59 protein-coding genes and 1 riboswitch (1 of these 60 running past the window's edge) are annotated in these 57,671 nt (G+C 40.1%); of the genes, 33 read left to right on the forward strand and 26 right to left on the reverse strand.

Annotation, left to right across the window (positions count from 1 at the left end; genetic code table 11):
- The 7 genes from D2V08_RS17310 to D2V08_RS09060 form a co-directional block, all read left to right on the forward strand.
- The coding region (locus D2V08_RS17310) for a hypothetical protein (RefSeq protein ID WP_119607764.1) at positions 1-573 on the forward strand (573 nt) is incomplete at its 5' end.
- Between the two features lie 22 nt (positions 574-595).
- Positions 596-2,623, forward strand: coding sequence for a T9SS type B sorting domain-containing protein (locus tag D2V08_RS09035; RefSeq protein ID WP_119607765.1), 2,028 nt, complete (start codon positions 596-598; stop codon positions 2,621-2,623).
- A gap of 3 nt (positions 2,624-2,626) precedes the next feature.
- Positions 2,627-3,580 (forward strand): PorP/SprF family type IX secretion system membrane protein, encoded by a 954-nt coding sequence (locus D2V08_RS09040; RefSeq protein WP_119607766.1) that lies wholly within the window; start codon positions 2,627-2,629, stop codon positions 3,578-3,580.
- Between the two features lie 56 nt (positions 3,581-3,636).
- Complete coding sequence (gene idi / locus D2V08_RS09045) at positions 3,637-4,170, forward strand: isopentenyl-diphosphate Delta-isomerase (protein ID WP_119607767.1); 534 nt, start codon at positions 3,637-3,639, stop codon at positions 4,168-4,170.
- Positions 4,167-4,574: a 6-pyruvoyl trahydropterin synthase family protein gene (locus D2V08_RS09050; RefSeq protein WP_119607768.1), complete on the forward strand. Its 408-nt coding sequence runs from the start codon at positions 4,167-4,169 to the stop codon at positions 4,572-4,574. The genes idi and D2V08_RS09050 overlap by 4 nt, the downstream gene beginning before the upstream one ends.
- 4 nt (positions 4,575-4,578) lie before the next feature.
- Positions 4,579-5,547: a type I phosphomannose isomerase catalytic subunit gene (locus tag D2V08_RS09055; protein ID WP_119607769.1), complete on the forward strand. Its 969-nt coding sequence runs from the start codon at positions 4,579-4,581 to the stop codon at positions 5,545-5,547.
- Positions 5,548-5,575: 28 nt separating this feature from the next.
- A complete protein-coding gene (locus D2V08_RS09060) occupies positions 5,576-5,848 on the forward strand; it encodes a hypothetical protein (protein ID WP_119607770.1) in 273 nt (90 codons plus the stop codon).
- Here the strand turns inward: D2V08_RS09060 and D2V08_RS09065 are convergent.
- The 6 genes from D2V08_RS09065 to gnd form a co-directional block, all read right to left on the reverse strand.
- Complete coding sequence (locus tag D2V08_RS09065; protein ID WP_119607771.1) at positions 5,845-6,546, reverse strand: DUF4369 domain-containing protein; 702 nt, start codon at positions 6,544-6,546, stop codon at positions 5,845-5,847. The genes D2V08_RS09060 and D2V08_RS09065 overlap by 4 nt on opposite strands.
- A 42-nt stretch (positions 6,547-6,588) precedes the next feature.
- Positions 6,589-7,851 (reverse strand): DUF819 family protein, encoded by a 1,263-nt coding sequence (locus D2V08_RS09070; protein ID WP_119607772.1) that lies wholly within the window; start codon positions 7,849-7,851, stop codon positions 6,589-6,591.
- Between the two features lie 101 nt (positions 7,852-7,952).
- Complete coding sequence (locus tag D2V08_RS09075) at positions 7,953-9,983, reverse strand: S9 family peptidase (RefSeq protein ID WP_119607773.1); 2,031 nt, start codon at positions 9,981-9,983, stop codon at positions 7,953-7,955.
- Between the two features lie 64 nt (positions 9,984-10,047).
- Positions 10,048-10,974 (reverse strand): mechanosensitive ion channel family protein, encoded by a 927-nt coding sequence (locus tag D2V08_RS09080; protein ID WP_119607774.1) that lies wholly within the window; start codon positions 10,972-10,974, stop codon positions 10,048-10,050.
- 127 nt (positions 10,975-11,101) lie between these two features.
- A complete protein-coding gene (locus tag D2V08_RS09085) occupies positions 11,102-11,953 on the reverse strand; it encodes a ChaN family lipoprotein (RefSeq protein WP_119607775.1) in 852 nt (283 codons plus the stop codon).
- A 17-nt stretch (positions 11,954-11,970) separates the two neighbouring features.
- On the reverse strand, positions 11,971-13,374 hold the full coding sequence (gnd, locus tag D2V08_RS09090; RefSeq protein WP_119607776.1) for an NADP-dependent phosphogluconate dehydrogenase: 1,404 nt from the start codon (positions 13,372-13,374) through the stop codon (positions 11,971-11,973).
- A gap of 164 nt (positions 13,375-13,538) precedes the next feature.
- On the opposite strand from gnd, the gene zwf reads away from it, so the two are divergent.
- Positions 13,539-15,071, forward strand: a complete 1,533-nt coding sequence (gene zwf / locus D2V08_RS09095) for a glucose-6-phosphate dehydrogenase (RefSeq protein ID WP_119607964.1) — start codon at positions 13,539-13,541, stop codon at positions 15,069-15,071.
- 35 nt (positions 15,072-15,106) lie between these two features.
- On the forward strand, positions 15,107-15,832 hold the full coding sequence (pgl, locus tag D2V08_RS09100) for a 6-phosphogluconolactonase (RefSeq protein ID WP_119607777.1): 726 nt from the start codon (positions 15,107-15,109) through the stop codon (positions 15,830-15,832).
- On the opposite strand, the gene D2V08_RS09105 is transcribed toward pgl, so the two are convergent.
- From D2V08_RS09105 to D2V08_RS09130, 6 genes are all read right to left on the reverse strand, one after another.
- Positions 15,813-16,358 (reverse strand): acyl-CoA thioesterase, encoded by a 546-nt coding sequence (locus D2V08_RS09105; protein WP_119607778.1) that lies wholly within the window; start codon positions 16,356-16,358, stop codon positions 15,813-15,815. The genes pgl and D2V08_RS09105 overlap by 20 nt on opposite strands.
- A 1-nt stretch (position 16,359) precedes the next feature.
- A complete protein-coding gene (locus D2V08_RS09110) occupies positions 16,360-16,725 on the reverse strand; it encodes a DUF8785 domain-containing protein (RefSeq protein WP_119607779.1) in 366 nt (121 codons plus the stop codon).
- 11 nt (positions 16,726-16,736) lie between these two features.
- The gene (locus D2V08_RS09115) at positions 16,737-18,071 is read right to left on the reverse strand and encodes a DNA recombination protein RmuC (protein ID WP_119607780.1); all 1,335 of its coding nucleotides are present in this window, start codon (positions 18,069-18,071) and stop codon (positions 16,737-16,739) included.
- 61 nt (positions 18,072-18,132) lie between these two features.
- Positions 18,133-18,912 carry an ABC transporter ATP-binding protein gene (locus D2V08_RS09120; protein WP_119607781.1) on the reverse strand — a complete coding sequence of 260 codons (780 nt, stop codon included), beginning with the start codon at positions 18,910-18,912 and terminating at the stop codon, positions 18,133-18,135.
- The gene (locus tag D2V08_RS09125; protein ID WP_119607782.1) at positions 18,912-19,943 is read right to left on the reverse strand and encodes a FecCD family ABC transporter permease; all 1,032 of its coding nucleotides are present in this window, start codon (positions 19,941-19,943) and stop codon (positions 18,912-18,914) included. Before D2V08_RS09125 ends, D2V08_RS09120 begins: the two co-directional genes overlap by 1 nt.
- Complete coding sequence (locus D2V08_RS09130) at positions 19,944-21,095, reverse strand: ABC transporter substrate-binding protein (protein ID WP_119607783.1); 1,152 nt, start codon at positions 21,093-21,095, stop codon at positions 19,944-19,946.
- A 55-nt stretch (positions 21,096-21,150) separates the two neighbouring features.
- Positions 21,151-21,381: riboswitch (cobalamin riboswitch) on the forward strand.
- Between the two features lie 69 nt (positions 21,382-21,450).
- Between D2V08_RS09130 and D2V08_RS09135 the strand changes: the two genes are divergently transcribed.
- A complete protein-coding gene (locus D2V08_RS09135) occupies positions 21,451-23,313 on the forward strand; it encodes a TonB-dependent receptor plug domain-containing protein (protein ID WP_119607784.1) in 1,863 nt (620 codons plus the stop codon).
- A 27-nt stretch (positions 23,314-23,340) separates the two neighbouring features.
- Here D2V08_RS09135 and D2V08_RS09140 read toward each other — a convergent pair whose 3' ends face one another.
- Positions 23,341-24,807, reverse strand: a complete 1,467-nt coding sequence (locus D2V08_RS09140) for a GFO_1087 family putative carboxy terminal peptidase (protein ID WP_119607785.1) — start codon at positions 24,805-24,807, stop codon at positions 23,341-23,343.
- A 212-nt stretch (positions 24,808-25,019) separates the two neighbouring features.
- Here D2V08_RS09140 and D2V08_RS09145 point away from each other — a divergent pair, with 212 nt between their 5' ends.
- The 5 genes from D2V08_RS09145 to D2V08_RS09165 all read left to right on the forward strand — a co-directional run bounded on the left by D2V08_RS09145 (position 25,020) and on the right by D2V08_RS09165 (position 28,102).
- Positions 25,020-25,529: a GFO_1088 family ECF-type sigma factor gene (locus tag D2V08_RS09145; RefSeq protein WP_119607786.1), complete on the forward strand. Its 510-nt coding sequence runs from the start codon at positions 25,020-25,022 to the stop codon at positions 25,527-25,529.
- Positions 25,516-25,950, forward strand: coding sequence for a PG0215 family putative anti-sigma factor (locus D2V08_RS09150; RefSeq protein WP_119607787.1), 435 nt, complete (start codon positions 25,516-25,518; stop codon positions 25,948-25,950). Before D2V08_RS09145 ends, D2V08_RS09150 begins: the two co-directional genes overlap by 14 nt.
- Positions 25,951-25,963: 13 nt before the next feature.
- Positions 25,964-26,503: a GFO_1090 family protein gene (locus tag D2V08_RS09155; protein ID WP_119607788.1), complete on the forward strand. Its 540-nt coding sequence runs from the start codon at positions 25,964-25,966 to the stop codon at positions 26,501-26,503.
- A 115-nt stretch (positions 26,504-26,618) separates the two neighbouring features.
- Positions 26,619-27,158, forward strand: a complete 540-nt coding sequence (locus D2V08_RS09160) for a GFO_1091 family lipoprotein (RefSeq protein WP_119607789.1) — start codon at positions 26,619-26,621, stop codon at positions 27,156-27,158.
- A 128-nt stretch (positions 27,159-27,286) separates the two neighbouring features.
- On the forward strand, positions 27,287-28,102 hold the full coding sequence (locus D2V08_RS09165; protein WP_119607790.1) for a mechanosensitive ion channel family protein: 816 nt from the start codon (positions 27,287-27,289) through the stop codon (positions 28,100-28,102).
- Between the two features lie 99 nt (positions 28,103-28,201).
- Here the strand turns inward: D2V08_RS09165 and purB are convergent, their stop codons facing one another.
- Positions 28,202-29,545, reverse strand: coding sequence for an adenylosuccinate lyase (gene purB / locus D2V08_RS09170; RefSeq protein ID WP_119607791.1), 1,344 nt, complete (start codon positions 29,543-29,545; stop codon positions 28,202-28,204).
- Positions 29,546-29,591: 46 nt separating this feature from the next.
- Positions 29,592-30,164 (reverse strand): HEAT-like fold family protein, encoded by a 573-nt coding sequence (locus tag D2V08_RS09175; RefSeq protein ID WP_119607792.1) that lies wholly within the window; start codon positions 30,162-30,164, stop codon positions 29,592-29,594.
- A 33-nt stretch (positions 30,165-30,197) separates the two neighbouring features.
- Here D2V08_RS09175 and D2V08_RS09180 point away from each other — a divergent pair, with 33 nt between their 5' ends.
- Positions 30,198-30,650: a heme-binding domain-containing protein gene (locus D2V08_RS09180; protein ID WP_119607793.1), complete on the forward strand. Its 453-nt coding sequence runs from the start codon at positions 30,198-30,200 to the stop codon at positions 30,648-30,650.
- On the opposite strand, the gene D2V08_RS09185 is transcribed toward D2V08_RS09180, so the two are convergent.
- Positions 30,640-31,332, reverse strand: a complete 693-nt coding sequence (locus D2V08_RS09185) for an SIR2 family NAD-dependent protein deacylase (RefSeq protein WP_119607794.1) — start codon at positions 31,330-31,332, stop codon at positions 30,640-30,642. The genes D2V08_RS09180 and D2V08_RS09185 overlap by 11 nt on opposite strands.
- A 100-nt stretch (positions 31,333-31,432) precedes the next feature.
- A complete protein-coding gene (locus D2V08_RS09190) occupies positions 31,433-33,631 on the reverse strand; it encodes a DUF5916 domain-containing protein (RefSeq protein WP_119607795.1) in 2,199 nt (732 codons plus the stop codon).
- A 149-nt stretch (positions 33,632-33,780) separates the two neighbouring features.
- Here D2V08_RS09190 and D2V08_RS09195 point away from each other — a divergent pair, with 149 nt between their 5' ends.
- A complete protein-coding gene (locus D2V08_RS09195; RefSeq protein ID WP_119607796.1) occupies positions 33,781-34,551 on the forward strand; it encodes a S1/P1 nuclease in 771 nt (256 codons plus the stop codon).
- 4 nt (positions 34,552-34,555) lie between these two features.
- Here the strand turns inward: D2V08_RS09195 and D2V08_RS09200 are convergent, their stop codons facing one another.
- A complete protein-coding gene (locus D2V08_RS09200) occupies positions 34,556-35,428 on the reverse strand; it encodes an AraC family transcriptional regulator (RefSeq protein ID WP_119607797.1) in 873 nt (290 codons plus the stop codon).
- 211 nt (positions 35,429-35,639) lie between these two features.
- On the opposite strand from D2V08_RS09200, the gene D2V08_RS09205 reads away from it, so the two are divergent.
- Positions 35,640-36,017 carry a hypothetical protein gene (locus tag D2V08_RS09205; protein ID WP_119607798.1) on the forward strand — a complete coding sequence of 126 codons (378 nt, stop codon included), beginning with the start codon at positions 35,640-35,642 and terminating at the stop codon, positions 36,015-36,017.
- A 50-nt stretch (positions 36,018-36,067) separates the two neighbouring features.
- Here D2V08_RS09205 and D2V08_RS09210 read toward each other — a convergent pair whose 3' ends face one another.
- Positions 36,068-36,700: an MOSC domain-containing protein gene (locus tag D2V08_RS09210; RefSeq protein ID WP_119607799.1), complete on the reverse strand. Its 633-nt coding sequence runs from the start codon at positions 36,698-36,700 to the stop codon at positions 36,068-36,070.
- A gap of 72 nt (positions 36,701-36,772) precedes the next feature.
- Positions 36,773-37,126: a DUF6249 domain-containing protein gene (locus D2V08_RS09215; protein ID WP_119607800.1), complete on the reverse strand. Its 354-nt coding sequence runs from the start codon at positions 37,124-37,126 to the stop codon at positions 36,773-36,775.
- Between the two features lie 135 nt (positions 37,127-37,261).
- Between D2V08_RS09215 and D2V08_RS09220 the strand changes: the two genes are divergently transcribed.
- Both D2V08_RS09220 and D2V08_RS09225 read left to right on the forward strand, forming a co-directional pair.
- Entirely contained in the window at positions 37,262-37,840 is a 579-nt protein-coding gene (locus D2V08_RS09220; protein WP_119607801.1) for an RNA polymerase sigma factor, read from the forward strand.
- Complete coding sequence (locus D2V08_RS09225) at positions 37,833-38,243, forward strand: hypothetical protein (RefSeq protein WP_119607802.1); 411 nt, start codon at positions 37,833-37,835, stop codon at positions 38,241-38,243. Before D2V08_RS09220 ends, D2V08_RS09225 begins: the two co-directional genes overlap by 8 nt.
- Here D2V08_RS09225 and D2V08_RS09230 read toward each other — a convergent pair.
- Genes D2V08_RS09230 through htpG form a run of 3 tightly spaced genes read right to left on the reverse strand, consistent with a single transcriptional unit; the run spans position 38,240 to position 41,919 of the window.
- On the reverse strand, positions 38,240-38,596 hold the full coding sequence (locus D2V08_RS09230; RefSeq protein WP_119607803.1) for a DoxX family protein: 357 nt from the start codon (positions 38,594-38,596) through the stop codon (positions 38,240-38,242). The genes D2V08_RS09225 and D2V08_RS09230 overlap by 4 nt on opposite strands.
- 6 nt (positions 38,597-38,602) lie before the next feature.
- The gene (locus tag D2V08_RS09235; RefSeq protein ID WP_119607804.1) at positions 38,603-39,973 is read right to left on the reverse strand and encodes a hypothetical protein; all 1,371 of its coding nucleotides are present in this window, start codon (positions 39,971-39,973) and stop codon (positions 38,603-38,605) included.
- A 59-nt stretch (positions 39,974-40,032) separates the two neighbouring features.
- Positions 40,033-41,919: a molecular chaperone HtpG gene (gene htpG / locus D2V08_RS09240; protein ID WP_119607805.1), complete on the reverse strand. Its 1,887-nt coding sequence runs from the start codon at positions 41,917-41,919 to the stop codon at positions 40,033-40,035.
- A 323-nt stretch (positions 41,920-42,242) separates the two neighbouring features.
- On the opposite strand from htpG, the gene D2V08_RS09245 reads away from it, so the two are divergent.
- From D2V08_RS09245 to D2V08_RS09255, 3 genes are all read left to right on the forward strand, one after another.
- On the forward strand, positions 42,243-42,899 hold the full coding sequence (locus D2V08_RS09245; RefSeq protein ID WP_119607806.1) for a TetR family transcriptional regulator C-terminal domain-containing protein: 657 nt from the start codon (positions 42,243-42,245) through the stop codon (positions 42,897-42,899).
- A gap of 5 nt (positions 42,900-42,904) precedes the next feature.
- Positions 42,905-44,215, forward strand: a complete 1,311-nt coding sequence (locus tag D2V08_RS09250; RefSeq protein WP_119607807.1) for an ABC1 kinase family protein — start codon at positions 42,905-42,907, stop codon at positions 44,213-44,215.
- A 96-nt stretch (positions 44,216-44,311) separates the two neighbouring features.
- Positions 44,312-45,319, forward strand: coding sequence for a 3-oxoacyl-ACP synthase III family protein (locus D2V08_RS09255; RefSeq protein ID WP_119607808.1), 1,008 nt, complete (start codon positions 44,312-44,314; stop codon positions 45,317-45,319).
- Between the two features lie 115 nt (positions 45,320-45,434).
- Here D2V08_RS09255 and D2V08_RS09260 read toward each other — a convergent pair whose 3' ends face one another.
- Positions 45,435-47,885: a TonB-dependent receptor gene (locus D2V08_RS09260; protein ID WP_119607809.1), complete on the reverse strand. Its 2,451-nt coding sequence runs from the start codon at positions 47,883-47,885 to the stop codon at positions 45,435-45,437.
- 351 nt (positions 47,886-48,236) lie between these two features.
- Here D2V08_RS09260 and D2V08_RS09265 point away from each other — a divergent pair, with 351 nt between their 5' ends.
- Positions 48,237-48,596, forward strand: coding sequence for a CoA-binding protein (locus D2V08_RS09265; protein WP_119607810.1), 360 nt, complete (start codon positions 48,237-48,239; stop codon positions 48,594-48,596).
- Here D2V08_RS09265 and D2V08_RS09270 read toward each other — a convergent pair.
- Positions 48,580-50,067, reverse strand: a complete 1,488-nt coding sequence (locus tag D2V08_RS09270) for a sodium:solute symporter (RefSeq protein WP_119607811.1) — start codon at positions 50,065-50,067, stop codon at positions 48,580-48,582. The genes D2V08_RS09265 and D2V08_RS09270 overlap by 17 nt on opposite strands.
- Positions 50,068-50,143: 76 nt before the next feature.
- Between D2V08_RS09270 and recR the strand changes: the two genes are divergently transcribed.
- From recR to D2V08_RS09315, 9 genes are all read left to right on the forward strand, one after another.
- Entirely contained in the window at positions 50,144-50,764 is a 621-nt protein-coding gene (recR, locus tag D2V08_RS09275) for a recombination mediator RecR (protein WP_119607812.1), read from the forward strand.
- 79 nt (positions 50,765-50,843) lie between these two features.
- The gene (locus tag D2V08_RS09280; RefSeq protein ID WP_119607813.1) at positions 50,844-52,208 is read left to right on the forward strand and encodes a dihydrolipoamide acetyltransferase family protein; all 1,365 of its coding nucleotides are present in this window, start codon (positions 50,844-50,846) and stop codon (positions 52,206-52,208) included.
- A 72-nt stretch (positions 52,209-52,280) separates the two neighbouring features.
- Positions 52,281-53,054 (forward strand): 3'-5' exonuclease, encoded by a 774-nt coding sequence (locus tag D2V08_RS09285; RefSeq protein ID WP_119607814.1) that lies wholly within the window; start codon positions 52,281-52,283, stop codon positions 53,052-53,054.
- A gap of 32 nt (positions 53,055-53,086) precedes the next feature.
- Complete coding sequence (locus D2V08_RS09290) at positions 53,087-53,698, forward strand: fumarylacetoacetate hydrolase family protein (RefSeq protein WP_119607815.1); 612 nt, start codon at positions 53,087-53,089, stop codon at positions 53,696-53,698.
- A complete protein-coding gene (locus D2V08_RS09295) occupies positions 53,698-54,036 on the forward strand; it encodes an Hpt domain-containing protein (RefSeq protein WP_119607816.1) in 339 nt (112 codons plus the stop codon). Before D2V08_RS09290 ends, D2V08_RS09295 begins: the two co-directional genes overlap by 1 nt.
- Positions 54,037-55,287: a competence/damage-inducible protein A gene (locus D2V08_RS09300; RefSeq protein WP_119607817.1), complete on the forward strand. Its 1,251-nt coding sequence runs from the start codon at positions 54,037-54,039 to the stop codon at positions 55,285-55,287.
- 74 nt (positions 55,288-55,361) lie between these two features.
- Complete coding sequence (gene rpmB / locus D2V08_RS09305; RefSeq protein WP_100817573.1) at positions 55,362-55,589, forward strand: 50S ribosomal protein L28; 228 nt, start codon at positions 55,362-55,364, stop codon at positions 55,587-55,589.
- Positions 55,590-55,617: 28 nt separating this feature from the next.
- The gene (gene rpmG / locus D2V08_RS09310; protein ID WP_119607818.1) at positions 55,618-55,800 is read left to right on the forward strand and encodes a 50S ribosomal protein L33; all 183 of its coding nucleotides are present in this window, start codon (positions 55,618-55,620) and stop codon (positions 55,798-55,800) included.
- 38 nt (positions 55,801-55,838) lie between these two features.
- The gene (locus tag D2V08_RS09315) at positions 55,839-55,991 is read left to right on the forward strand and encodes a DUF4295 domain-containing protein (RefSeq protein ID WP_090299557.1); all 153 of its coding nucleotides are present in this window, start codon (positions 55,839-55,841) and stop codon (positions 55,989-55,991) included.
- Positions 55,992-56,062: 71 nt separating this feature from the next.
- On the opposite strand, the gene D2V08_RS09320 is transcribed toward D2V08_RS09315, so the two are convergent.
- Positions 56,063-57,671 carry the 3' portion of a hypothetical protein gene (locus D2V08_RS09320; protein ID WP_119607819.1) on the reverse strand. 272 nt of this gene lie beyond the right edge of the window, so 1,609 of the gene's 1,881 nt are visible here — the last part of the coding sequence; the start codon falls outside the window, past its right edge; the stop codon is at positions 56,063-56,065.

Below are 57,671 nucleotides of genomic sequence, written 5' to 3' on the forward strand. Positions count from 1 at the left end.
AATGCCACTGACATAGCGAACCATGTTGCCGCCGACGGGGACCTTTCTTCCACGAACGAGATAAACACTCGTTTTGAGGTCAATGGCACAAATCTCGAGATTGAAGATAGTAACGGTACTTTACAGGTTCCATTGACAGATATCAATACAGATGATCAAGTAGCATCAGAGGTAAATTCAGATTCACCTATTGATGTAGACGGTGATGGAAACACAGAAGCTACAGTGGAGGACGTCATTCAAGATATAGCTCCAATTACCTCCAAAGCAGCTAGAATCTTTTATCCACCATCAATTGCAATTGATGCATCAGCCAATGGAACTTTTAGTCTTGACCTTTACCAAGAATATATTAATCAGTATGGATCCCCAACAATTGGTAGTACCGGTGCTCCATCAGCGATACCAACCTATGCTCGTACAGATTTATATTATTATGTAACATATGCTGACCCTGCTGTTTTTGATACAGGAAGTATGTCAATAGATGCAAATGGTAATTTGTCCTATACGGTCCAAGCACAGCCATCAGATTATAACGCATTGATCAATGTTGTGTTTGTGGTAAAATAATAATGATTAAAGACAAATCGATTTGAAATCAAATACCTCATATAAGTCTTTACTCATAGGACTGATTGTTCTCTTTGCAGGAGTAAATTTTGCAAGTGCTCAGTTTCTGTTGCAAGCACCAGATACTGGAGACGAGAATAACTATCAATGGTATGAAGCATCAGATACGGCAACTGTGTTGGGAACCAATTCATTTTATGAAGCTACCCAGCCAGGAGTTTACTTTGCTACTTACGATGGTACATTATGTGGCTCCAATGCAACAGGTTATTTTATATTGACAGATTGTAATGCACCGAATAACGAGGTAATTTTAGATATTTCAGCGAGTGTTCCCTCTGGAGCAACTGTAAGCTGGAGTCCGGCATTAACTGGAGACCAAACCCGACCAACCGTTACAAGTACTCAAACAGTAACAAGATATGTGGCAACCATTACCAAGGTTGGAAATAGCACGGAGTTGCCACGATTTACTGTGGTTTGCATGAGCCAAGCAGCTAATTTATTGGGTGACCTAGTCGTAGTCAACGAAGATGAGTCGATCAATGCACCTATTTTTGATAATGATACTGATTTGCCTACAACAGGAGTGCTGACCACTACGAATCCATCTAACGGAACAATCAGTATTAATGATAATGGAACAGCTAATGATCCAACGGATGATGTGGTGACATATACTCCAAATCCAGATTATAACGGAAGCGATAGTTTTGACTATACCATCTGTAACTCTTTAGGGGATTGTAGTACGGCTACAGTCACTCTGGATGTACTTCCAGTTGTGGACGCCAATGATGATTCAGTGTCAACGGATGTTGGGGTAGATGCTGTGGTATCCTGGAGGGCAAATGATAACGATATACCAACTACAGGTTCAATTACTGCTACAGATCCATCAAACGGAACTGTGGTGTTAAATGATAATGGGACTGCTAACGACCCATCCGATGACGACATAACATACATACCAAACTCAGGCTTTACAGGCACCGATTCTTTTGAATACACGGTATGTGATACCAATGGAAACTGCAGTACAGCAACCATCACAGTGATAGTCAGTCCTTCAGGCATTGATTTAGACAGTGACAACGATGGGATTGTGGACAGTTTCGAGGATTTGAATGCTGATAATGACAATGACCCATCAACCAACCCAACCGATACTGATAGCGATGGAATTCCCGATTATCTCGATATTGATAGTGATAATGATGGCATACCAGATAATGTTGAGGCACAGCAGGCCTTGGGTTACATTCCGCCAAGTTTGGCAGATAACAATGGTAACGGATTGGATGATGCCTACGAAATAGACGGAAATGTTGGATTGATACCTGTTGATTCCGATAATGATGGAATTCCAGATTATGTAGATGATGATAGTGATGATGACAATGTGCCTGATGCTATTGAAGGACATGATCAAAACCATGATGGAATTGCAGATGTTGAACTAATAGGTTCCGATAAGGACAACGATGGTTTAGATGATGCTTATGAAGGAGAAACTGTTATTGATGTTGATGTCAATGATGAAATCGATGACCCAAGCTTAGCATTGCCTGATACTGATTCAGATGGTATTCTTGATTTCAGGGATTCTGACGATGACGACGACGGTATCGAAACCATAGACGAAGATTTGGATGGTGATGGAAACTATGCGAACGATGATTCCAATGAAAATGGTATTCCTAATTATTTAGATCCAGACTTAGGTGAATCTTCGGTTGTTGAAGAAGAAGTTGATGTAATAAACGTTATAACACCTAACGGAGATGGAGTCCACGATACCTTGGAAATTAATGGACTTGAGAACTATCCTAACAACACCGTGAGAATCTATAATAGGTGGGGTGTAATGGTATACCAGACAAGGGCATACGATACCAGTGGAAACGTATTTGACGGGACTTCCCAGGGTAGAGTTACTGTAGATCAAGACAATAAACTTCCTGTAGGCACTTATTTCTATGTGATAGATTACCAAGAGCAAGGAGGAAATATGAAACAACTAACAGGCTATATATACATTAACAGATAAACAATGGTTACTGTGGTGAACAAACTTTATAAAGGAAAAACACAATGGCTGCTAGCCCTACTACTTTTAGTTCTGGGAAACATCCAAGCTCAGCAAGATGCACAGTATACACAATATATGTACAACACTGTAAGCGTGAACCCAGCCTATGCAGGGTCAAGGGGGCATTTGAGCATAGCCGCTTTGTACCGAAACCAATGGTTGGGACTCGATGGAGCACCAGAAACTCAAACTCTGAGCGTACATACACCTGTGGGCTATCGTGGAGTAGGTTTGGGCCTATCCATTGTTAACGACAAGATTGGTCCCACATCGGAGACCTATTTTGATGTGGATTTCTCCTATACCATTCAGACTTCTTGGGAAGGAAGGTTGAGCTTTGGCCTTAAAGCAAGTGCACATATGTTGGATATACGCTATTCCGAACTTGATGAGTTTGAGATAGATCCACAATTGCAATCACAACAGGATATACAAAATAAATTTTCTCCTAATATAGGTGCTGGAGTTTACTATCATACGGATAGGTTTTATGCCGGTATTTCGGCGCCGAGAATATTAGAGACCACCCATTTTGATTCTTCTTCTGTATCCACAGCTAAGGAACAGATAAATCTTTATCTGATTACAGGATATGTTTGGGATCTTAATCCAGTTTTAAAATTTAAACCTACAATTTTGACCAAAGCGGTCCAAGGTGCCCCCTTACAGGTGGACCTTTCTGCCAACTTTATGTTCAACGAAAAGTTTATTGCTGGGGCGGCTTACCGTTGGGATGCTGCATTTAGTGGTCTGCTAGGCTTTATGTTGTCCGACCAACTTATGGTTGGTTTGGCCTACGATCGCGAGATTACCGAACTTGGGGCAGCTACTTTTAACGATGGCTCCTTTGAAATAATTCTGAGATATGATTTCATCAGAAATATTGGAAACCTAAAATCCCCACGATTCTTTTAGGAAGAATTTAGATACCTATTCCCGTTATTTTATTGTAAAGGTCATATTTTTACTTCATGAGAGAGGAAAAAGTGATACTTGTAAATGAAAAGGATGAGCCCATTGGTTTAATGCCAAAAATGGAAGCTCATGAAAAGGCGTTGCTGCATCGGGCCTTTTCGGTTTTTGTAATGAATGCCAAGGGAGAAACCATGCTTCAGCAGCGTGCCAAAGACAAATACCACTCACCTTTGTTGTGGACCAATACCTGTTGTAGTCATCAACGAGAAGGAGAGAGTAATATCGATGCAGGTAAAAGGAGGCTCATGGAAGAAATGGGCTTCACAACAGAACTCAAGGAACTTTTCAATTTTGTATATAAGGCCCCTTTCGACAATGGTCTCACCGAACATGAGTTCGACCATGTAATGGTGGGTTATTTTGAAGAAGAACCCAATATCAATCCTGATGAGGTTGCCGATTGGAAATGGATGCTTCCTGAAGATATAAAAAAGGATATTTCAAAAAATCCTGATGAATACACAGCATGGTTCAAAATTATTTTTGAACGTTTCTACGATTATCTCATGGAAAACACCCCTGTACAATGAAAGTAAAGGCAAGTAGAAAGGCCAGTTTTAATGCAGCCCATAGACTGTATAGACCGGACTGGGACGAGGAGAAAAACAATGAGGTTTTTGGAAAATGCAACAATCCAAAATTTCACGGCCACAATTATGACCTTATTGTTAGCGTGACTGGGGAAATAGACCCCGAAACTGGCTTTGTGATGGATTTAAAGGTCCTGAAGGAATTGATCAAGGAACATGTGGAGGAAGCTCTAGATCATAAAAACCTAAACCTCGATGTTCCTGAATTCAAAAATTTGAACCCTACCGCGGAGAACATAGCGGTAGTGATATGGAATAAGTTAAGACCACATATACAACAAACTAAGGAGTTGGAGGTGGTACTCTATGAAACCCCTCGAAATTTTGTAACCTACACAGGATAGTACTATGAACCTATACCCTTTAAAATTTAAACCGATCCTTAAAGAAAGACTTTGGGGAGGAACCAAGTTAAAGGATGTTTTAAACAAAACCATAGAAAGTGATATTACCGGCGAAAGTTGGGAGCTCTCAGGAGTAGAAGGTGATATATCCGAAGTTTCCAATGGTAATTTAGCGGGCACTTCGCTACAAAGTTTGATGGATAGTCAAGGAGAAGCGCTCTTGGGCAAAAGTGTGGTAAAGCGTTTTGGGAATGAGTTTCCAATACTCATTAAATTTATTGATGCAAAACAAGATCTCTCCATACAATTGCACCCGAACGATGAGTTGGCCAAAGAACGTCACAATTCCTTCGGCAAAACAGAGATGTGGTACATTATGGACGCCGACCCTGGGGCTAAACTTATTGTTGGGTTCAATAAAGATGTTGAAAAGGAAGAATACGTAAAAAGTCTTGAAGAAGGCAACTTGACCAATTTGATGAACTATGAAGAAGTTGGGGAAGGGGACACGTTCTTTATAAATACGGGAAAAATACATGCTATAGGGGCAGGAGTGCTTTTGGCGGAAATCCAACAGACCTCGGACATTACTTATCGTGTGTTCGATTTCAACCGTAGGGACAAAGAAGGAAATCTAAGAGAGCTGCATACTTGTTTGGCCGTGGATGCCATCGACTATGAAAAGAAGGATGATTTTAAGATAGATTATCCAAAGAAAAAGGATGAGGTCAATAATATGGTGAACTGTCCTTACTTTAAAACCAATTTTATGGAATTGGAAAAATCGCTGAAGCAAGATTTGACCGATAGAGATTCTTTTACCATCTATATGTGTGTAGGTGGTACTGCCACCATCAATAATGACTGGGGGAGCGAGCCCATTAAAAAAGGGGAAACCATTCTTGTTGCTGCATCAAGTAGTTATGTGAATATTGATACCCAAGGCTCTAAACTTTTAGAAGTTACTATTTAATGGTATCTTTAATCAAAACCACCGCGTTATGCCAAGTATTCGTGATTTAAAAAAAGATGTCAATTTTGTTTTAGGAGACATTATTGAAGCTGTCTACATTTGGGAAGCCGGTTCCGGCAACAAAGAATCTGAAGAGGGAACCGTAATTATAGACGAAGCTATTGAAGTTTACGACAACCTCATGGATAAAATCAACCAGAAAAAAGTAGAGGACTCTAAAGCTCATTTTAAGTCCATACGGACCGAGTTGGAAGACAAGGCCACCAAGCTTGTTGAGCAACTTAATAGCCTCGGAGCTTAATTATTTTTATCCAAAAATGCTTTAAATTCTTTTCCGTACTTGGAGGCAGCCACTTCAGGGGTCAAACCTTTGTAGATGGAATCCAAGTACTTTTTATTCGCTTCGCTAGCTTCTGTCATCATAATATAGGGAGTAGCATAGGAATCACCATTGTTGAGACCAAAGTTGAGTGCGTAGCGATATCTACTAACGGTGTTTTGATTAATCAATCTTTGGATGGAATCCATCGCAACGGAATCTTCTTGTAGTTCGGGAGAAGATGCTTCTTGGATCAAGGTAAGCTCTTTAATATTGAACTTTGAGGCCATATCGTAAAACTCCAAAAGCTTTTCGTGGGATTTGGAACCTGAAATCTCAACATTTGTGTCAAAAGTGTTCCATGCCGTGTTAATAACAATATTTCCAGATTCTCCAAAAAAGGTAATCCTATCGTTAATGTCGTTATTGTCTTCTTTTTTTAGATAGAGATAAAATACTTCTGGCTCAACCACCTCGGTGGAAAAACTAAATGCCCCGTCACCTTTTATCTCCAAAGAATCCAAAACAGCAAGTGTGGAGTCTTTAAATTGTTGCAAATAGAGGGTTCCTTTCTTAAGTCCTTTAATGTTTCCACTAACGGTCATGGTGTTTTCCGTACTCTTTTCACAAGACAGTACGGTAATTCCAACTAGCAATACTAACAATATCCGCTTCATCATATAATTTTAGCAGGGCAAATATGCATAATCTTCTGAAAATAATTAAACATTCGAGGCGACTTCCATCAACAAAGCGCATAAATATGCTCCAGCGGTGCCTACAACATAGCCAAAAACGGCCAAAAGAATACCCACAGAGGTCAAGGATGGGTGAAATTCTGCCGCTACCACAGGAGCAGAAGCTGCTCCGCCCACATTGGCTTGGCTACCTACTGCCAAGAAGAAGAAGGGGGCTTTAATCAACTTTGCCATTAAAATGAGTAGTCCGGCGTGTATGGTAATCCAAATCAATCCAATGGCAATAAGTCCAGGATTGTCCAAAACCTTGCCCAAGTCCATTTTCATGCCGATGGTCGCCACCAAAATATAAATGAAAACACCACCAATTTTACTTGCACCCGCACCTTCATAATTTTTGGCCTTGGTAAAGGATAGACCAATGCCGATAGCGGTGGCAAATACAACCATCCAAAGGAATTCGGACCCTAGTGAGGATAATATTTTTTGAGGATTACGAATCACTTCAAAATTGTTTTGAAGGAAGTTGGCGAAATGATGACCTGTTAAATGGGCCACGCCAACCCCGACAAAAGCGAAGAATAGCAACATGATGAAATCCTTTAGGGTGGTGACCCGTGCGATTTTTTCGGTATAGGTAGATACTTTTACTTTGAGATCTTCGATGGATGAGGTATCTGCCTTAAGCCATCTGTCTATTTTTTCTGTTTTGCCCACACCCAACAGGATTATGGCCAGCCAAAGGTTGGCAACCACAATATCAATTAAAACCATACCTCCGTAGCTTTCTTGATTGTATTTAAACACCTCCAACATGGCAGCTTGGTTGGCGCCTCCTCCAATCCAACTCCCTGCAATGGTGGCCAATCCTCGCCAAACGGCATCCACGCCTGCACCGCCTACCGTTTCGGGAGAGAATATGGAAACAATAAGAATGGCAATGGGACCTCCGATTACAATACCCACAGTTCCCGTTAAAAACATGATCAATGCCTTGGAACCTAAATTTATGATTGCTTTAAGATCAATGCTGAGGGTCATCAATATTAAAGCGGCAGGCAAGAGATAACGACTGGCCACATAATAGGTATTGGACGATGATTCATCGATAATGCCTACACTTGCTAAAATAGCTGGCAATAGGTAACACATCAATACGGTGGGGACCACACGGTAAAATTTCCCCCAAAAACCGTTTTTAATGGATGAGGTATAAAAAACAAATCCTAAACAAAGGCATAGGAGCCCAAAGATGACGGTGTCTTGGGTAAACGGTAGTTGGTCCATAGATTTTTAAGCTAGTTGCCCAAATATAGGAAAATCGTTCAGGTGACTGAACGTAAGCTTATTTTTTCCAGATTATATTGATTTTAGATTGTAGCGTTACGTTATTCTCCTCCTTTGTACTTATCAAACCAAGCCAATACACTTGCTATTTTGGCAATCAAATTACTGGGTTTGTTTGCAATGCCATGACCTGCTCCGGGAATACGTACCATGGCAGTTTCCACATTTTCCAGCTTTAAGGCAGCGTAGAATTGTTCCGATTCGGCAATGGGGGTGCGGTAATCTTCCTCACCTGTCAACAACATGGTAGGCGTGGTCACATTTCCTACATAAGTAAGGGGAGAACGTCTCCTATAGTTCTCTGGGTCTTCCCATGGCTTTTTCCCGAACCAATATTTGGAAAAAAACTGAACACCATCTGCATAGAGCACAAAACTGGTCCAATTAATTACAGGCTTGGCCACTACGGCAGCTTTAAAACGGTCAGTTTTACCCACGATCCAAGCGGTAAGCACACCACCTCCTGAACCACCAGTAACAAAAAGCTGGTCCTCATCGACAAAACCTTTTTTGAGTAGAGCATCAACGCCCGACATTAAATCTTCATAATCATGATTGGGATAATCGTGGTGTATCAGATTTCCAAATTCCTCACCGTAGCTGGTACTTCCACGAGGATTGGTGTAAAGAACTACGTAGCCTTCGGCAGCGTATGCCTGAATCTCAGCAGAATATACTTCGCCATAACTGGTAAAGGGGCCACCGTGTATCTCAAGAATCATCGGGTATTTTTTGGAGGGGTCAAAATTGGGAGGCGTTACTACCCAACCTTGAATTTTTCGCTGGTCATATGAGGATTCCCACCACATTTCTTCAACTTCCCCCAATTTTTTAAAGGAGAATAAGTCATCGTTTACGGCAGTCAAACGCTTAGTGCCTCGGGTATCTGCAGCGCCTAGATCCGAAGGATGGCTGGTATCACCTTGGGTGTATGCAAATTTGTTATTGGAAGAAGCCGAAAAGCTGGCAGCGTTATAAGGTCTGCCTAAAGAAAGGCCACCTAATCCCTCGGTAATATCAACTACTTTACCCGATAGGCTTATGGAAGCTAATTTGCCCTTTCCTTGGTCGGTATAACTAAAATAAAGTCCATTGCCCTTACTGTTCCATGCCATGTCTTCCACATCACGATCAAAATCATCAGAAATTAATTTAGAATCTGTCCCATCTGAATTCATCACATACAATTGAGTGAGCTGATAGCCCTGCAAACGGTCATCATAACCCAAATAGGCAATTTTAGAGCCATCGGGAGACAATACTGGATGGCCATCAGGGCCATAGCGATCGGTTAAGGGGGTAATTTCACCATCATTTACGTTGATACTATAAATTTCGCTATCGGCAGGTTCCTGCTCTTCGTCTTTATGAAAGTTGGCGCTAAAATATAAATGGGTGTTGTCCTTGGCCCAAACGGGACTTCCATGGTCAAATTCTGAGAAGGTAAGTTGCTTTGGAGTGCCTCCACTAATAGGCAGAGTAAACAACTGTGAATTTCCACCTTTGTAGTAGCCTGCACCATCTCCGCGGTAGTTCATTTTATCAATATACTTAGGTGGTTTGTTCCATTTGGCACCTTCTGGTTTCCCGGGCATTTTTATAATGGATTTGTTGGCTTCGGGCACAAACATGTTAAATGCTACATATTTATCATCATAAGACCAGGACACTGCCCCTGGTGATTTAGGTGTATTGGTCAACGCCATGGTCTCCTTGGTGTCCAACCACATCAGGTAGAGTTTCATTTTATCATCCGCCATATTGGATTTAAAAACGATTTTTGAGCCATCGTGGGACCATTTTGGATCAAAATCATTATGGTTTCCCGTGGTCAATGGACGGTTGTTGGAGCCATCAAAATTTACAATCCAAAGGTTGGAAAGGTTGCGGTCGGTCATTACATCCTTAAAATTCCGAACGTAGATAATTTTGGAACCGTCGGGAGAAATCTGTGGGTCGGAAACGTATTCCATATTGAAGATATCCAACAATTCCAGCTTGGATTCTACTTGGCCAAACCCTAAAGGGTTTATGGCAATAAAAAGTAAAAGTGTGCCGAGTAATTTTTTCATGAGGTTGGTATTTAAGAGCTTAGTATTAAAAAATATGTTCCGACTTTTATTTGATGACTATTAATTAATCCGATTGAGCTGTCTTTTTTGTGTCATTGATATGTACAGTCGGTATATTGACAATTTCAAAGGTGGCCGAAGCCAATTTTACTTTTCCATTTGTTTTTTGAATTCTTTTACCGATTTCTTCGTTTAGGAGATGTTTGGTAATCCTTCTTTTTTTGTAGTCTACAATATACCTCAAATTAAGCTGGACCCAATTATCCGTCATGGTAATGGCAAGTGTGGGGTCAACTTGGGCATCTTCGATATAGTATTTGTTTACCACACCTTTCCATTGTGCAATGGAATTCTGCACATATTCGGATAAATTTTCTTGGGCAACTGAGATAACGATTTTCTTTGCCAATTCAATATCCGAACCATATTTTATAGGTAGATCAAATTCATCCCAAACAAATGGAAAATCCAAAGAATAATTATAAACAGGCCCTTTAAAAACAAAGGCATTGCTCAATTTAACAATGCGTCCGCTGTAATTATCACTAGATACCCACTTACCAATTTCCATCATGGTGGTGTACATACTGTCAATATCTATCACATCCCCTTTAATTCCGTTCAATTCTATGCGGTCTCCCGGCTTGTAGACCCTAACAAAAAAAATATAAAAAGAGCCCGCTATGCTCAATATCAATTCTTGCAACGTAATGGTGATTCCTGCCGTGAGAAGCCCCATAGCAAGCCCAAAATCTTTAATACTGCCGGTAAAATAGGAAATGGTAATTAAAACAATCAATAGATATCCAACAACTTGAATTGCTTTTTGAGCTTTGTATTTAATGGAATTGTCGTGAAGATTTTTCTTCATCCACCGCCGTGTCCAAGCGATTAGGATGAATACCAAGACAATCCAGGCCAAATATTTAAGGATACTTGATGTGAGAGCTTGATCAGAGAACCAATCTTGTAAATTTTCAAATAGCTCCATTTGGGTGCATTACAATTAAATTCCGACCGAATGAACATACGTTCGTTACGTATTTTGATAGGAACACTTAAAAATACGGAATTTATACCCTTTTTAACTGGTTTACAGCTAATCTGGAGCTGAAATGTCAATAGGTGGTCGTCATGTTGCTATCTACACAGATGATAAAGTCGGCAACACCCTTATTTTCATCTTCAAGTTTGTGAACATTTTCCTGCGTTACTGTGGAAATGGTACCATACTCCAAATCGGGGCGGTCCAATTGCAAATACCAAAGGATGCCCTCGTAATTGTTGGAGTGATAGGCTCCATTGTAATGCAAAAACAAAGAACCTTGCTTATAGTTTTGAAGTATAAAATGGGCCATGGTAGCATCTTTTATGGCCTGCGCCATTACCAAAGCGGGACTGCCGTGGTCGCCCATCATTTTTAGAATGTTTTGATACCCTGGTAACTCTGCATCGTAAGTAATGGGCAAAGGAGCAATCCATTCTTTTTCTTGCGCTGAAAGCGAATCCAAAGCTTCAAAACCGCCTTTGTACACCATGCTGGCATAGCGTCTGGGCACGTTGGAGGCCACAAAAACAAGACTACTGTCCTTGGCGAAGTCTACCAAAGGGGCATAATCGGTTTTGTGGTTGTTCCACAGTCTTGCGGTAGAATCCAGCGCTTTGTAGTCTATTTTGCCTGATAAATAATCGTTGAGTTCATCTTGGTTGTCGGCCTCGATCATTTCCGCACCAAGAATGAGTGGTCTTTTGGCGTGAAAATCAGCCGTAAGCTCGTATTGCAACCAGTGCGCAATAGGATTGTTGTGCAGCTCTCCGAACAATACCATATCCTTTTTCTCCAAAGTCTTCAACATTTTTTTGTACGAGACCTTTTTTCCTTTGGTGTTGTAGATGACGTAGGGAGCTTTTTGGGCCGATACAGTCAAAATAGTAAGGGTGAAGGCTAAAAGGAAGAGTGCTTTTTTCATTGGAAGTCTTTTTACATCTACCAGTTCGTATGGAAAATACCTTCGCGGTCCAAGCGCTCGTAGGTGTGCGAACCAAAATAATCGCGTTGTGCCTGAATCAAATTCAAAGGCAAACGACTACTGGTGTAGGCATCAAAATAGGTAAGTGCATTGGACAATCCGGGTAATGGAATGCCGTTGACTGCTCCATAACTTACCAATTCTCTTGCAGCATCCACCGTGCTTTGTACTTTCTGAACAAAAGAGGTGGAAAGCAATAGGTTCTGTAAATTTTCATCAGCTTGGTAGGCCTCGGTAATATCGGCCAAAAGTGCTGCGCGGATAATACAGCCTGCACGCCATATTTTAGCAATTTCGCCCAATTCCAGTTCGTAGCCATACTCTTTGGATGCATCTGCCAATTGGTGCATTCCCTGCGCGTAGGTAATGATGAAGGCAAAATATAAAGCTTGCTCCGCTTTTATCGTAAAATCATCCTTCTCTACCGATTTTGGGGTAGGACGATTATACAATTCGTCTGCTTTACCCCTTTCATCTTTTAGCGCGGATATTTCGCGCATGCTTACCGCAATATCGATGGTGGGTACTGGGATTCCCAAATCCATTGCATTCTGGGACGTCCATTTTCCCGTCCCCTTTTGTTTGGCCTTGTCCAGAATCATATCCACAAGGTCGTTTTCCGTCAAATCATCTTTTTGTTCAAAGATTTCCGAAGTGATTTCCACCAAAAAGGACTGCAAACGGCCTTCGTTCCATTTTGCGTAGGTTTTGTGTAGCTCATCATTGGTGAGTCCGCCAGCCTTTTTGAGCAGATCGTAAATCTCGGAGGTCAACTGCATCAAACCATATTCGATACCATTGTGCACCATTTTCACATAGTTTCCTGCAGATTTTGGCCCTAAATACGCTACACAAGGTTCCCCTTTATATTTAGCGGAAACCGCTTCAAAAATGGGTTTTACGTGCTGGTAAGCTTCCTTGGAGCCACCAGGCATAATACTTGGGCCTTTTCGGGCACCTTCGGCACCCCCTGAAACCCCTGCACCAAAAAAGTTGATGCTTTTCTCCTTTAAGTATGCTTCACGACGATCCGTATCGGTATAAAAGGAGTTTCCTCCGTCAATAATAATATCTCCTTCATCCAAGTGGGGCAATAATCCTTCGATTACGCTGTCCACAATTTTTCCGGCAGGTACCAAGAGCATAATTTTTCGTGGAGTGGTCAACGACTGCACAAAGGTTTTTACATCCGAAGAGGCATTCACTTTTGAGGTATCACCACCTTCGTTAATCAATGCGTTTACCTTTTCTTCATCCAAATCATTTCCAAATGCAGTAAAACCATTATCGGCTACATTTAAAATAAAATTACGTCCCATTACTCCAAGGCCCACAAGGCCAAAATCATACGTATCTGCCATTATATATTTTTCTTCTTCTTTTGATGTTAAGACAACCCAAAGGTTGTGATTTCTTGAAATACGAACCTAAAATAAACCTTATATTCGTGATGCTCAAAAATAAGGACTCTATATTAAATGTAACTTGTTCTTATGGGCAGAACCTGCCAGAAATTGGAAATACTATGAAAAAGACAGAGAATCAGATGCTAGTTATTTTTGGAGCATCGGGTGATTTGACAGCTAGAAAGCTAATGCCATCTTTATTTAATCTATACTTGGCCAATCAATTGCCAGAAAACTTTGTCGTTTTGGGGGTTAGCCGAAGCGACCTATCGGATGAGGCTTTTCGTGACAGAGTGGTTTATGAAAGTGAATATTTAAAAGAAAAGACCAAAGACCTCAAGGATAGTGAAGTAAAGAGCTTTGCGGACAAACTTTATTACGAGGACTTAGGAGATAGCTATGATACGGATTATAATGCATTGCGAAAACGGGTGGAGGCCTTAAAAGAAAAACATGGTGCCTCGGGAAACATCATTTACTACCTTTCTACACCTCCCACACTATACGAAACTATAGCACACAATTTGTCCGATGCGGGTATGAATACCCAAAACAATGGATGGAAAAGATTGGTGGTTGAAAAACCTTTTGGGTATAGTTTGGAGACCGCTAAAAAGTTGAACAAGGGACTTCATAAATATTTTAAGGAGCACCAGATTTACAGAATCGACCATTATTTAGGGAAAGAGACCGTTCAGAACCTATTGGTGACTCGTTTCTCAAATAGCATTTTTGAACCACTTTGGAACCGTAATTACATTCAGCATGTAGAGATTACCAATGCAGAAAGTGTTGGTGTAGAAAAGCGCGGGGGATATTATGATAAATCCGGGGCCTTGCGAGATATGTTCCAGAATCACTTGTTGCAGATTGTTTCTTTGGTTGTTATGGAGCCTCCGATTGGTGCAGATGCCGAAGAAATCAGAAATGAAAAAGTAAAGGCTTTAAAGTCTTTGCGTATTATGACGGATGAAAAGGAACTTTTTGAAAATACGATTCGAGCACAATATGTTGCCTCTAAGGTAGGCGGTAAAAAAGTGAAAGGATATAGAGAGGAGGACGATGTGGACCCGAATTCTACTACAGAGACCTATGCGGCCATCAAGTTTTATGTGGATAACTGGCGTTGGCATGGTGTTCCGTTTTATGTGCGGACGGCCAAAAGAATGCCTACAAAGGTGACAGAAATTGTAATTCATTTTAAAAAACCGCACCACCAAATATTTAAGGGGTCCGAAATGCAGGAAATGGATAACAAATTGATTATCCGTATCCAACCTGATGAAGGAATTTTAATCAAGTTTGGGGTTAAAGTTCCCGGACAAGGGTTTAAGGTGGAACGCGCCAATTTGGACTTTTACTACTCAAGTTTGGCGGAAACCTATGTTATGGAAGCATACGAACGTTTATTATTGGATGCCATGCAAGGGGATGCCACCTTGTATGCGCGTGCCGATGAGGTAGAAGCAGCTTGGGAGTTTGTAGATCCTATTTTAAACTACTGGAAAAATGGTAAAGATGTTCGTGTCTACGGTTATGCTGCTGGAGCTTGGGGACCAGAAAATGCGGATAATTTGATTGAAGATGATGGCTATTGGCGGAATCCCAGTGAGAATTTAGCGGATGACCCAGGGTATTGTGTGATTTGTTAGGAGTTGTAAACCGATAATAAGAATACAATTTAAGGATGGACTTAAAAATATATAAAAATAAACAGGAAGTGGCTGAGCAGTTTTCCAGCTATTTTATGGATCAATTAAAGGATAAAGATGTTTTTCACGTCGCTTTGTCGGGTGGAAGTACACCAAAAATTGTGTTTGATGTATTGGCTGAAAAATTTTCGGACAAGGTTGATTGGAGCAAGGTTCATTTTTATTGGGGAGATGAACGTTGCGTGCCTCCTTCAGATGACGAAAGCAACTATAAAATGACGGTGGATCATTTATTTTCTAAAATTGAAGTTCCTAAAGAAAACATTAATCGCATATTGGGCGAAAAAAACCCTGTAAATGAAGCAATGCGCTATGCCAATCTATTGGAAATAGATTTGGATAGGGTAGAGGGAATTCCTCAGTTTGACTTGGTGATTTTGGGCATGGGCGATGATGGGCACACCGCTTCCATTTTTCCTTACCAAATAGAATTATGGAATTCCGAAGACCATTGCGTAGTAGCCACCCATCCTGATTCGGGTCAGAAACGAGTTTCTATTAATGGAAAGGTCATCAATACCGCCAAAGAAGTTGCTTTTTTGGTCACAGGAGCATCAAAAGCTGAAAAAGTGGAGGCTGTGGTACAAAAAACCGAAGGTTTTGAAGCTTATCCAGCGTCCTTGGTCAAACCATCATCAGGTAATTTAGTGTGGTTTTTGGATGAGGAAGCAGCTTCAAAGCTCAATCAAAATCCATCTTAACGTTTTCTCCTTCTAAAAACTCCAAATATTCGTTTACCTTAAAGTTGTTGGATTCGTATTTGCTATCGCGTTTAAAAGCAGATTGCTTACGCTCCTTGCTGCGCGCGAAACGACGAATATCCTGTTTGGTTTTTAAAATGAGACCAGGAACGGGTTTATTTTCACCATCCTCGCCCTTTGCTACCATCGTAAAATAGGAGGAGTTACAATGTTTTACTTCTCCCGTGGTTACATTTTCGGATTCAACACGAACCCCAACCACCATGGAGGTTTTTCCAGTATAATTGATGGATGCCTTTAGGGTTGCAAGCTCTCCCACTTCAATAGGATTAAGAAAATCCACTCGATTCACAGAAGCCGTCACACAATAACTTTGTGAATGTTTAGAGGCACAGGCAAATGCAATTTGGTCCATTAGATTAAGAATATGTCCTCCATGAACTTTGCCGCCAAAATTTGAATGGGAGGGAAGCATAAGTTCGGTAATGGAAACCCTGCTCGTTCGAGATGATTTGAATTTCTTCATACTAATTTCTAAAAATCGGTGATTTCTCGGAATTTACTTCTGTGATAAAATATTTGGTATCGCCTAACCAGAAAAAGGTAGCGTAACGTTCTTTGTAGGTAACTTTAATGTACTGACCCTGATATTTCTTCATTTTTTCAATGATTTCCTTTTCACCGTCTTCCACAGAAAATGAAAAGACATTGGTGCCGGAAAGCCCTTGACTTATTTGCCCTTCCCAAGTTTTCACCAATACTCCCTTTCTACTGAATTTAATAAGTTCCCCAGAGCGATATCCCTCGCTATAAGGCACATAATAGATGAAAGCCAAATACCCCACAATGCCAACTATGATGGCAGCAATAAATATGGTCAGGAATTTTTTCATGGTAAGTGCTTTTAGTTTAGTTCCTCAAAGTCATCCTCTTGTGCGCGTTTTAAAATAGGCTCTGGAAGCGATTTTTTTGCTTTGGCTCCCATCTTCTTCAGTTTTTCAATGGTGGTGACAATGTTTCCTCGTCCTTCCACCAATTTGTTCATGGCACCGCGATATTCTCCTTTGGCCTCGTCCATCTTTTTCCCCACTTTAGTAAGGTCGGTCACGAAGCCTTCAAATTTATCATAAAGAGCTCCGGCCTGTCTTGCAATTTCAATAGCGTTCCGTTGTTGTTTTTCATTGCTCCACATCGAATCAATGGTGCGTAGGGTGGCCAATAAGGTAGATGGTGTAACTATAACGATATTTTGTTCAAAGGCTTTGTTGTAAAGCGAAATATCTTCGTTTATGGCGACGGCAAACGCAGGTTCAATCGGTACAAACATCAAAACAAAATCAGGACTTTCCATTTCGTAGAGGTCCTCATATTTTTTGGAGGAAAGCTGCTCCACATGTCTTCGTAAGGAGTTGATATGGTCCTTTAAAAATTTGGGTTTGTCATCTTCTTCCGCATTGGTAAAGCGCTCATAATCCGTGAGGGAAACCTTGGAATCCACCACCATTTTTTTACCGTCGGGCAAGTGAATGATGACGTCGGGCAACACCCTAGTGCCATCCTCTCGCTTAAAGCTTTGTTGTACGCTGTATTCTCTATCTTTCTCTAAGCCAGATTTTTCCAGCACACGCTCCAAAACCAATTCACCCCAATTCCCTTGCATTTTACTGTCACCTTTCAACGCCTTTGTTAGGTTTTCGGCTTCTTGGGTTATTTTGAGGTTTTGTTTCTGTAAATCCTCCAATTGTTGCTTTAGGGAAGAGTTTATACTGATATTTTCCTTTTGAGATTTCTCTACCTTTTCCTCAAACTCCTTTATTTTTTTGTTGAGGGGCGTCAAAATATTTTCAATGTTCTCCTTGTTGCTTTTGGTGAACTTTTCGCTTTTTTCATCCAAAATCTTATTGGCCAAGTTCTCAAACTCCTTGGTGAACTTTTCCTGTAGCTTTTCAACTTCGTCTTTCTGCTCCTTGTTCTTTAGCTGAAGATTCTCCAAGTCTGCTTGGTATCGAACCAATTGATTGCCCTGCTGTTCTTTTTCGTGTTGAAGTTGTTTTTGCTCTTCAACACTAAGTAATAATTTATCGTTCAGGGATTTGATGGTAGCGTTCATTTGTTGTTCCCGCTCCCCCCAAACACTCTCGGTGGATTTGGTTTTTAGTTTTTGAATGTACATCCCCGCAAACAGGCCGATGACCAATGTGATAATGCCAATTATAATAAAGGTAAGTTCTGTGCTCATTAAAAAGTTTCTGAAGGATAAAGATAACGGATTCCGATTGATGCCGAAATGGAAAATGTACTTACTTATTCACTTTAAAAGAACCTGTTTTGGCATCAAACTGTACCATTTCCGAAGGAAACAAACGATTAAAATGTTTTTGTTCAATCAATTCACAAGGATTTCCGAAGGGATGTTCCTTTCCGTCCAAAATCAGTATACGGTCGCATAACTGAATGGCCAGATCAATTTCGTGTGTAGTGAAAAGTATGGTCTTTTGTTTTTCATGCGACAATTCTTGAAGCATTTTCAGGATTTGCACCTTGTGATATAGATCTAAATGGGTTGTGGGCTCATCCAAAAGAATCAAGGAGGTGTCTTGAGCCATGGCCCTTGCCACCAGCACCCGTTGTAACTGTCCATCACTAAGTTCGTGACATTTACGGTGCCGTAGGTCTTTCAATAAAAAAGCATCCAAACTATCTTCAATCTGTTGCTTGTCCTCTTTCGTCAAAGAACCCAACCAGTTAGTGTAGGGTTGTCTTCCCAAGGCAATCAACTCTTGAACGGTCAGATTTTTGGAAGCAGGTTGCTCCGTCAATACCACGCTAAGCTCTTTGGATAGATTGGACGAGGTGTATTTTTCAATGTTCTGTTCTTTCAATAGGATGTTTCCAGACAATTTGGGTTGAAAACCGCCCAGAGTACGCAACAAAGTTGATTTTCCGATACCATTTATGCCCACAACTCCGCATAACATTCCAGTTTCCAAATCAAAATTAATATGCTCAGCAACCATTTTTGAATTGTACCCAATGGTCAAATCTTTAATGGACAGTATGTTTTTACCAACTTTTGCCATCAGAACATCATTTTACGTTTACGAACCAAGAGCCATATCACGACAGGAGCTCCTACAAGTGAGGTGATGGCATTTATCGGTAATACGCTAGCAGAATTGGGCAATTGGGCCAAAGTATCGCATAAGAGCATTAAGATGGCACCATACAGCATCACGGCTGGAATCAACACTTTGTGTTCCATCGTATCAAAAATTTGACGGGTAAGGTGGGGAACGGCCAATCCAACAAAAGCGATGGGTCCAGCGAATGCGGTAATTCCACCTGCCAATAATCCTGTGGCAACAATGGTGGTCAAACGAGATTTTTGCAAGGAGACCCCTAGACTTTGCGCGTAATTTTCTCCCAAAAGAAAGGCGTTCAATGATTTTACGGAAAGAACGCTCAATAAAACACCCAATGCAACAATGCCACTTAATAAAATCAGTTGGTTTGTGGATAGATTGCCCACACTTCCAAATGACCAAAAAATGAAGCGTTGCAGATTCTCGGCCTTGGAAAAATAAGCCAGCACGCTAACAATGGCAGAGGTAATGCTGCCGAACATCAAGCCAATAATCAATAAAGCCATCGTGTCCTTCACCCGCTGGGCGACAATCATAACGATCAAGAGGACCAAAAAACTACCGATACTAGCTGCAATGGCCAAGGAAATATCACCCAAAAAGGCGAATGAGGTGTATCCTGTCAACAACGAAGCGCCCATCAAAAGTAAGGCAGCGCCCAAACTAGCACCAGAACTGATTCCTAGCACAAACGGCCCTGCCAATGGGTTTCGAAACAAAGTTTGCATCAAAAGTCCGCTCAAGGACAGTCCTGCGCCCACCAAAATAGAGGTAAATGCTTTTGGAAATCGATAATCCCAGATAATGTATTTCCAAGATGCAATTTCAGGGGTTTCGCCAAACAAAGTGGACAACACATCGGCAAAGGGAATGGAAACCGAACCCGAACTAATGTTCAAGAGCCAAGCGCATAACAGTGCCAGTGCCAAAAGCACAAAGGAAATGCGATATGTTTTTGCTCCCTGCATTTATTGTAATGGTTTGATGAATTGCAGTTGATGCTCAGGTAACAACTCTGGATGCAATATTTTGATGAAATCCCTTAAAACAATATCAGGGCGGTGAGGAGCCAATTCGTAAAAAATAATACCGCCGGTTTCCCCTTTTTCAATGGCGTTGGAGTACACCTTTTTGTTTTTAAAAGCTTCAAACTGCTGATGATGTGTGTTCGCTTCACCCAATTCTGTATACGTGGTTTGCGCGGAAGGATTAAACCAATACTCCGCATCTTGTGCCTGCTCCAAAACGGATTCCAAACTAAGGCCGACACTTCCCGTTTCCTCTGTGTTGGACCATAGGTAATCGGCATTGGCGTCTTCCATAAATTGTGCCATCCAACTGTTTCCGCCTGCTACGTACCACACATCTTTATAGAGTCCGCCAGTTAGTACGGTTGGTCTTGATTTTGTTTTTTGTGCCAATGCCTTGGCCTGTTTATAAGATGTTTCAACCTCCGAAAAAATGCTATCACCCAATGCTTCTTTTTGAAAGAAAGGAGCAAAGAATTTAATCCATTCCGCTTTTCCCAAAGGCGTATGTTCCACCCAGTCCCCATTGTACACCACAGGTATCCTCGCTTTTTTTAAAATGTCGTAGGCCTTATTTTCTTCATTTATACTGAATCCGATGATGAGTTCTGGATTCATCTCGAGGACCATTTCCGTATTGAGGACGTCATTCATCCCCAAATCTTGGATATGTTTACTCTCCACCAATTTTCTTGCTTCTGGCGAGGATATGTAATCGGTGTTGGGAAATCCAACAATGGTATTGAGTTCTTCAAGTTGCTTTAAGGGCTCGATATGTGTGGTAGAAGTGAGCACTACTTTTTCTACTGGGGTACCTATTATGGCATCGTAGGCATCACGCGGAAAAGTCATTGCAGGCAATTTTTCCTTCGGAACCAAAGCATATTTGAAGTTATCTGCCCCAGGCCAAGCTGCGTTGACTTCTATCACGGTGAAATCGGCTTGTTTTTTTACGGTAAAGCCTGTTGCATAGGTTATGGAGGATGTTGATTCTTGGTTTTGAACGGGTTGTGTTTTTTTTGCTTGCTTGCAACCCATCACCACCACTAAAAAGAACCCTAGAAATAGAATCGACCACTGTTTTTTTGCCATAGGTCAAAAGTAAGATTATTTAAGTTTTGCGAAAAAAGATTAAACAGATTGATTAGCTTTGACCTCGAATTTTGGTTCCCACGGAGTTTCCGTGGGATTAAAAGGGAATCCGGTGCAAAACCGGAGCTGTTCCCGCAACTGTAAGTATGTGCCGAATCGGCACTGATGTTTTTTGAGCGTCAGTACGTAGTAGGCGATTGTCTCTTCTTCAAAGCCACTGCCCAATGGGTGGGAAGGTAGGAGACAAAACACAAGCCAGGAGACCTGCCAGATTCAAACAATCAATGTTAAACTTTCGGGATAAAAGTTTACGTATGCATCACATACTATTCTCCCGTTTATTCAATTAAACGAAATGAAAAAAAATCATTTATGGTTAATTACCGCTCTATTGGCGGGTAAGGGGATTTTTGCGCAAAATGTACAGCAAGATTCACTTAAAGTGCAGCAACTGGACGAGGTTGTTGTGAGCGATTCAAAATTTGAATTGAAAAGAGAAAATTCAGGAAAAACAGTGATCAAAATCACTGCCGAGGAAATGCAACGCAACCAAGGCAGGACGGTTGCGGAAATCATTAATGCCAAAAGCGGTATCGAGATTGCCGGTAGCCGTGGTAGGGACGGTGATGTGCTTGGCGTTTATGCCCGTGGTGGCCGTGGACGTCAGGTCTTGATTATTATTGACGGTGTTCGTGTGTCCGATCCATCCACATTTTCTGCGGAGTACGATCTTCGATTGTTATCACCAGCCACGATTGAGTCCATTGAGATTATTAAAGGGGCCGCCAGTACCCTTTATGGTACCAATGCGGTTACTGCCGTAATCAACATCACTACGAAAAAGGCTTCAAAACAGAAGATTGCAGGAAATTTTGAAACGAGCGTAGGAACCAATCAAACGGCGGATGATCAAAATTATAATCTAGGAAGTATTCAAAATTCCGCCAATGTCAACGGTACTTTGGGCAAGTTCAATTATGGGGTTGATTTTTCCAACAGATACAAAAGTGGATTGTCGGCTGCAATAACTCCCGAAAACGAAGAGGATATTTTTTCCCACTACAGTACCAATGTAAAGCTGGGCTATCAGTTCTCTGAAAATTTTGGGGTTCAGGTCTATGGAAACCAGACCAAGTTTAAAAATGAATATGATGCTTCTATGGCCGAAGCTTCCAATTTGGGTAAGAACGAACAACAACGCGTTGGTCTTACCTCGGAGCTGGGCTATGGAAAAGGTTCAGTACACTTGAATGCGGCTTACACGGATTATGAGTCGGTGGCCAATGACACCTTTGGTGAAAGTACCACAGAAGGAAGCAATTGGGTATTGGATGTCTACAATAAATATGTTTTTGCGAAGCAATTCCATACTATTTTGGGGGTGAACTACATAAAGGATGAGGCCATTTTTGCAGAAGAGGTGGATTTTACCATTGTAGATCCTTATGCCAATGTAGTGTATGTTTCAGATTTTGGTTTGAACTTGAATGCCGGCGCACGGTTGAATAATCACTCTGAATATGGAAACCATTTTGTGTATAATGTGAATCCATCGTATGTATTTGATACTGAAAATGGATATGTGAAGCTGATGGGGTCTTATGCCACATCGTATATCACACCTAATTTAACACAGTTGTTCGGCGCTTTTGGTGGAAATCCTGATTTGGAACCTGAGGAAAATACTACTATCGAAGGTGGTATAGAATTTAAATTGAGCAACCAATTTAGAATTAGCACGGTTTATTTTGATAGAAACGAGACCAATGCCATAGGCTATGACGCCAATTTTATGAGCATCAATGTTACAGACGAAATCGATGCCAATGGGGTGGAGGTAGAAGCTACGTGGTTGCCTTGGAACAGTTTTAGTGTAAATGCCAATTATACCTATACGGAGCGCAAAGGGGACAATGCCATCCGCATTCCAAAGCATAAAGCGAATGTATCCCTGTGGTATCAGTTTTGTGAAAGCACCAATGCATCCCTAAGCTTTGCGTACACAGGCAAACGATTTGATACGGATTTTGCAACCTATACCGATATCGCTTTGGAACCGTTTTCCTTGTTGAACTTTTCTATCAGGCACGAACTGATCAAGAACAAACTCAATGTTTTTGTAAATGCGGATAACTTGTTGAACGAGGATTATAGGGAATTGCTTGGGTTCACCACCCGAGGACGAAACTTTAGGGTGGGTCTCAACCTAAACCTTTAAAAAAAAGCGGCCAATTGGCCGCTTTTTTTATTTGTTTAATTGTAATGGGTTTTCCAAATACATATTGTCCTTAACTGGAGTATGAAACCTGGAACTCGTAAAATGTTCCGCAGGCATTTCCACCGTAAAGTCGATTTTTGTGGTTCCGCCAGAAATTTCTTGTAGGGCACGGGCCAGTAGTGGCTCGTTTACGGCTCCCAAGACGCCAAGGTTAGTCAAATCTTCGCTGAGAGGAATATCTGGAACCAGACCGTCAATATAATCGGAATTCCCAGCTGCATTTACATTTATTCCCACCAAAGGTTGCAAGCCCCAACTGTTCTGCGAGTTAATGTTGCCTTCGCGGTCACTATTATAGATAAAGGAATTTTCGGGGTCGTCTACCAAAGTAATCGAGAACTCGATTTTACCACTGGTAACCTCACCAATATGAATGACATCCATATAAGGGTCTAGTCCGTTCATCACCAATTCACTTGCAGAAGCAGAATCGCCAGTAGCAATCACAAATACTCTACTCAGGTTTAGCGAGTTAATTGCACTTGAGCCCGTGGAGCTTGCAAAATAGTCCGTTAAGAATTCATCGGAAAATTCGGCTTGAACTTTAGCATTCCATCGCTGTTTAATGTAAACATCACTGGTGTTGGTGCCATATATCATACTGGCCAATAGGCGAGAAGTGTTAACGGAGCCGCCCGGATTATAGCGCATATCCAAAACCAGCTCGGTGGCGCCATCGGCTACAAATTGTGCAAATGCTGCGTTCAAATCGTCATTAAAACTGCTCAAAAAGCGGTTGTACATCAAATAGGCAACTTTAGTACCGTTTACGTCCAAGGTTTTGGCAATTAAAATAGGATCTTCGATTTGGTTCTCTATTTTGGTCAGGCTAACTTCTTTGGCACTGTCCGAAATGGTATTGTTTGTAACTGTTGCCATTCCAAGGGTATAGGTGCTGTTATCTCCAAAAAGCAGGGTTCGATAATTGCTAACCGTCAGTTGAACACCATCGACCCGAGTAAAAAATTCACCTCTTTGAATATCCTTTGTGGAGGCATCAGAATTTGGTACTATGTATTGAACATATCCAAAAACATTGTCTGTATCACCTATTAGCCCTAATCCAAATTCCAAACCATTGCTTTGGGATATTCCGGAAAGGCTGTTAACCAATTCACTATAGTCTTCATTTGCAAAACTAAAACGGTCTTCTTCAAAAAGTAAAGTATCGAAAAAGAAGCTTTCCGGATTTGAATTATTCTCTAAAAATGCTGTGTATTCGGCATCCGTGGCAAATCGGTCATCTGCCAAGTCTGCTACATCACCTTGCCAAAAATACCAAAGGTTCATGGCTTTCCACATAAAGTCTTGGGCGATTACGTTGGCACTTGGCTCAGGATTTGGGGTTGTGCCCGGCTTAATGCCATTGTCGTCATTACTACATGACATAAACAGGACGGATAATCCTAAAAACAGGAAGAAATACTTTTTCATAGCTTAATTTTTATTGAATTTACTCAAATTTTGTTCCAAATTAATCAAAGGTGTAGGTCGGATTGAGTAAAACTGCATGCATTGTCATGCAAATTTTCCCTGCAAAATAGGCTTATATCAGGAAATTGCAAATTTTTTGTAACATATTTCGATATGTGTCGTCGTGATAGTGTAGGTCGATAAGAAAGACACAAAAAAACTAAGACAACCAAATGAAACAAACAGAATTCTTAAATGTGGTTTTACCTTTTCAGGACAAACTATACAGACTCGCAAAGCGACTGTTGGTTTCTCGGGAGGAAGCGGAGGATGCCACTCAAGAAATTTTGTTGAAGTTGTGGTCAAAGAACGAGTCCATGGGAAAGTATAAGAATGTAGAGGCTTTTGCCATGACCATGACCAAAAACTTTTGTTTGGACCGTTTAAAGTCCAAACAAGCAGGAAACCTTAAACTGGTTCATAGCAATTACAGCGACGAAAACACCTCCCTGCAGAAACAATTGGAAGCCGAGGACAGTGTAAGTTGGATGGAGCGGATTATGGAAGACCTGCCAGAACAACAAAAAATGATATTGCAGCTACGGGATGTAGAGCAATACGAGTTCGATGAGATATGCGAACTCATGGACATGAAACCTACTGCAGTGCGAGTAGCACTGTCGAGGGCGAGAAAAACAGTAAGAGAAGAACTAGTAAAAAAACATAACTATGGAATTGGGTAACATAGAAAAAATATTGGAGAAGTATTTCGAGGCCACTGCCACAGTGGACGAAGAAAGAACACTTAGGGCGTATTTTTCGCAGGATGAGGTTGCACCTCACTTGGAGCAATACAAACCCATGTTCAACTACTTTTCCATGGCCAAGGAAGAAAAGTACACCAAGCAGGTACCATTAAAACCTAGAGTAAACTATTACAAGTGGCTATCCGTAGCAGCGGCAGTGGTTCTCGCCTTTGGCATTTATTTTGGTAATCAATATCAGGAAACAAAGCGTTTGGAGGAACAAAAAGCGGAGTACGCTTACCAAGAAACCAAAAAAGCTCTTGAACTCCTAGCAGAAAATTTTAGCCGCGGAACAGAAAAGGTGGCTTATCTCAACGAGTTCGAACAAGCAAAACAAAAAATTTACAACAACAATTAAAAAACGTAACAAAATGAAAAAGTATATTTTAATAGTAGTATTGGCATTATTGCCATTGGCAGGATTTTCGCAATCAGTTTTTGATAAGTTTGAGGACCTGGACGATGTGACCACGGTAATCGTGAACAAGAGTATGTTCAATTTATTGGCAAAAATTGATGTGGAAGTAGATGATCCAGAAGCACGTGATTTTATGGAAATCGCCAGTAGTCTTAAAAGTTTAAAGGTTTTTACAACCGAAAACAAGAGCATTGGCGACGATATGAAATCTTCCGTGGACAGTTATCTAAGATCATCCAAAATGGAAGAGCTCATGCGTATCAAGGACAAGGATGCCAATGTGAAGTTCTACATTAAAGAAGGTAAGGATGCGGACCATGTGAGCGAACTTTTAATGTTCATCACCGGAATGAGCGAGGTCGAAGCCAATGGCCATAGGTTTGAAACAGTAATCTTGTCGCTAACAGGTGATATCGACCTGAACAATATCAGTTCGTTGACCAATAAGATGAACTTGCCCAAAGAACTGAACGAAGCTAGCAAGAAGAACTAAATTTATAATTCGGTTGACAATAATCGATTGGTAATTGTAACAAAAAGCAATAAAACCCAACTAATTATTGTCAGCTGTTTTTCAGTTTACTGAATCAATCAAAAACATAGAAAAAATGAAACATTTAATTAAATCCATAATGGTAGCCGGAGCTTTGCTTCTGGCTTCGTGTGCTTCGCAGCCAAGTCTGCAGGAGTATTATGTGGACAATTCTGAGAATCCGAATTTTTTGTCCATAGATGTTCCTGCGAGTATCCTAAAAATGGATGAGGCAAATTTGAACGCAACACAAAAAGAAGCTATCGAATCACTACGTAAATTCAATCTATTGGCCTTTAAAAAGAATGCCGATAATGAAGCTGAGTATGAGATTGAAAAGAAAAAGGTACGTGAGATATTAAAAGGCGATAACTTTGTAGAGTTAATGAAAATCAATTCTCAGTATGGCAAAGGTGTAATCAAATATTTGGGGGATGAGGATGCCATTGACGAAGTGATTATTTACGGAGATAGTAAAGACAAAGGATTTGCACTAGTACGTGTACTGGGCAAGGATATGAATCCTGCGCATATCATTCAATTAATGCAGGCCATACAAAAATCCGATTACAAAGGAGAAGGACTTGGTGAGATTGGAGATTTTCTAAAAGGATAAGACCAATCATCATAAATTTAGTAAAGGGCGACATTTGTCGCCCTTTTTCTTTTTAGGAAAATAGAAAAAGTGACCTAGTTTAGTATCTTAGTGTCTCAAAATAAGAACACTAACAAAACTATAACATCATGGAAAAAGCACAAGAATGGTTCGATTACGGTATTGAACTGGCCAAAGAATTTGGCCCAAAATTGATTACGGCACTCCTCATCTACATTGTAGGTATGTGGGTGGTCAAAAAAATCATTGGAGGCACTAGGAAGGTGATGTCCAAAAGTAAATACGACGAATCGCTTCAAAAATTCCTGTTAAACCTGTTCTCTTGGGCATTAAAAATATTTTTGATCATTATTGTTATCTCTAGATTGGGCGTGGATGTTACCACCTTCGCTGCTGTAATTGCAGCTGCCGGTCTTGCCGTAGGCTTGGCTTTACAAGGCTCACTTTCAAACTTTGCAGGAGGCGTGTTGATTATGATATTCAAACCCTATAAAATCGGTGATTTGATTGAAGCTCAAGGTATATTAGGAAATGTAAAGGGGATTGAAATCTTTACCACAAAACTGGTGACCCCTCAGAATAAGCTTGCCATTATTCCAAATGGTGCCATGGCCAATGGTAACATTATCAACTATACCGCAGAAGGAAAAATGCGTGTGGATACGGTAATTGGAGTGGGGTACGATGAGGACATCAAAAAAACCAAAGAAATATTGTTGAATGTATTGACCTCCAACGAAAAGGTGCTAAAAGACCCTCCACCATCTGTTAATGTAATGGAATTGGGCGATAGCTCCGTGAATTTTGCGGTTAGGCCGTTTTGTAAGCCAGAAAATTATTGGGATGTATACTTCGCGACCCATGAGAATTCTAAACTGGCTCTGGACGAAGCTGGAATTGAAATCCCGTACCCACATCAGGTGGAAATCCATAAACAAGCATAGACCTTATAATTGTTCTTTTGAGGAGACTTTAGGGATGTCACATCGAGTGCAATCGAGAACCAATTAAGACGTCTCGACTGCGCTCAAAATGCCAATGAACTAAACCCCGGTGTAATTTGCCGGGGTAATTTGTTTCAACTCAGCTTTAATGGAATCTGAAACGTCCAAAGTTTCAATAAAATCAGCGATGGATTTTTGGTTGATTTTCTCATTGGTACGTGTTAATCCTTTTAAAGCTTCGTAGGGGTTAGGATATCCTTCTCTTCTCAAAATCGTTTGGATGGCTTCGGCCACCACGGCCCAGTTATCCTCTAAATCCTGCTCAAACTTAGCCCGATTCAATACCAATTTGTTCAAACCTTTTAAAGTGGATTGGAAACCAACGATTGTGTGCGCAAAAGGAACTCCAACATTTCGTAGTACGGTACTATCTGTAAGGTCGCGTTGCAATCGGGAGATAGGTAATTTGGCAGATAAATGCTCAAAAATAGCATTGGCCAGACCAAGGTTTCCTTCAGAATTCTCAAAATCGATAGGGTTTACCTTGTGCGGCATAGCTGATGAACCCACTTCTCCTTTTTTGATTTTCTGTTTGAAGTAATCCATGGAAACATAAGTCCAAATATCCCTATCCAAGTCAATCAAGATGGTATTGATACGTTTTAGGCAATCGAACAAAGCAGCCATGTGGTCGTAATGCTCAATCTGGGTAGTAGGGAAAGAGTGGTGCAAACCTAATTTCTCCTGCACAAACTGCTTTCCGAACGCTCTCCAATCGTTGTTTGGGTAGGCTACTTTATGGGCGTTGTAATTTCCTGTTGCCCCTCCAAATTTCGCTGCACTAGGAATGTCGTTCAATAAATTGAACTGCTCTTTAAAGCGTTCCACAAACACATCGATTTCCTTCCCCAAACGGGTAGGGGAAGCAGGTTGCCCATGAGTTCTTGCCAACATGGGGATGTTTTCCCATTCCTTGGCAAGCTCCTTAAGTTTGTTGAAAACCTCTAGATACGAAGGTACATACACTTCGTTCATAGCTTCTTTTATAGAAAGTGGAATCGCTGTGTTGTTGATATCCTGTGAAGTCAATCCAAAGTGGATAAACTCCTTATACTTTTGAAGTTGTAAGGCATCAAACTTTTGCTTGATGAAGTACTCCACCGCTTTTACATCGTGGTTGGTGGTCTTTTCAATATCCTTTATGGCCTGTGCATCTTCCGCAGAAAACTCTTGATAGATTTTTTGTAATTCGGGAAACAATGCGGTGTTAAAATCGCTCAATTGCGGCAAAGGAACCTCGCAAAGGGCGATAAAGTATTCAATTTCTACTTGAACACGGTATTTGATCAAGGCCTCTTCCGAAAAATAATCTTTTAAGGTCTCGGTTTTGTTTCTATATCTACCGTCAATCGGCGAAATGGCATTAAGTGGAGTCAACGACATGGTCAGGAAAATTTTGAAAGCATCAAAGATACTTAAAGTCTTCAGTTTAGACGCCCAATTTGGCCAACTTATCCAGAGTTTTTTTTGCTCTGTTTTTATACCCCGTAGTACCTGTGGCGTAGGAGTCCTCCAATATCTGCTTGAGTTCGGGATGTACCCAGTCAAACTTTAAACCCAAATAATATAAACTGGTCATGGAAAATACTTTAGGCGCCATATTCATTGGGCCAATCAACCAATCAAAACAGGAAGTCATGATTTTCTCCAATTGGCCATCGGTAATATTTTGGGTAAAAACTTCGTCTTTTTTCTTAAAGTAGGCCTCGCAGACCATTTCGCAGACGTGTGCGATGGGGCGAATACAGGATTCCGTTTTTAATTCTGATAGTCGGTTGACGAAGTCTTCAAAAAAGGGGAGGAGGTAGGTGAGTTTTTTACGCATCAAATGGTCAAAAGTCCAACTGGCATTGAAGGTTCCCTCTTTATCCTCCAACAAAACTTCTTTAAAAAGTATTTGTGCCAATTGGGATTCTTTCTCAAGTTGTTGAACCAGAACATCTATTTGAGGTTTGGATATTCTACCGGAATTAAGTGTAATATGTAATTCTTCTTCAGTCACAAAAATTCAATATATTTACTAAAACCTTGTTCAATGAAAATAGTAAAAAAAATAGCAATTGTCTTGTTGGTCGTATTGATTGGAATGCAGTTTTATCGTCCTGAAAAAAATGTGTCCGAAGGAGACTATGTTGCTGCTTTTGAAACCGAGACCCAACCTTCGCCCGAGGTGAAAGAAATTTTAAAAACAGCTTGTTACGATTGTCATAGTGCCAATACCGAATATCCTTGGTATAATAATATTGCACCTGTTTCCTATTGGTTGGCAGACCATATTGAAGAGGGAAAAGAACATTTAAATTTTTCCGATTGGGAAAACTATGACTCCAAAAAGAAAGACCACAAGCTCGAAGAGGTTATCGAAGAGGTGAAGGAGGGTGAAATGCCTTTAAATGAATACACCTGGACCCACGCGGATGCGAAACTGTCCGATGAACAAATTAGTGCTCTGCTAGCATGGGCCGATGAAGCTAGGGCTAACTACTAAAAAGCTGTTCCACCAATGTAGGGACACCTTCGGCGGCGGTTTTTGGAATTACGGTCAGGTTCTCAAAATCCGATGAACGAATATTGGGCCTTGGGTCAATAAAATAGATCGGGGTTTGTTTGGGAGCGTAATGTATTAAACTTGCTGCAGGGTATACTTGCATGGAAGTTCCCACAATTATCAATATTTCGGCTTGTTGTGTTATTTGTGCTGCGGTTTCCAACATTGGTACCATTTCACCAAACCAAACGATATGCGGGCGCAATTGATTTCCATTATCGTCGGTATCTCCCAAAACCAGGTCCTTTTTCCAGTCCAGAATGTGATTTTCGTTGATGATGCTCCGGACCTTGAACAGTTCCCCGTGCAGATGAACGATATGGGAGCTTCCCGCTTGTTCATGTAGATCATCTATGTTTTGGGTAACAATGCTCACATCAAACGTTTGCTCTAATTGGGCAAGGGCCAAGTGCCCTTTGTTTGGGGAGACCTCCAGTAATTGACGTCTACGTTGGTTATAGAACTCCAGTACCAATTCCGGATTTTGGGCAAATCCTTGAGGAGATGCCACTTGCATAACATCATGACCTTCCCAAAGACCGTTTTCATCCCGAAAGGTTTTTAACCCGCTTTCGGCACTCATTCCTGCTCCCGTAAGCACTACAATTTTTTGTTTGGACATTTTTTTGCTGGTTCTGACAATTTTAGGATGACATATCAGTAATACCATCAATGATCATGTATCCAATCTGTCATACAATATACTAGATCTTGGGTTTTTGCTAGATATTGAGCCAGTACGTTAGCTTTAAGTTGATGGACCGGCTCCTGGGCATAAAGGAGTTTACAAAGTAATTGTCGTTGTACACCAGAAACAGGTCGGATAGTGGAGCAAATCGCCATTGTAATCGAGAATTGAACCCCAAATTATCCAATTGGTTTCCATATTGGATCAATGTAGACCAAAATATGGATTTGTTAAAGGTAATGTTGATTCGTGGACTCAACAATAAAATATCCTCACTTTCATAGGGTTCGGGTAATTTAATACTATTGTAAATAACTCCCATCGAAAGGAAGACTTTAGGTTGTAGCCTTAGGCTCATATCTCCTTCAAAAACATAACGCTTACCATTGTAAAACTCTCCATATCCAGGCTGCAAGGAGTAAGAGAAAACTTTTCTCCTATCACTTTGGAAAGATGTTTCAAAACTAGTGTAATAGTATCCTACATCTGCTGGTAGCTCAACGCCACCGTCGGTACCTGTTGGATCAAACGTGTCGGTTAGGTAAGTGTACCTGTTGAACATACGAATATTGAATCTCTCCTGCGTTTTAAACTGGGCCTCCCATTGGGAAAAAATAGTGTAATCGGTGTTCTGATAGTCCAATGTAGGTCTCCAGATAAAGTTGGGGCTAAATCGGAAACCATGGGTGTTCAATTTTCCTTTTTTTGGCCAAAAGTTTAACTCTGCAAAGGGTCTTGCAGCTACAATATCTTCTCTTCGAATGAAACCGAGGTCGGATCGAAAATCCTCGCCCACAAAATTTCCGCGAACCCCAAAATTGAAATATCTCGAATTGTATCGGAGGTTCATTCCGCCCGAACCGTTTCGGTCACCAATGTCGTGTGCAAACGCTTGGTGGTAATAAAATTTTCCTGTCCAGGTATTGTTTGGTGATGCGAGGTTATAATCTAGCCCAACAACACGATTGTACCTATCAATTTCATCCACAAAATCGTAATCTTCAAAAGTTTGTCGATTCACAAATATGAAGCTTAGGTTAGATCGCGAAAACATTTTTTTCTGTAATGCCAGAACTGTATTGTTGTTACTTGGAATTTCATTCAGTTCGTCTTCCTCCGTCTGAATATTTAAAAGTCCAAGTCGCCAATTCTTATTTAGCTTACCACTGAGCCTAACACCTCCAACAATTCCATTTTCTATGGTTTCTCCATCCTTATCTTCTGCAATACCTATCCTTCTTGAGAAAAAAGGATTGGCATCCCTTCCATTTCCAAAAGAACCAAACAGATCGCTGTTATCAATAAAGAATTGTCGCCTTTCGGGCAGAGAAACTTCAAAACGAGTAAGGTTGGTCACAAAGTTATCTACTTCCACATTGGAGAAATCTGGATTTAAGGTAACGTCAAGGTTCATTCCGTTTCCAATGGAAATTTTGGCATCACCTCCAAACCCCAGTTTGCTCAAATCCTCATTGTTTTCGTAGTCTTTGGCAACTATGCCATTCGTGTAAGGGATAAGTGCCATTGGAGTTCTGGATTTGCCCAATGGTTTTTCAAAAACCATATCGCCCATAAATGCCAAATTGAATATAAGTTGGTTTTGCGGAATTTTCATCCAAGTACTCGTCTCATTGGACTGCATATCGAAACGATAACTGTTGAAGCGCCATTTGGTCTCTCCTTGTTTGAACTTGAAGGAAGTCAAAGGAATGGCAATTTCGCAGATATAATAACCATCATACAATTTAGTTTCACCCTTCCACTTTACGTCCCAGGAAGTAGTAAAATTGTTGCGGTCAGCTCCGCCATTGGAGATTAAAGCCTCCCGGCGCACCCCATAGGGATTCATACCAAAAAGAAAAGCATTGGTGCCATCATTAAACGTATCGAACATCAAGCTTATGTTATCGTTGCCTCCGGCCCTATAATCTCTTTGTAGCGATGGGATTACGTAATTATCTCCTTCAGTGTTCAATTTTATCCCAATGTACAGGGTAGTATTGGAATATAACATTCGAATGTCCGTTTGCTGAAAGGCCAAGGTTGAGTCGGATGGGAAATATTGATTAAAATCATGGGCGCTTTCCGCGGTTTCCCACACACTTTCGTCCAAAATACCATCTATTTTTATGATATCGGTGATATACTTAACGGTAAAACTTTTGGAGTTCGATTGTGAAAAGATTGCTAACGGCAAAAGAATTGTAGCGAGTACAAAACATTTTTTAAACATTGTTCGAGTTTAGTTGGAGCTTCAAATTTAAGAGTTACATAGTTAAAAAAATCCCAAAATTTTAAAATACATTGCTGTTTGGCAAAACATTGTAAAAATTAGCAGTAAGAATTACTTTAAACTACTCCTTTATTAAGAGACGTTAAAAAATGAAAAAAACCTTATTGTTATTATTTTTATTTCCTGCAATTATTTTTGGCAACACTATTTGGAGCAAAACTGGACATCGCGTAACGGGTCAAATTGCTCAAAACTATTTAACCGGAAAAGCCAAAAGAGCGCTGAGCGACCTGTTGGATGGTCATAGCCTTGCCTTTGTTTCCACGTTTGCTGATGATATTAAAGCGGACCGTTCATATTCTAAATATTCTGCCTGGCATTATGTAAACTATCCCTTGGGGGAGAATTACAAAGATTCCGAAAAAAGCGAGTATGGGGATATTGTAATGGCCATTGAAGAGTGTATTGCTAAAGTAAAGGATAAAAATAATTCAAGAGAAGATCGTGTCTTTCATTTGAAAATGCTGATTCATCTCATAGGGGACTTGCACCAACCTATGCATGCAAGTAGGGAAGAGGATAAGGGTGGCAACGATATACAGGTGCAATGGTTTGGTCAAGGAAGCAACCTACATAAAGTATGGGATAAGAACTTGATAGATTCTTATGGGATGACGTACACGGAACTTGCCTCAGAACTGAACGGGGTAAGTCGGCAGAAAAGAAAAGAAATTCAGTCTGGATCCATATATGATTGGGTAGATGAATCTCATAAAATATGTGATCAACTTTATGACTCCGTTGAAGTTGGGGAAAAACTTGGGTACCGTTATTCGTACGACCACAATAATTTATTGTTCCAGCAGCTTCAAAAAGGAGGCTTGCGTTTGGCCAAGGTGTTAAATGATGTTTTCGGATAAATGATTAGGACTGAAGTACTGTCTTCAATTGATTTCTATATTCCGAAGGGTTTTGCCCAGTAAACGCCTTAAAAGATTTATTAAAGTGGGAAAAATTGTTGAAACCACTATCATAACATACCTGGGTAATACTTATGGGTTGCTCCGCCAATAATTTCGATGCATGCACCAATCTATACTCATTTACAAACTGAGTAAACGTTTTGTTCGTGATTTTTTTGAAATACCTACAAAAGGAAGGAACAGTCATGCTTACCATGTTCGAAATCTGCTCTAAGCTAATATCTTCTTTAAAGTTAGTTTTTACATGATTGAAGACAATATTGATACGGTCGTTGTCCTTCACTTCGGTCTCGATGGAGAAGCCTTCGGCATTCAACACATTCATTTCACTGGAGGTGGCCAGAATATTCAATATATTAAGGATGGACAGTAACCGTTGAAAATCTGTCTGGTATTCCAAGATTTCCATTTTTTCCCCAACCTTCATTTTTGTCTTTCCAGAAAATGCAATACCACCCTTGGCAACCTCGAATAACTTTTGGATATTTTTCATTTCTGGAATATTGAAGAAGTCACTTCCCAGAAAATCAGCTTTCATCTGCACCAACGTTTCACTTTTGTTACCGGTGAGTTTATCGGTAAAACCACAATGCGGTAAATTGGAACCAATTAGAATAAGATCTCCGTTCCTATAATAGGATACGTGACTACCAATTTGTCTTTTTCCAGAACCCCCGTTCACATATACCAACTCCAATTCTGGGTGATAATGCCAACCATTGTTTTTGTTCTCATTGTTTGCGTTGAACTTTTGAAAGGTAAATGAGTGACCAAAACTTGGGGCTATTGCTTCAAATGCTGGTTTTTGATTCATAGATGCAATTTTTTCCGATTAGGATAAAGGTAAAAAACCAATAACCATGCAAATATCTACAATGTTACCGTAAAGTTATGCTATTTTATCATTAATACTATGTTAAAAGAATTAGCGTGTTAATATAGCATATAAAGTGGAAAAGATGGTGGTATTTCTGCACACTGTTCTAACCTACATTTGTACTGTAATCTTAAAAAAACGAAGTGTTATGAAAGTATTAAAAAATGTAACAGTAGTAGCGGCCCTTTTACTAAGTGCAATCGGGTTGGCAAACACAGAAGCAACCGACTTTGGTAAAAAAACAGTAGCCAAATATGAGGTTGAAAAGAACTTGGTAAAAGTAAACCTTGATCCGGTATTCGTAAAGAAAGGTCAGAAAATCATGATGAACCTTTTAAATGTTTCTAAAGGTAAGGTGCTTTTAAAAGTATATGATAGCGAAGACAGACTTGTTTTTGATGAAGCTATCGACGGTGACCTCGTTGTTGAAAAGGCATTCAACTTCGAAAAAGCTTTTAAAGATGAATATACCATAGTTGTAGTTGACAAATTTGGAACCTACACAAAGACAATGGTTGTAAGATAGTTTGTTTAGTTAATTTTTATGTGCATTGGGGACCGGGAGGTCCCCTTTTTTTATGCCCATTTTTTAAGTTTTTCCCTTTTTTTCAAAGGAAGTGCTTCATTTTGTATCGCCATTTGCAACACATCCTGATTCTTGGTCTTCGAAAAAAGCAGATTATAGAATTGTTGTACGGTCAAGGTGCTTTTGGATTCTTCCACAAGTTCCATGGGGTCTCCAATAGATACTGTTCCCGGTTCCAAAATTCTGATATAGGTGCCAGGAAATCCATGGTCAATAAACTGTTTCAATATAGTTTGGTCACCAAAACGAATACCTAATTTGTAGCAGGGTTCTCTTGGCTGCGTAATCTGTACCAAAGCGGTACCCAGTTTATAAGTGCTCCCTATACGTATTTGAGATTCATCCAATCCCTCTACCGTCAAATTTTCCCCAAACATGCCCCAGTTCCAATCCAAAAGGGGATATTTTTCTTTCCAATAGCCATAGTTGTCCGTTGAAAACAGATAACAGGCTTTGTAAATACCACCATGGTGCTTTCGGTCAACAACGGTATCGCCTTGCACATCTTCTGTATCCAAAAAAAGCGGTGTATCAACAGGATATTTGTAGATGCCTGTTGTGGTTGCTTTATTGTTCCAAACAATTTTAGTTGGCTCGCCGAGGTTTGTGGAAATAACTTTCATACCGGCAAGTTAAAAAAAACCACCGCTTGTAGCGGTGGTCCTTCATTTAAAATTAAGTGATGTAGAAAAGGATTAATCCTCCTTTTCCAATTTTTTGGTCATGTTGAAACCTACCATAAGTCCAACACCTGCCAATAAGAAGATGGTGCCTGGGTACGCCACTTCTTCATCAACCCCTAAATTGTAACTTAAAATGGAGGCAACAAAAATGGCTACTCCAATACCCATCAATAATAAAGAAAGGTTAAGAATAACGATTTTCCAGAATGGTGCTGCGCCTTCTCGTTTTCCGCGCACAAAAATACTGGCGTCCGCACCTTTTTCGATTAAGGCCAACCGTTCTTTATTTCTGGTTGAATAATAAAGGTAGGCAATCGCCAAAATGACTCCGAAAATAATAGGTATAATGATTACTTCTGATCCCATAACTGTTCGTTTTAATGATTATTCGTAATTTATTTGTTCATAAGCTATGACGACAGTTTTTACAAAGAGGTTACATGTTTTAATAAAATTTATTTTTTGTGTAACCTAAATTGCGCTTTTGGCGTCCAATGAACAATGCTGACCAACAAAGAAAAAGAATTGATTTCGGAAATACGCAAAGGTAATACCCGCGCGTTTTCCAATTTGGTGGATGGTTATAAAGACTTGGTCTTTATGCTGGCCATACGAATGTTGGGCAATCGAGAAGAGGCGGAGGAAGTATCGCAAGATGTATTTATTAAGGTATACAAGTCTTTGCCCAATTTTAAAGGAGATTCCAAAATATCCACTTGGATTTATCGGATAGCCTATAACACCTGTTTGGACAGGATTAAAAAAATAAAAAAGAAAAGGATGCATATGGATTTGGACCATATAGATCAAATTGCTTATGCGGATTTGGATACGGCTTTTGATAAAATGGTACAGACTGAACGCAGCGAAATGATAGAGCGATGTCTGTCAAAATTATCGGCAGAAGATGCAGGAGTGCTAACTTTGTTTTATCTTGAGGAAAAGAACCTGCAAGAAATAGAGGAAACAACCAATCTTCCTGTAAACACATTGAAGGTAAGGTTGTTTAGGGCCAGAAAAAGGTTGGCCAGTGTTATGGAAAAGAATTTGAACAAAGAAATATTGCAGAGCAATGGATGAACTAGAAAATAAAAAGCTAGAAGCTTTGGTAAATAAAATGATGGAAGATGCGCCATTGGATTCGCCTTCTGTGGATTTTACCCAAAATGTGATGCAGAAAATTGTGGCGGAAGCACATAATGAAGTTTTTCAATATAAGCCGATAGTGTCGGGTAAGGTTTTGTCTTTTATATTTATAGCTTTTACTGCATTGCTCATTTATCTTGGTTCACAGGTAGGGCTGGACAGTGGGCAAGGTTGGTTCAAAGACTTACATGTGGAAACTTGGTTTCAGGCTAATTGGGATTGGATGGGACATTACAATTCTTCGAAAGTAATGGTTTACGGCTTTCTATTTCTGGGGCTTATGTTTTTTGCCCAAGTCCCTTGGTTAAAAAAGCAGTTGAATAAAACTGCTTTTTAGAGATAGGCGTAGTAATATGCCCAATACATCAAGAAAAATTGTAGTGGAATCCGCAGAATCAGGATCCATTTGGGAATGCCGGCAGAAGCTTTTTCTCCTGAAAGCATATAAAAATGCACCAATAAGAACACGCCTAACATTAAAATAATACCAAAAGTGCTCAATTGTCGGGTAGCCTCGAAACATACCCCTATTCCCAATAAAATTTCGGCAATACCACTTAAGTAGACCAAAAGCTTATGGTTGGGAAGGTACAGCGGCATGATGCGCATATACATCTTAGGTTTTATAAAGTGCATGATGCCAGCAAAAATGTACATTCCCGCCATTACGTAAAGGTGCCAAGGTGCCATAAATATCTAGTTTTTATAATACCAAAAAGGTAAAATAACATCTGTAAGAGTTACCACTGTATCTTTTTCCTTTCTTTTTCGTCTTAGGCGAATTAGATGTTTGCCTTCATCAAGATTGGATATTTTAAGGAAGGCTTCAAATCCAAGGATGTTTTTTATGCCCGTGGTCAGGATAAAGTCTTCGTCCAGGTCAACTGTGTCTATTTTAAAAGAGTACATTTCGTTAAACGTTTTCAAGTATACTTTACGAATACTGTCTTTTTGACGTGCACTTGTAATCTCTTTGCTCCAATTCGAACTTACTTGAATACTGCTGGAGAGCCCCCTGCGATCTTTTTCCGGGGTCAGTGAATCGTTGTACGCAAAAACACGATTCTCCAAATTTTCTGAAAAAGGAACAAAAACATTTAAATAGGGTTTGGTAATAACTTTGGAAGGAATGACCACCTGTCCTGGGAAGTCGCCTTCTTCGGTCATCATGTCTAAATAGTTTTCCTTTTTGGCAAATATACTGGACGATCTTTGTTCCTTATCGAGATAATTGGACTGCCTGTATTCCAAACTCGTTATCATCAGAATAATGATGTAAATCGGTGCCAAGAGCAAAATCAGTCGTTTTCCGAAACGGTTATCCAGAAAATTGTAGACCAAAGGTCGATACAGAAACGAAAGGGTTATAAAACTGAAAATCCAATAAATGGGAAAATATATTCGTGATATCCACTTCTTCTTTTTTAACCACCCTTGGGTAATGAAATCGATAAAGGTGAGGAACATTCCGATAACGATAAAAATGATAAGAAAGGCCCCAAATACACTGCCAAACGCTTTCGGGAACAAATCACCTTCTATGACATAATTGGCTACAAACACAATCGAAAGTATGATCATTGTCATGGCCAGAACGTAAAATATCAGCAGAAATGAAATAGCGAAAAGTACACTGCAATAGTTTTCCAGATTGGCAATATATCTGTCAAAAGAAATGATACGCTTTTTTAAATAATTGGTAAAGCGTTCAGAGTAGCGAAGTTTTTCAAATTCGATATCACCAGAAACATACCGGAGCCCCAATGCGCCGATCCATAACCCTCTCAAGATAACATGGAGTAATAGGTTGAACAAAAGAATGGAGCAGGCAATGTTCAAGATAAAATATACAACGAAGCGATAAATTTGATCCTCATTCTCAGCATTCAACATTTCTACCCGAAGAGGTTCATATGCCGTAAAGAGACCAAAAATGGCAAAACCGGAGATGATAAGTTCCAACTCCCAGCTTTGCTGTTGCAGGGAATCCAATAATTTTTTAAAAGTTGGACTATTGTAATCGTTGTTGACCACGGTTTGATTGGTTTGTCCAACCAAGATAATCATAAAATGCAAAAACCGCTCATTATGAGCGGTTTTGCATTGTTGATTATAGAAAAAACTAATTATTTGATCATATCGTAGCTTCGGGCAATAAAGTTCGTAAGCTCCTCACCTTTTAGCAATCCTTTGGATAGCCGTGCCAAATCCAAGGATTGGTTGATCAATCGTTGGCGCTTTTTCGCGGTCTTGGTGTTCAAGATTTCGCTGACCAATTCGTGGTTGGTGTTAATGATAAGGTTGTACATGTCCGGCATATTGCCCATGCCAAACATACCACCGCCTCCGGTTTGCTGCATTTCCTTCATTCTTCGCATAAACTCAGGCTCGGTGATAATGAATGGTGAAGCACTACTTTCCATGGCCTCCATTTGAATGGTGTACCCTTTATCTTTGGTCACCTCTTCAATTTCGGTCTTTAGCTTTTCTTTTTCCTCTTCGGACAATTTTGAAATTGCAGTATCCTCTTTTTTGATGAGGTTATCCACGTGATCGGCATCAACCCTTACGAAAGATAAATTTTCTTTAGAGGTTTCCAATTTTTGCATCAAATGTGGTACAATCGGGGAATCCAACAAGAGCACTTCATATCCTTTAGTCTTCGCAGCTTCAATATAGCTGTGTTGTGCCTCTTTGTCAGAAGCATAAAGTACTACCAGTTTGTCATCCTTATCGGTCTGGTTGTCCTTGATTTTAGCTTCTAATTCTTCAAACGTATAGAAGTCGCCATCAACCGAAGGGTAAAGTGCAAACTTGTCTGCTTTTTCAAAGAATTTATCTTCGGAAAGCATTCCATACTCTATCACTACTTTGATGTCATTCCACTTTTGCTCAAAATCCTCACGGTTGTTTTTGAAGAGTGAAGTCAATTTATCGGCTACTTTTCTTGTGATATAGGAAGAAATCTTCTTTACGGCACCATCGGCCTGCAAATAAGAACGTGAAACGTTCAACGGAATATCTGGAGAATCAATGACTCCTTTCAGCATGGTCAAGAACTCAGGAACAATACCTTCCACATTGTCCGTTACGAACACTTGGTTCTGGTACAACTGAATCTTATCCTTTTGAATATTGAGGTCGTTTGTCAACTTTGGAAAGTACAGGATACCCGTTAGGTTGAATGGATAATCCACGTTCAAGTGAATATGGAACAAAGGTTCCTCAAACTGCATTGGGTAAAGCTCACGGTAGAAGTTTTTGTACTCTTCATCACTTAAATCGTTGGGCTGCTTCGTCCACGCTGGATTTGGATTGTTGATGATGTCATCCACTTCTTGTGTAGGAGCAGGATCATCTTCCTTGGCACCTTCTGGTTTGGGAAGGGTTTCCGTTTTTGTTCCAAACTTAATTGGAATAGGCATGAACTTATTGTACTTGACCAATAGTTCACGGATTTTGGCATCTTCCAAAAACTCTGTGGAGTCCTCTGCAATATGAAGTATAATTTCTGTACCTCTTTCTTTTTTGTCGCTTGGTTCAATGGAGAATTCGGGTGAACCATCACAGCTCCAATGCACCGCAGGCTCATCTTTATGACTTTTAGTGATGATTTCCACTTTTTCCGCTACCATAAAAGCGGAGTAGAAACCAAGACCAAAATGCCCAATAATACCGGCATCTTTCCCGGCATCCTTGTATTTGTCCAAAAATTCTTCCGCACCGGAAAAAGCAACTTCATTGATATACTTTTTCACTTCCTCCTCGGTCATACCGATACCTTGGTCTATAATATGGATACGTTTTTTGTCCTTGTCCACCTTCACCTCGATCATGGGGTTGCCATATTCTACTTTTGCTTCTCCAATAGAAGTCAGGTGCTTTAATTTTAAGGTTGCATCCGTAGCGTTGGAAATAAGTTCCCTTAGGAAAATTTCGTGATCACTGTATAGAAATTTTTTGATCAAGGGAAAAATGTTCTCTACTGAAACATTGATTTTACCTGTTGCCATCGTTTTATTGTTTTATTCTTTTGGTTCTGATAGGTCAAAAAAAATACCAGAATGTCAAATATGACAAACTGACATTTGACTACTATAATTCCTTTAAAGGAAAAGTTTTAACAAAACTTTGTTTATTAATAAATGAAAAACATTAAACAAAATATGTATCTTTACAACGTTATGGGAAAACTGCTATGAAATAGTACTACTATAACAAGTTTGTTTATTTATTGGTTAGGTTGTGAAAATGCACTTTCGCTCGGAAGTGCATTTTCTTTAAAAGCTCGATTACGTCTCCTAGCCAACTTTTAACCCTTCAAAAATTACCAAAAATGGCAAATACTACTAAATCCAAAATCACCGAGGATAAAATTGTAAGCTTGTTCATGGAATCTGTATTGGAAAATGAAAAGGTGCCAAGCTCGGTATTCAAATTCTGTAAGGAACATAAAATAAAGGAAGAGGAGTTTTATGGTTTCTTCGGTTCCTTTGAAACGCTGCAGCAATCCATTTGGAACAAATTTTTTGACAATAGTTATGGATTGATGCAAAAGAATAAGCAATATGCCTCCATGACAAATGAGGAAAAGATGCTTACTTTTTTCTTTACCTTCTTTGAAAACTTGACCTTGAACAGGAGCTATGTTTTGTTCATAATGAAAGAGCATAAATACTCCTTTGAAGGTTTGACACAACTTAAAGGACTTCGCAAAAGGTTCAAAGATTTTGCCTCTACCCTTATTGAGGAAAGAAACGAGGAAAAAAACCTCAAAGCATTTAAATACAATGCACCCTTGTTTTCAGAAGGTGCGTGGTTGCAGTTTCTTTTTATCTTAAAATTCTGGATGGAGGATGGTTCTCCTGGCTTGGAAAAAACAGACATTGCCATAGAGAAGTCCGTAACTACTATTTTTCAAATATTTGAAAGTACACCATTGGAGAAAATCGTGGACTTTGGAAAATTCCTGTACAAGGAAAAATTCGCATAAGGCTAATGAAAAGTTTGGATACCATTCCCACAGGGAAAATTGAACGGGCAGGAAAGCTTGTTAAAACAGGGGTTAAAATAGGGGGCAACTACGTAAAATACTACGGTAAGAAGTTGGTTGATCCCCAGACCTCAAAAGATACTTTGGATCAAGACAATGCAGAGGATATTTATGATGGCCTAAAAAGTTTGAAGGGAAGCGCCCTAAAAGTGGCACAAATGCTCAGCATGGAAAAGAACCTATTGCCCCGTGCCTATGTGGATAAATTCTCCTTGTCACAATTTTCAGTTCCTCCATTGTCGGCTCCTTTGGTTCGTAAGACCTTCAAAAAATATTTAGGGAAGTATCCAGAGGATATTTTTGATGAGTTTGAAAAAGATTCTGTCAACGCTGCCAGTATTGGACAAGTGCACCGAGCTGAAAAGGATGGGATAAAATTGGCAGTAAAAATTCAATATCCAGGAGTTGCGGAAAGTATTAGCAGTGATTTGGCCTTGGTGAAACCTGTTGCGATTAAAATGTTCAATCTAAAAGGAAAGGATTCCGAAAAATACTTTAAAGAGGTTGAGCACAAATTGGTAGAGGAGACCAACTATATTTTGGAATTGGAGCAAAGTGATGAAATAACTACTGCATGTTCCGTAATTCCAAATATGCAGTTTCCTAAATACTATCGAGATTTATCCAGTGAGCGCATTTTGACCATGGATTGGATGCAGGGAATCCATTTGGGAGAATTTACCCAAACCGAGTTTGATGTTGATTTAGGCAACACATTGGGGCAGGCCCTTTGGGATTTTTACATGTTCCAAATCCATAAGTTGAGAAGGGTACATGCAGATCCGCATCCGGGTAATTTTTTGGTGAGTTCGGAAGGAAAATTGATTGCTATCGATTTTGGTTGCATTAAAGAAATACCCGAAGAGTTCTATGTGCCTTATTTTGAACTGGCCAAAGAGGAAAACATCAATAATGATGAGGTGTTTATGGAGAAATTGTACGAACTGGAAATTCTGACCCCAACCGATTCCGAGGAGGAATTGAAATTTTTTACGGCCTTGTTCAAGGAGATGCTTACCATTTTTACTTCACCATTTCATAAGGAAACATTCGATTTTGGTGATGAAGGTTTCTGGTCCAAAATCGCAAATCTTAGCGAACGGTATTCCAAAGACGAACAAATCCGCAAAATGAATGGAAACCGTGGGTCTAAACACTTTTTGTACATAAACCGCACATTTTTTGGGCTTTATAATCTTTTGCACGACTTAGAGGCCAAGGTGGAGGTGAGCCATTTTGAAAAGTACATGGACTAATTTTGTTAATAAATATCCAGTTCTTGGGATATATTTTTTACTTTTCCGTTACTTAGCCCAGTATTTTTTAAAGATTCAATATTTAAGCACTTTGTAATGTATAACTCAAGAATATCAGGATTGGGATTTTATGTCCCTGAAAATGTGGTCACTAATGACGATTTGTCTAAAGTGATGGACACGAATGACGAATGGATACAAGAACGCACAGGTATCAAGGAAAGGCGTCATGTGGTTAAAGGTACCGATACCACTACTTCCATGGGGGTAAAGGCGGCGCAAAAAGCAATCGAACGTGCGGGAATTGATAAGGATGACATTGATTTTATCGTTTTTGCTACCCTGAGTCCTGATTATTATTTCCCTGGACCAGGAGTTTTGGTTCAGCGCGATTTAGGGCTTAAGACTGTGGGAGCACTGGATGTTAGAAACCAATGTTCAGGTTTTGTGTATGGAATTTCCGTGGCGGACCAATACATAAAAAGCGGTATGTACAAAAATGTACTTGTCATTGGCTCCGAGCTACATTCACATGGTTTGGACATGACCACTCGGGGTAGAGGCGTATCCGTAATTTTCGGTGATGGTGCCGGCGCAGCGGTTCTTACCCGTGAAGAAGATACAGCAAAAGGAATCCTATCCACCCATTTACATTCTGAAGGACAACATGCCGAAGAGCTTTCTTTGGTCGCTCCAGGTATGGGAAAACGTTGGGTAAACGATATTATCGCAGATAATGACCCTGAGGATACTTCTTATTATCCCTATATGAACGGACAATTTGTGTTTAAGAATGCGGTAGTTCGATTCAGTGAAGTAATTATGGAAGGGTTAAAAACCAATAATCTTGGTCCAGAGGATATCGATATGCTGATTCCGCATCAGGCCAATTTGAGGATATCCCAATTCATTCAAAAGAAGTTTGGTTTGAAAGATGACCAAGTATTCAACAATATCATGAAATATGGAAATACCACAGCTGCATCCATTCCTATTGCGTTGACAGAGGCATGGGAAGAAGGAAAAATCAAGGAAGGCGATTTAGTGGTCCTTGCTGCTTTTGGTAGTGGCTTTACTTGGGGCAGCGTGATTATTAGGTGGTAATCTTTCGAACAAAAGAATTTTAAAATAAAACCCCGATCCTTTAGGATCGGGGTTTTTGATTGATGCCTTCACAAGATAACCAACCAACACTCGAATATGGGGCATCAATATTTTTTTATAGGATTCCGCCACCACCTTGTTTGGTGTTGCTATCCCTTCTTTTACGTGACTTGGCACGGTTTTTTCCACTTCCAAATCGGTAGGATAGTCCAACATATACATTGTTGCTCTCCCAGTTAAAAGCACCTTCTTGAGCGTATGGAAAATCTCCTTCAAAAGCGAATCGCATGGTATTGAAAATATCGTTGTAATTTACACTTAGTGTACCTTTTCCTTCTGCAAAGCTGTAGCGTGCTCCTAAATTCACAAAGTACATGGGATTGGCATCGAACTGTATGCTTTTGTTTCTTCCACGATAGAATCCAAAGGCCTGAACTGTCAGTTTTTTGGTCACGGTAAAGCTGTTGTTCATCCTTAAATTCCAAGCCGTGTTGTCAACTTTTACTCTTTCTTCTACAATATCATCCTCGGTCGGATTGGGGTCTGTGGTGTCAAATGTTTCCGTAAGCCCACGTTGTGTTTGTGAGAATAGGTCGAAACTACCGTTGATGCTCCACCATTTTATGGGTTTGTAATTGGTTGATAGCTCAAAACCATAAGCGGATGTTTCATCAAAATTATCGAAGGTCAGAATGGTCTTGTTCAAATCCAAACGGTCCACATAAACGGCTCTGTTGATTTCGTCCGTAATGCTTCTGTAGAAAACACCACCTGTAATACTTCCATTTTTTATTCTTTTGGTGTAATTGACCTCATAGGAACTGGTAAACTGTGGAACCAAGTTTGGGTTTCCAAAGGAAGATATCAGAGGTGTTGCAAATTCCCTGATCGGGTTTACTTGTTGTAGCCCCGGTCTATCTACACGTCTGCTATAACTCACTTGCAACTGGTCTTTTTCGTTTGGCTTGTAAGTAAGGAATCCAGATGGGTATATTTCGGTATACTTATCGGTAAAGGCACGTACGGCATTGGTATCCGCTTTAACCTGCACATCTTCGATGCGTACGCCCATTTGATAGGACCATTTTTCATATGACTGTCCAAAAGTGGCGTAGGCGGAGTAAATATCCATGGCATACACAAATTCTGTGGATGGCGTAGGTACCAAGTTTCCTTGAGAATTGAAAGTTTGTCCGGTAGAGGAATAATCCACGTTGGTTTCAAAGTTTCTGGATTGCAATCCAATTTCCAGTTTGGAAATACTGTCCAATGGGTTCACGTAATCTAAATTTGCCGTTGTTTGGGTACGGTCAGTATCTACAAAATCCATATAGTTTGGATAGGTTGTTGCGCCAGTGGAACTGAAATTAGCATCTTGTTCACTTTTAAACTGATTGTGGTCCACTTCCAGTTCTATGTTGTGCCCTTCCTTGTTAAAGTCCAATTTGTAATCAAAATTATATTGCTCGCTGCTGTTATTGGAGTCGTCAAAGAACAACTGGGTTACATTTCTGGACATATCATTGAAGTAAGTAACCTGAGTTTTACCATCTCCGGTTCCGTCAAAAATGTTTTGATTAGTGAAAAAGGATATGGTGTTTTTGTCGTTCAGGTAAAAATCTACTCCTAATTTGTAGAGGTGGGATTTGTTGTTGTTGAAAAAGTCAAATTTTTGGCGTGAGTTTTCGTCAATACGTAGTATGCTGCCATCGTTCACATATTTACCAATATTGTTACCATAGTTTCCATAAAAATTGAATTTGCCGTTACGGTAGTTTAAATCGATGGAGCTATTAAACTTGGCCTCGATACCTTTGGTAAGACCTAAATTCACGTTTCCGTTAAAACCGATATTGGCGTTTTTGTGCAAAACAATATTGATGATGCCGCTCATCCCTTCGGGATTGTACTTGGCAGATGGGTTTGTGATGAGTTCTATGGATTTAATCGAGGTGGACGGAATTTGCTTGAGCAATTGTGCCACGGGAACGTTGGACAATTTACCGTCCACCATTACCCGTACATTGGAGTTGCCGCGCAACGAAATTTCACCGGTTTGTGCATCCACATTTACAGATGGGATGTTGTTCATTATATCCGATGCCGAAGCACCAGCGGTGGTAAGGTCTTTCCCTACATTGATTACCTTTCTGTCCACACGCTGTTCTATGGTTGTGCGTTCGGCTACCACTTCTACGCCTTCAAGCTCTTTGGTCTCTTCTTCCAAAATTACAGTGCCCAGATTAAGGCTTCGTTTTCCCTTGGCTATTACCAGTTTTTGAGAATAGGTTTTGTACCCGATAAATTGTACCTCAAAAATAAAGGCGCCATCGGGCAGTTTTTTGATTTCAAAGTTTCCGTCCTCGGTGGTAATACCTCCGGTAATGGTCTTTGTGCCATCCTCAGATTTAATGACAACAGCGGCATAGGCCACAGGTTGGTTAGAAACATCGTCAACAACTTTTCCGTTGATGATGCCCAGTGCGGTGTCGGGGTCGTTTGCTAAAGAAGTAAATGGGGATGTCATGCACAGCAATAGTGCGAATAGAAAGCTCAGATGTCTCATGAGTAGTTCGTTTTTTGATTGATGATTAGATTGATTGACTGATGATATTTTTAAGACGCCTAACGCTATGGAATGTTACACGAGAATTTCATTTTAACATTCTTTAACAGGATAGCAATGCGAAATAACCACCTTTGTAAGATGTTCTGTCTAAGTGAGACTACTAAATAACTATATGAAAAGAAGAAACCCCGGTAAAAATACCGGGGTTAAACATTGATAAGCTATACTAAACACTAACCATTAACTATAAAAATACAGTCTTACCAATGACAATAAGTTATGAAAAATAGACGACTTTATTTATGATAAGTTACAGTCTATACTAAAGTTTAACACAAAAATTAACAAATGCAAAAAACACTTGTCGTAGGGGCTTCTACAAACCCAAGAAGATACAGCAACACAGCAATTCGTAGGCTGGTTGACAACAATGTTGAGACAACCGCATTTGGGATACGTGGGGGAACTGTATCAGGTGTGCAAATTAAGGATAACTTGGGTGATTTTCAAAATATTGATACGGTAACTTTATATTTAAACCCCAAAAACCAAAAGGAGTACTATCAACAAATAATAGATCTTAATCCCAAAAGGGTCATTTTTAACCCTGGGACGGAAAATCCAGAGTTCTACAAAATCCTTGAAAATGCTGGGGTTGAGGTTGAGGTCGCTTGTACTTTGGTTCTACTTGCTACTGGTCAATATTAGTCTCTGTACCCGTTTTTTTGGTTCGGATCAGCCACAGGCCAATAAAAGTTAATAAACCGTTGAGCGGTAACAATTCATAACCAACTTGGTAGCCTCCCAAATAATCTGCTGGCACATTAGCAATCAAAACTATGGTAATCACCGAAACAATTGCTACTATCCAAACGTAAGCATCTTTAATTTTGTATTTGGTGAAAATACCAAAGGCGAAAAGACCTAATAACGGACCATAAGTATAACCTGCAACGGTCAGTAAACTATCAATAACGTTGCTGCTCAGAATGTACTTAAACGCAATAATCACAATTATCAACACTACACTCATTACAATATGCGTACGTTTTCTAATGTGCTTTTGTTCCTTTTCTTCTTTTTCCCCAACATTTAAAAAGTCCACGCAAAACGAAGTGGTCAATGAAGTTAAGGCACTATCGGCACTACTGTAGGCGGCAGCAATTAATCCGAGCATGAAGGTAATGGAAAGGGCCAGTCCCAAACTACCATTCAATGCGATCTCAGGAAATAATAAATCTGTTTTTGGTGTACCGTCCATTAAGGGAATACCAATACCTTCCCTTTTTGCATAAATGAAAAGCAAAGCGCCCAACAACATGAACAAGAATGTGGTCCCGACCAGAACAAAACTAAAGGACACCATATTCTTCTGTGCATCCTTCAAGGATTTACAGGTAAGGTTTTTTTGCATCATATCCTGATCTAGCCCCGTCATACAAATGGTCACGAACATACCCCCGACAAAAGATTTAATAAAATAGCTTTTGTTTAAAAAACTATCTGTCACCAAAAAATCATTGTAACTCTTTAATTCTTCCGATGCCAAAAACTCACTAAAACTCCAACCCAATTCTTGATTGATCATCGCTATGGAAAGGATTACGGCCAAAATCATAAAAAGAGTCTGCAGGGTATCTGTCCAAACAATGGTCTTTATACCTCCTTTATTGGTGTATATCCAAATCAATAATATGGAAATGACTACCGTAAACTCAAAACGGATCCCAAGGTCATCAAAAACAAACTGCTGTAAAACGATGGCCACCAAGTATAATCTAAAAGCGGCGCCCAATACTCGGGAGATAAAAAAGAAAAATGCCCCGGTTCGGTGGCTCACCTTTCCAAAACGATCGTGCAAATATTCATAAATAGAGGTAAGGTTGAGTTTATAGTACAACGGGAGAAGCACAAAGGCAACCACAAAATATCCAAATAGATAGCCTAGAACCACTTGCATATAGGTCAACTGGCTATCGCCTACCCAACCAGGAACCGATATAAAAGTCACACCAGAGAGCGACGCTCCAACCATTCCAAAGGCAACAACATACCAAGGTGATTGTTTTCCAGCCTTAAAAAAATCGGCGTTGGAATCGTTTTTTCCAGTAAAGTATGAGATAAGGATAAGCACCAAGAAATAGGCGCCTATAAGCAACAGAATTTGTGTGGCTGACATATATCTAATTTGAATTGCAAAGTACGAAAGTAAATTCGTAACAGTAAAATCGTAATTTTGCAAGAGAATTGATGCTATGGAATTTTCATCGAAGCTATTGGAAAACGCAGTTTACGAAATGTCACAATTGCCGGGAATCGGTAAACGAACGGCATTACGATTGGTGCTGCATCTATTAAAACAGCCCGAAGAAAGGACCGAACTGTTGGCTCATGCGTTGCTCAAATTGAAGGATGAGGTCAACTTTTGTAATAACTGCCATAATATTTCCGATACCGAAGTATGTGAAATATGCGCCAATCCAAAAAGGGATGAAACCATTGTTTGTGTAGTGGAAGATATCCGGGATGTAATGGCCATTGAGAATACCTCCCAGTATAATGGGCTGTACCATGTGTTGGGTGGTAAAATATCTCCCATGGAGGGTGTAGGCCCGCAAGACCTTACTATAGGCTCGTTGGTAAGAAAAGTTAAGGATGGAACGGTCAAAGAATTGATTTTGGCCCTAAGTTCCACCATGGAAGGCGATACCACCAATTTTTATATTTATAAACAATTGGATGGTTTGGAGGTCATAACCTCCACAATAGCCAGGGGAATTTCTGTTGGAGACGAATTGGAATATGCAGATGAAGTAACTTTGGGGCGAAGTATAATTAATAGAGTGCCTTTTGAAAATTCTATTAAAGCTAATTAATGAACATAAATCAAAAATAAGTCGATTTCTTTAGTATTTTTGTAAAATAATAATCGAAATTACTTTGATAAATACGAATATGTCAAAATTTGAATTGAAATTACCGCAAATGGGAGAAAGTGTCGCCGAAGCTACCTTGACCAATTGGCTAAAGGAAGTTGGCGATACCATTGAGATGGACGAAGCCGTCTTTGAAATTGCCACGGACAAAGTAGATTCCGAAGTTCCAAGTGAAGTGGATGGGGTATTGTTGGAAAAGCGGTTCGATGTAGATGACGTTATAAAAGTAGGTGAGGTTGTTGCCGTAATCCAAGTAGAGGGCGAGGTTGAAAATGCTGTAGATGATGGCGCCGGTGAGGAAGTATCAGTTGAGGAACCAGCAGAAGTGCCTGCCAGGGAATTGGAAGTTCAAATGGCCGGTGTAAAGGAATCAGTTTCTACTTCGACACCCGATTTTTCCAGTTCGGAAAGATTCTATTCACCTTTGGTGAAAAATATTGCCAAAGAAGAAAATGTTTCCATGGATGAATTGGAGGCCATTGTGGGCACTGGAAAAGAAGGCAGGGTAACCAAGAATGATATTATGGCTTATTTAGAAAGTCGTTCCAATGGTAGCCAAACCAAAGTAGAAGCTATACCTCAGCCCAAAGCCAAAACAGAAAAAGCGGCTACACCGTTGGCCCCAAAAGAAACCACAGCGGACAAGCCAAAAGAATCCAAGGTTCATGTTGGAGCAGGAGATGAGGTCATTCCATTGACTCGAATGGGTAAATTAATCGCCCATCACATGATTGAGAGTATTTCCACATCGGCACATGTACAAAGTTTTGTTGAAGTAGATGTGACCAACGTGGTAAACTGGAGGAACAAGGTGAAAAATGCTTTCCAAGAACGTGAAGGAGAAAAGTTGACTTTTACCCCCATTTTTATGGAAGCTGTGGCCATGGCCCTTAAAAAATATCCAATGATGAACATATCGTTGGACGGGGACAAGGTTGTCAAAAAGAAAAATATCAACTTGGGTATGGCGGCAGCCTTGCCCGATGGTAATTTGATCGTGCCTGTAATTAAAAATGCTGACCAATTGAACTTGGTGGGTATGGCCAAAACGGTGAACGATCTAGCCAGTAGGGCCAGAAACAATCAATTGAAGCCTGATGAGGTAAGAGATGGTACCTACACGGTGACCAATGTGGGTTCCTTTGGAAGTGTTTTTGGAACGCCAATCATTAATCAACCTCAAGTGGGGATTCTTGCTTTGGGAGCCATCAGAAAAATACCATCGGTTATCGAAACCGACCAGGGTGAATATATAGGTATCCGAAGTAAAATGTATTTGTCGCACAGTTATGATCACCGTGTGGTGAATGGTGCTTTGGGCGGCATGTTCGTAAAAGCGGTCGCCGATTATTTGGAGGCTTGGGACATAAACAGGGAAATATAGCAGGAAATCGTAGGTATTCCTGTCACTATTCTTAATTTAGAAGCCGAGTGAATTTTATTTAAAAAGTCCCACATGCAATTACAATTGACCAAACCTATCTGCTTTTTCGATTTAGAGACTACTGGTACCAACGTAGCAAAGGATAGAATTGTTGAAATTTCGATTCTTAAGGTTTTTCCAAATGGAAATAAAGAAAGTAGAACTTGGTTGGTGAACCCAGAGATGCCTATTCCGGCAGAATCTGAAGCTATTCATGGGATTTCTGATGAAAAAGTCGCCAACGAACCTACGTTTAAGCAGTTGTCCAAAGATATCTATGCGATGATCAGGGACAGTGATTTGGCCGGTTTTAATTCTGATAGGTTCGATATTCCATTATTGGCGGAGGAAATGCTCCGGGCCGATGTGGATTTTGATATGAAAAGTATGGTCTCTGTAGATGTGCAGACTATTTTCCATAAAATGGAAAAAAGAACCTTGGAAGCTGCTTACAAATTCTATTGTGATAAGAATTTGGACGATGCCCATAGCGCAGAAGCCGATACTTTGGCTACATATGAAGTTTTACTGGCGCAGTTGGAAAGGTACCCGGAATTGGAAAATGACGTTAAAAAACTGTCAGAGTTCACCACAAGAAGACAAAATCTTGATTTTGCAGGTTTTATAGGTGTAGATGAAAATGACAACCCTATTTTTTCTTTCGGTAAGCACAAAGGAAAAACCGTAGATGAGGTCATGGAAAAAGAACCAGGCTATTTTGGCTGGATTCTAAATGCAGACTTTCCATTATATACCAAAAAAGTACTTACTCAGATAAAGTTGAGCAAGCTCAATAATAAGTTTTAATAGAACAAGCGTTAACCCCCGATAAACAAATTATGAAGCTGATTTGTATAGGACGCAATTATGTAGACCATATTAATGAACTCAGTAATGAGCGTCCGGATGAACCTGTGGTTTTTATAAAACCCGATTCTGCCATATTGCCCAAAGAGCAGGATTTTTATATTCCCGAATTTTCCCAAGATGTACATTATGAAGTAGAGGTCTTGGTGAAAATTAAAAAAGTAGGAAAACATATTTCCAAAGAATTTGCCCATAAGTATTATGATGAAATTGGTTTGGGCATCGATTTCACGGCAAGAGACCTTCAATCCAAATTAAAATCCAAGGGATTGCCATGGGAAAAGGCCAAAGGGTTTGACGGAGCTGCCGTGGTAGGTAAGTGGTTGCCCAAGGACAAATTTAAAGATTTGGACAACTTGAATTTTTCACTATCCAAAAATGGTGAGAAAGTCCAAGATGGAAATACCTCTTTGATGTTGTGGAAGATAGATGAAATCATAGCCCATGTATCTACCTATTTTATGCTGAAAAAGGGTGATATCATTTTTACGGGTACGCCTGCTGGTGTTGGTAAAGTAAGCCCAAATGACTACCTTGTCGGTACATTGCAAGGAGAACAACTATTTGACATTAAGGTAAGATAATGATATACAACCTCGATAAGATAAATGAAATGGCAGAAGGAGATGAGGATTTTATCGTCTCTGTGATTTCTGTGTTTTTGGAAGAAGTTCCTGAGGATCTAGAAAGTCTGGAAAAGGCGATTGGCAGTAAGGACTACGAAAACATATATAAGCTAGCGCACAAAATTAAGCCCAACGTGGATATTTTGGGCATGGAGCATACAAGGGCCAAGGCACTCGAAATAGAGACCTTGGGCAAAACAACCGGTAGCATGGAAGAGATTGAGGAAAAATTTCCCATTCTGAAAAAGGATGTGCTTCAGGTTGTGACAGAATTAAAAAACGACTTCAATTTATAGATGCAAGCCGAGATAATCACCATTGGGGATGAGATTCTCATTGGTCAGATTGTGGATTCCAATTCAGCATTTATTTCCAAAGAGCTGAATAAAATTGGTGTCTCGGTCTATCAAATTACTTCCATACAGGATGACAGGGAGCATATTTTAAAATCCCTGAAAGAAGCTGGAGAACGTTCTTCGGTAGTTATTATCACAGGTGGTTTGGGGCCAACAAAAGACGATGTTACCAAACACACCCTTTGTGAATTCTTTGAAGATGAATTAGTTCGAGATAATGCCGTTTTAAGTCATATTGAAGAACTCTTCAAAAAATATATCACCACTCCCATTTCGGATTTGAACAGGGAGCAGGCCATGGTTCCGTCAAAATCCACGGTATTGCACAACGAGTTTGGAACGGCCCCTGGCATATGGATGAAAAAGGATAAAACTACTTTTATTTCGCTTCCTGGCGTTCCTTACGAGATGAAAGGTCTAATGATCAAGTCGGTATTGCCCAAAATTATTAAAGAATATCATCGACCCCATATCGTTCATAAGACTATTATGACCTATGGATTGGGTGAGAGCGCCATTGCTGAGAAGTTGGAGGACTGGGAAAACAACCTTCCTTCCTTTATCAAATTTGCTTATTTGCCCAACATAGGTAGGGTAAGGTTGAGACTTTCCGCGAAAGGTGAAGATAAGGAGGCGTTGATAGCGGGTATTGAGAAGCAGGTGAAAAAACTTTACCCATTAATAGGAGACATTATTTATGGTGAAGAAGAAGAGGACGGTAATGTAGAGAAGCAAATCGGCACTTTGCTTACCAATAAAAAAATGACCCTTGCTACTGCGGAAAGCTTTACAGGAGGAAGTATCGCGGAACATATTACTGCCGTACCCGGTGCTTCCAACTATTTCAAGGGGAGTATGGTCTGTTATGCCACTGCGGTTAAAGTGAATGTGTTGGGGGTTCCACAAGAACTGATAGACAAGTATTCCGTGGTAAGCGAAGAAGTTGCCATTGCCATGGCCAACAATGTGAAAAGCAAGTTGGGAACCGATTTTGCCATAGCCACCACGGGCAATGCTGGGCCTACAAAAGGAGATTCCGATGCCGAAGTTGGTACCGTCTATATAGCTGTTAGTACGCCGAATGGAACTTTTGCCCAAAAATTCGTTATGGGCAGGCACCGGGAAAGGGTGGTCAAAAAGTCTGTAAACAAGGCTTTTGAGCTCTTGTACAAAGAAATTTTAAATTTCTGAAAAAGATTTTTGTACGTCCCATTAAAATGGTATAAATTTGCAGCCTCAATAAAATCACTCAAATAGTTAGGGAGATGTCTAAAGTTTGTGAAGTAACAGGAAAAAAGGTGATGTTTGGAAACAACGTTTCCTTTTCTATCAATAAGACTAAAAGGAGGTTCGATGCGAATATCTCCAAGAAGAGGTTTTATATTCCAGAGGAAGATCGTTGGGTAACCTTGAACGTATCTGCCCGTGGGTTGAAAATCATCAACAAAAAAGGAATCTCTGCTGTCTTGAAGGAAATCAATTCCAAAAAGTAAGTTGTAAAAGCATTTTAAGTACAATACAATGGCAAAGAAAGGAAATAGGGTTCAGGTAATTTTAGAGTGTACAGAACACAAAGAATCTGGTAAGCCAGGTACTTCTAGATATATTACCACAAAGAACAAAAAGAACACGCCAGATAGGATGGAAATCAAAAAGTACAATCCTATTCTTAAGCGTATGACAGTTCATAAAGAAATTAAGTAATCGCTTTTTACAAAGTAAAAGGCAGAAAAATATAAGCCATGGCAAAGAAAACAGTAGCAACACTTCAGTCATCGTCCAAAAGATTGACAAAGGCCATTAAAATGGTTAAATCTCCAAAAACTGGAGCATACACTTTTGTGGAGTCTGTAATGGCACCAGAAATGGTTAATGACTGGTTGAACAAGAAATAAGGAAAACAATCCTTACATAAAATATTAAGGCCGCTATTTAGCGGCTTTTTTTATGGAGTAAATTATTCCTTTCAATTCTTATTGACTCTGTATGTAATTCTCCTGTTGGTGACCACCGAATTAACCCTAAGGGAAAGCGTGGCGGTATTAGAGGTTGTTGTGCCACAAATAAATTCATCATTGCCGGTCAATAACCGATATTGAACATTGTTTTCGCTTGGTGTTGGATTGATGGTCAATATGTTGGTGGTTGTTCCTGAGTACACCCCAGAATCTGAAAGGTTGAGCCAAGAGCCGCCATTATAATACTGCCATTGATAATTGTCCGCAGTTACAGTAGCAGATATAGTTGTTGTGCACCCAGGACATGTAGTTGTATTTACTGGCTGGGATGTAATGTTTGGTGCTGAACCTGCTTCTCTGTAGTCATAGGTAGTATTGGAATCGTTGTCGGCCGGGGTTGTATAACCATCGGAACCGCTTGTCACTATTCCCTCGGCATCAATGGTAACAGGATTAGGTCCCAAATAACCATCATCGTTAGTATCGGTAAATCCTGCTTCACGTACATCGTTGCATCCGTCACCATCGGCATCTAGCACATAAGCATCATAACTTCCATCGGCATCAGAATCCAAAATGGAATAGGAAGGAATTGCATACTCCGTATCAACATCTTCGATTGCATTGAACAGTCCGTTTGAGCCTGAGCTCGAAGTGGCTCCATCAATTCTACCATCGTTATTGCTGTCCGTAACGCCACTTTCGTTCAATACACCGGATTCGACAATATCATAAATTCCATCGTTGTCAGAATCTAGGTCAAACTCATTACTGATTCCATCTCCATCCGTATCGCAAATAGCACTTGCGAACAATTCTCCAGTAAAACCCTCAGGACCTGGACCAGCCTGGTTAGTGAGCGTAAAAGTATTATTGTTCCCGGGTATCCAGGGAATGGTGTTAAAGGGAGTTCCCCCTTGGGCTTCCATAAGCTCCAATGTAGTGGAAGAGGTAGTTCGGCTACCATAGAGACTTATTTGGCCATATTCATTAACAACCAATCGTATTCTGGGTACACCATTGGAATTGGCTACCCAAGGTTGACTTATAAAACTTCCATCCGATTGGAACACAAAATATTCATCACCAGCATCCAATGCCCCGTTTTCAAACTCCAAAACAGAAGGGTGAATTGTAGATCCATTAATATCCAATTGAAAAGAATTGTCCATAGATGAAAAATCAAGTCTCAAATATCCAGTGTCCGTATGGTTGATAACAACAGATCTTTCTCCCACATCCGATGAGGTGAGGAAAGAAGCATTAATTGAAGAACAATATTCTTCTTCATCAGTGATTCCGTCATTGTCATCATCGAGGTCAACTACATCGATTATTCCATCTCCATCTGAATCGGTTTGAGGAACGGATGTTGTTGAAATGGTAACATTATCAATATATGCGCGATCGTTGTTGCCGGACCAGTCATTTCCTCCTTTTCTAAAACGAATGGTGGTATTACTAGATATGTAGGCGGTGATATCTTGGTCAAAAGTTCCACTTTGGGTACCCGAAAAAGTATCCAGAGTGGTAAATGATGAACCATCGGAGGAAATCTGTATTACTAATGTCTCTCCTGATTCAAGACTGGATGTTCGCCAATCAAAAGACAAGGAA

The organism is Flagellimonas lutimaris (assembly GCF_003581615.1).
GTDB lineage: Bacteria > Bacteroidota > Bacteroidia > Flavobacteriales > Flavobacteriaceae > Flagellimonas > Flagellimonas lutimaris.

Excerpts from the sequence above, each read along its gene's own strand:
- D2V08_RS09040 (WP_119607766.1), top strand. The coding sequence starts at position 2,627 with ATGGTTACTGTGGTGAACAAACTTTATAAAGGAAAAACACAATGGCTG.
- idi (WP_119607767.1), top strand. The coding sequence starts at position 3,637 with ATGAGAGAGGAAAAAGTGATACTTGTAAATGAAAAGGATGAGCCCATT.
- D2V08_RS09050 (WP_119607768.1), top strand. The coding sequence starts at position 4,167 with ATGAAAGTAAAGGCAAGTAGAAAGGCCAGTTTTAATGCAGCCCATAGA.
- D2V08_RS09055 (WP_119607769.1), top strand. The coding sequence starts at position 4,579 with ATGAACCTATACCCTTTAAAATTTAAACCGATCCTTAAAGAAAGACTT.
- D2V08_RS09060 (WP_119607770.1), top strand. The coding sequence starts at position 5,576 with ATGCCAAGTATTCGTGATTTAAAAAAAGATGTCAATTTTGTTTTAGGA.
- D2V08_RS09065 (WP_119607771.1), bottom strand. The coding sequence starts at position 6,546 with ATGATGAAGCGGATATTGTTAGTATTGCTAGTTGGAATTACCGTACTG.
- D2V08_RS09070 (WP_119607772.1), bottom strand. The coding sequence starts at position 7,851 with ATGGACCAACTACCGTTTACCCAAGACACCGTCATCTTTGGGCTCCTA.
- D2V08_RS09075 (WP_119607773.1), bottom strand. The coding sequence starts at position 9,983 with ATGAAAAAATTACTCGGCACACTTTTACTTTTTATTGCCATAAACCCT.
- D2V08_RS09080 (WP_119607774.1), bottom strand. The coding sequence starts at position 10,974 with ATGGAGCTATTTGAAAATTTACAAGATTGGTTCTCTGATCAAGCTCTC.
- D2V08_RS09085 (WP_119607775.1), bottom strand. The coding sequence starts at position 11,953 with ATGAAAAAAGCACTCTTCCTTTTAGCCTTCACCCTTACTATTTTGACT.
- gnd (WP_119607776.1), bottom strand. The coding sequence starts at position 13,374 with ATGGCAGATACGTATGATTTTGGCCTTGTGGGCCTTGGAGTAATGGGA.
- zwf (WP_119607964.1), top strand. The coding sequence starts at position 13,539 with ATGAAAAAGACAGAGAATCAGATGCTAGTTATTTTTGGAGCATCGGGT.
- pgl (WP_119607777.1), top strand. The coding sequence starts at position 15,107 with ATGGACTTAAAAATATATAAAAATAAACAGGAAGTGGCTGAGCAGTTT.
- D2V08_RS09105 (WP_119607778.1), bottom strand. The coding sequence starts at position 16,358 with ATGAAGAAATTCAAATCATCTCGAACGAGCAGGGTTTCCATTACCGAA.
- D2V08_RS09110 (WP_119607779.1), bottom strand. The coding sequence starts at position 16,725 with ATGAAAAAATTCCTGACCATATTTATTGCTGCCATCATAGTTGGCATT.
- D2V08_RS09115 (WP_119607780.1), bottom strand. The coding sequence starts at position 18,071 with ATGAGCACAGAACTTACCTTTATTATAATTGGCATTATCACATTGGTC.
- D2V08_RS09120 (WP_119607781.1), bottom strand. The coding sequence starts at position 18,912 with ATGGCAAAAGTTGGTAAAAACATACTGTCCATTAAAGATTTGACCATT.
- D2V08_RS09125 (WP_119607782.1), bottom strand. The coding sequence starts at position 19,943 with ATGCAGGGAGCAAAAACATATCGCATTTCCTTTGTGCTTTTGGCACTG.
- D2V08_RS09130 (WP_119607783.1), bottom strand. The coding sequence starts at position 21,095 with ATGGCAAAAAAACAGTGGTCGATTCTATTTCTAGGGTTCTTTTTAGTG.
- D2V08_RS09135 (WP_119607784.1), top strand. The coding sequence starts at position 21,451 with ATGAAAAAAAATCATTTATGGTTAATTACCGCTCTATTGGCGGGTAAG.
- D2V08_RS09140 (WP_119607785.1), bottom strand. The coding sequence starts at position 24,807 with ATGAAAAAGTATTTCTTCCTGTTTTTAGGATTATCCGTCCTGTTTATG.
- D2V08_RS09145 (WP_119607786.1), top strand. The coding sequence starts at position 25,020 with ATGAAACAAACAGAATTCTTAAATGTGGTTTTACCTTTTCAGGACAAA.
- D2V08_RS09150 (WP_119607787.1), top strand. The coding sequence starts at position 25,516 with ATGGAATTGGGTAACATAGAAAAAATATTGGAGAAGTATTTCGAGGCC.
- D2V08_RS09155 (WP_119607788.1), top strand. The coding sequence starts at position 25,964 with ATGAAAAAGTATATTTTAATAGTAGTATTGGCATTATTGCCATTGGCA.
- D2V08_RS09160 (WP_119607789.1), top strand. The coding sequence starts at position 26,619 with ATGAAACATTTAATTAAATCCATAATGGTAGCCGGAGCTTTGCTTCTG.
- D2V08_RS09165 (WP_119607790.1), top strand. The coding sequence starts at position 27,287 with ATGGAAAAAGCACAAGAATGGTTCGATTACGGTATTGAACTGGCCAAA.
- purB (WP_119607791.1), bottom strand. The coding sequence starts at position 29,545 with ATGTCGTTGACTCCACTTAATGCCATTTCGCCGATTGACGGTAGATAT.
- D2V08_RS09180 (WP_119607793.1), top strand. The coding sequence starts at position 30,198 with ATGAAAATAGTAAAAAAAATAGCAATTGTCTTGTTGGTCGTATTGATT.
- D2V08_RS09185 (WP_119607794.1), bottom strand. The coding sequence starts at position 31,332 with ATGTCCAAACAAAAAATTGTAGTGCTTACGGGAGCAGGAATGAGTGCC.
- D2V08_RS09190 (WP_119607795.1), bottom strand. The coding sequence starts at position 33,631 with ATGTTTAAAAAATGTTTTGTACTCGCTACAATTCTTTTGCCGTTAGCA.
- D2V08_RS09195 (WP_119607796.1), top strand. The coding sequence starts at position 33,781 with ATGAAAAAAACCTTATTGTTATTATTTTTATTTCCTGCAATTATTTTT.
- D2V08_RS09200 (WP_119607797.1), bottom strand. The coding sequence starts at position 35,428 with ATGAATCAAAAACCAGCATTTGAAGCAATAGCCCCAAGTTTTGGTCAC.
- D2V08_RS09205 (WP_119607798.1), top strand. The coding sequence starts at position 35,640 with ATGAAAGTATTAAAAAATGTAACAGTAGTAGCGGCCCTTTTACTAAGT.
- D2V08_RS09210 (WP_119607799.1), bottom strand. The coding sequence starts at position 36,700 with ATGAAAGTTATTTCCACAAACCTCGGCGAGCCAACTAAAATTGTTTGG.
- D2V08_RS09215 (WP_119607800.1), bottom strand. The coding sequence starts at position 37,126 with ATGGGATCAGAAGTAATCATTATACCTATTATTTTCGGAGTCATTTTG.
- D2V08_RS09220 (WP_119607801.1), top strand. The coding sequence starts at position 37,262 with ATGCTGACCAACAAAGAAAAAGAATTGATTTCGGAAATACGCAAAGGT.
- D2V08_RS09225 (WP_119607802.1), top strand. The coding sequence starts at position 37,833 with ATGGATGAACTAGAAAATAAAAAGCTAGAAGCTTTGGTAAATAAAATG.
- D2V08_RS09230 (WP_119607803.1), bottom strand. The coding sequence starts at position 38,596 with ATGGCACCTTGGCACCTTTACGTAATGGCGGGAATGTACATTTTTGCT.
- D2V08_RS09235 (WP_119607804.1), bottom strand. The coding sequence starts at position 39,973 with ATGATTATCTTGGTTGGACAAACCAATCAAACCGTGGTCAACAACGAT.
- htpG (WP_119607805.1), bottom strand. The coding sequence starts at position 41,919 with ATGGCAACAGGTAAAATCAATGTTTCAGTAGAGAACATTTTTCCCTTG.
- D2V08_RS09245 (WP_119607806.1), top strand. The coding sequence starts at position 42,243 with ATGGCAAATACTACTAAATCCAAAATCACCGAGGATAAAATTGTAAGC.
- D2V08_RS09250 (WP_119607807.1), top strand. The coding sequence starts at position 42,905 with ATGAAAAGTTTGGATACCATTCCCACAGGGAAAATTGAACGGGCAGGA.
- D2V08_RS09255 (WP_119607808.1), top strand. The coding sequence starts at position 44,312 with ATGTATAACTCAAGAATATCAGGATTGGGATTTTATGTCCCTGAAAAT.
- D2V08_RS09260 (WP_119607809.1), bottom strand. The coding sequence starts at position 47,885 with ATGAGACATCTGAGCTTTCTATTCGCACTATTGCTGTGCATGACATCC.
- D2V08_RS09265 (WP_119607810.1), top strand. The coding sequence starts at position 48,237 with ATGCAAAAAACACTTGTCGTAGGGGCTTCTACAAACCCAAGAAGATAC.
- D2V08_RS09270 (WP_119607811.1), bottom strand. The coding sequence starts at position 50,067 with ATGTCAGCCACACAAATTCTGTTGCTTATAGGCGCCTATTTCTTGGTG.
- recR (WP_119607812.1), top strand. The coding sequence starts at position 50,144 with ATGGAATTTTCATCGAAGCTATTGGAAAACGCAGTTTACGAAATGTCA.
- D2V08_RS09280 (WP_119607813.1), top strand. The coding sequence starts at position 50,844 with ATGTCAAAATTTGAATTGAAATTACCGCAAATGGGAGAAAGTGTCGCC.
- D2V08_RS09285 (WP_119607814.1), top strand. The coding sequence starts at position 52,281 with ATGCAATTACAATTGACCAAACCTATCTGCTTTTTCGATTTAGAGACT.
- D2V08_RS09290 (WP_119607815.1), top strand. The coding sequence starts at position 53,087 with ATGAAGCTGATTTGTATAGGACGCAATTATGTAGACCATATTAATGAA.
- D2V08_RS09295 (WP_119607816.1), top strand. The coding sequence starts at position 53,698 with ATGATATACAACCTCGATAAGATAAATGAAATGGCAGAAGGAGATGAG.
- D2V08_RS09300 (WP_119607817.1), top strand. The coding sequence starts at position 54,037 with ATGCAAGCCGAGATAATCACCATTGGGGATGAGATTCTCATTGGTCAG.
- rpmB (WP_100817573.1), top strand. The coding sequence starts at position 55,362 with ATGTCTAAAGTTTGTGAAGTAACAGGAAAAAAGGTGATGTTTGGAAAC.
- rpmG (WP_119607818.1), top strand. The coding sequence starts at position 55,618 with ATGGCAAAGAAAGGAAATAGGGTTCAGGTAATTTTAGAGTGTACAGAA.
- D2V08_RS09315 (WP_090299557.1), top strand. The coding sequence starts at position 55,839 with ATGGCAAAGAAAACAGTAGCAACACTTCAGTCATCGTCCAAAAGATTG.